The organism is Phenylobacterium sp., from assembly GCF_004299445.1.
Lineage (GTDB): Bacteria > Pseudomonadota > Alphaproteobacteria > Caulobacterales > Caulobacteraceae > Phenylobacterium.
The window spans coordinates 1-55,122 of record NZ_SCTC01000065.1 but is presented as its reverse complement, the minus strand read 5'-3'; the positions used below and the strand labels follow the sequence as shown (position 1 = coordinate 55,122).

The window sequence follows — 55,122 nt, the reverse complement described above, 5'->3', positions numbered from 1 at the left end:
GACGGCCGCCATCGCCAGAGCCGACATCGGCCCCCAGGCGGCGAGGCAGGGCAGGGCGGCGAACACCTTCACCTCGGGCTCGGCCAGGAGACGGCCCCACCAGGCGTTGTCGGGGGTGATGGCGCAGACCGCCACGCCGCCTTGGGTCCGGGCCTGGGCGATGGCGTCCTCGGGCTTGGCGAACTGGCGCAACGGGGGTGCGGCGCCAAAGCGGTGGCGGGCCAGCTCGACCGCGCGGCCCGGGTCCTTGCCGCCCCAGACGCTGATGTGGAACGGACCCTGTCCCGCCAGGCTGTCGCCGATCAGTTCGCGCCAGATGCGCACGATCAGCGAAGGGCTGGCGGCCTTACGCTCGCTCCCGATCAGCCGCCGCAGGATCTGAGCCTCGCGCGCCGGGCGCAGCGCGAACTTGTCGCCGTCGCCGGCGGCTTTCTTGGCCTGGGCCACCACGCGGGCCAGCGACGCGCGCTCGTCGACAAGGCGCAGGAGCTCGGTGTCCAGCGCATCGATGCGCTGGCGCACGGCCTCCAGGGACGGCGTCGGATCCGTCTTCGCCTCGGACATAAATCTCCCCCGAAACAGGAGCCTGCGACCTAGGGGATTGCGGGCAGGGGCGCAATAGGCCCCGACGCCGCAAAAAAGTTGCAGTTGTAACGGGACTTAGGCGGCGGCTGCGGACGAGCCGGGATCCAGCGCCTGCTGCAGCGCCTGAAGCAGGTGCTCGGGCTTCATCGGCTTCTCGACCACGCCGTTCATGCCGGCGGCGAGGTAGCCCTCGGCGTCGTCGGGATCGGCGTTGGCGGTCAGCGCAATGATCGGAACAGCGCCCAGGCGACCGGGCAGGGCGCGGATGGCGCGGGTGGCGGCCACCCCGTCCATCCGCGGCATGCGGATGTCCATGAGGATCAGGTCGAAGCGACCCGTCTGGGCGGCTTCCACAGCCTCCTCGCCGTCCTCGGCCGACTCGCTGGTGCAGTCGAACATCTCGACCAGCGACTGGGCGACCATGCGGTTGGTGGCGTTGTCGTCGACCACGAGGATGTGGGCGGCGCGGCCGGTGTCTTCGGCGGGCGCTGCGGCCTCTTCGACAACCGGCGAGAGATCGATCTCAAAGGAAACAGTCTCGGAAGCGCCGGCGTTGGCTTCCTTGCGCAGCCGGCCATTCATCCCGGACAGGACGTGGCGGGCCAGCATGGCGCCCAGCGCCACCTCCAGGCCCAGGCGCTCGGCGATGTTGCGAATTCGGCTTTCGATGTCCTGGCTGTCCCAGCCTGTGTCGCGCGGGCCGCGCACGCGGCCTTCCAGGCGCACGCCGTCGGGTCCGGTTTCGACCGACAAGCCCACCTCGATCGCGCCGCGGGCCTGGGCGGCCACGGCTTCGCCGATGAAGCCGTCGAAGATCTGCAGGAGACGGTTGCGGTCGGCGATCGCCGAGACGTCAGGCTCGCCGTCGAAGGAGACCAATAGGGTTACGCCGCTGGCGGCGGCGCGCGGCTGCCAGCGCTCCTGAATCTCGTCCATGATCTCGCGCAGGACAACGGGTCCGAGGTCGGGCGTGAGGCCCTGCCTGACCACCGCCTTCAGATCGCGCCCCGCATCGACCATCCGGCTCACGCCCTCGGCCGCAGACCTGACCCCAGCGACGCACGCCTCGCCGTCCGCTGTCAGTCGCTGGCGGGCAAGCTGTTCGGTGAGCGCGAGCACGCCATCCATCTGCTGACGGATTTCGGCTGCAACGCGGTCTGCAAGGAACTCAGGCAGGGACATGACGCCGATACTCAGGAAACCTCAGGTACCCATTCTGTGGGCTAGCACTTGAGCAGAGGTTAAGTCCGGCGAGATTTACGCGGGTGTCAAAAACGCGCGGGCGGATAGAAAGACGGCGGCGGACCTGGGTCCGCCGCCGCAGTGGTGGCTCTTAGGGAGGAAAGCGCCACTAAACAGGACGTTAGAAGCGGTACTGCAGCTCCACGCCGTAGGTGCGGGGCTGGATCAGGCCGCGCGTGATCGCCGTGCGGGTCTGGGTGATGTTCGGCGCCGAGCCCGAGCCGGGGACGTCGAAGATGGCCGTCGGCGTGGTCGAACCGTTCGACGTGAAGCCCTTCTGGTCGAAGGCGTTCTTGACGTAGCCGATGATGGTGAAGCGGTCGTCTGCGTCGTTCCACAGGGCGCGGAAGTCGGTGACGTCATAGCCCTTCACCTTGTTCGCGGCGCTCTTGAACGGCTGGTAGTAGGTCTCGTCCGTCCAGGTGAACGTCGCCGACAGGATCAGCGAGCCGGGGTCGAACTCGAAGGTGTAGTTCGCGTTGCCGGCGAACTTGTGCTTCGGCGACTGGTAGATGCGCGAGCCTTCCAGGGTCTGGAACACGAGACGGGTGCCATTCGAGACGACGAAGCCGCCCGAGGGGGTCACGTTCGGGTCCAGCGCGCCCGGGTCCGCCGGGTCATAGAAGCAGCAGCCCTTGGTGATCTCGGTGTGCAGGTAGCCGTAGCTGGCCGACAGGTCGAGGTTGTCGATCGGCTTCCAGATGGCTTCCAGCTCAAGGCCGTAGGCCTCGGCTTCGACGTTGACGAAGTTGTTCGCCGCCGCCGTGCCGGCCGCGTTCAGCTGCGACAGATTCAGCTGCAGATCGGTGTAGTCATTGTAGAAGGCCGCGGCGTTGATCTGGAAGCGGCGCGCGATGGTCTTCTTCAGGCCCAGCTCGAAAGCGTCGACCTGTTCCTCGTCGGCTTGCGGATCGGGCGCCAGAGTGCCCAGCAGGAAGCCCCCCGACTTGTAGCCGCGGCTGTACTTCGCGTAGGCCAGGGTGTCGGCGTCCGGGGTCCAGTCCAGGTTCAGCACGCCGGTAACGGCGTCCCAGCTGTCCTTCAGCGCGCGGAAGTTCTGCACGCCGGGGGTCGTGGGATCCATGTCGCTGGACACGTCGAAGGCGAAGGCGCCGCCCGCGATGCCCGGCGACTGGATGATCAGCCGCTGGAACTCGGTGCCGCTCTTCTTGTCCTTCGTGTAGCGAAGGCCCGCCGTCAGGGCGAGTTGGTCGTTGAACGCGTAGGTGGCCTGGCCGAACACGGCGTAGGCCTTGGAGTTCAGGGTCGCCTGGTTGTCGACGTAATTGCGCAGGGGGTTCGGCGCGGCCGGCGTGCCGGCGAGCGTCAGCGGGTTGGCCAGGGCGGCCTGGTTCGGGTTCCCCAGCTGGATGCGCTGACGATACTCTTCCTCGTATTGGTAGACGCCGAGGATCCAGCGCAGCGGGCCGTCGCCGTTCGAGGTCAGGTTGATCTCGTTCGAGTAGTAGCGCTTGTGCTCGTTGAAATCCGTCGTCTGGGTCGGGAAGTAGAGCTGGCCGGCCAGGATGCCGGGGATGCCCGCAGTGCGGCTGGTGCCGTCGTTGTCGCCGCCGGTCTGATAATTGTACTGCTGGAACCCGCCGATGTACTTCAGGTCGGCGAAGCCCAGGTCGTAGGTCACCGTCGTGGTCAGCACGTGGTTGCCGCGCAGCTGGCCGTAGCCGTCGGTGTTGGTGTTCTGCACGTACGGGTCGGTGACGCCGGGGTTCGGCGTCGTGTAGCCGAACTGCGGGTTGACCTGCAGCGAGCCGATCAGGCCGAACACGCGGGTAGTGTCGTAGGGCGTGGTCAGGTTGGCGAGGCGGTCGCCGACGCCCAGGGTGTCGTCCCAGCTCGAGCGGTTGTAGCGGACGAAGATGTCCAGCTTCTCGGTCGGCTCGGCCTCGACCTGAAATTCGAAGTAGGTGCGCTTGATCTTGGCGCCTTCGTTCGCGCCGCCGATGTTCTTGATGAAGCCGTCGCGCTGGTGGTCCTGGCTGCCGCCCACCTTGAAGCGGAGGTTGTCGGCGACGGGCAGGGAGACCACGCCCTCGAGCTTGGTGCGGTCGTAGTTGCCGTAGCCGGCGCGGATCTCGCCGCCGAACTCCTTGGAGGGGCGCTTGGACACCTGGTTGATCGCCCCGCCGATGGCGTTGCGGCCGTACAGGGTGCCCTGCGGACCGCGCAGGATCTCGGTGCGTTCGATGAAGAGCGGGGTCTTGAACAGCTCGGACGACGAGGCGGAATAGAAGCCGTCCGAGTATGAGGCCACGCCCGGATCGTTGCCGATATAGAAGGTGTTGCGGCCAGCGCCGCGGAGCGACACGCGGTCGGTGCCCGAGTAGTTCATGCCGGGAGTGAAGTTCACGAAGTCCTGGATGCCGGTGATGCCGGCGATGTCGCGACGTTCCGAGGTGAAGGCCGACACGGCGACTGGGACGTCCTGCAGCGACTGCTCGCGCTTCTCGGCGGTGACCACCAGCTCTTCGATCTCGAAGGTTTCGTCAGCCGCGGCCGTGGCCTGGGCCAAGGCCGGCTGGGCGGCGGCGGTGAGGGCGGCGGCGGAGACGCCGGCGATCAGGAACGCCCGCACGGGCGCGGTTCTGCGAGACATGGAAATCCTCCCGAGCGCGCGTGCGGGATCGCCGCCGGCCTCGTCATTTGCCTAGTTTTCGGAGCGGGCGCGGGGAGGCGCCCGGGGCGCGGACCCTCAAGCTGGGTCGCGGCCGGCGTCAACTCACCAGTGATAAGTTAGAGCCTTTTGTCTTCGCCTTTTTTCAGAGTGTGGCGAAAAGACCGCATTTTCGAAACGTCAGATCAAAACCGAACAACGGTCGCCGATTCCTTGCAGGGCAAGGGATGGCGTAACGGCGAAATCCCACAGTGTTCATACCAAGTCATCAAAGCGCACGATCGTGCGCCAGATTCCCCCTATCTCGGAGGGGTCGGGGCGGCGGCTTTGGCGGCGACGCCCATAGGTTCGTACAGCGCCTGCGCCCGCTTGAGCCGGGCTGTCATTTCCGCCACGACGCCCGGGTTCGCGGAGGCCAGGTTGTAGGCCTCGGACGGGTCGGCCGAGATGTCGAAGAGAAGATCGCCTCGCGAACCCAGCGGCACGTTGAAGCCGCGGTAGTAGGCGCGGGCTACGTATTTCCACCGCTGGGTGCGGATCGCGGCGACCTGCTCGTTGTTGAACAGCACCAGCTCCTCGTGCGGCGAGGGCGCGCGGCGACGAGTAAGCACCTGGGTGAGGTCGCGGCCGTCCAGTTCGACATTCGCAGGGAGAGGCTTTCCCGCGGCGGTGAGCAGGGTGGGCAGAAGGTCGATGTTCATGCCGATGGCGTCGCTCGTCAGGCCCGCGGGGATGACGCCCGGCCAGCGGGCAATCAGTGGCGTCCGATAGCCACCGTCCCACCCTTGGCCGCCCTTGCGGTCGCGCAGGGGGCCTGCCGAGCCCTCGAACCAGGGGCCGTTGTCGGACGTGAAGACCACGAGCGTGTCGCGGTCGAGGCCCAACTTGCGCAGATGGGCGAAGAGCCGTCCGACCCCTGCGTCCACTTCCTCGACCACGTCGCCATAGGCAGCGGCCGGCGACCGGCCCGCATAGTCGGGGTGCGGGTCCAGGGGTATATGGGGCGCCGTCAGCGCGAGCATCAGGAAGAACGGCCTCGCCTTCTGCTCGTCGATGAAGGCCAGGCCTCGGTCGAAGAAGCGCTGGGTCAGCCGCGCCATGTCCACGTCCTCTCGGGTGAGCTCGACGCCGGGCCCTGCGGTGAACAGTCCCAGAGGCTTCATGTCGTGGCTGTAGGGCAGGCCGAAGAACAGATCGAAGCCGTGCCTCGTCGGCGGCCAGTGCGGCTCGACATGTCCCAGGTGCCACTTGCCGACCAGGGCGGTCGCGTAGTCCGGCCGCAACGCCTCGGCGATGGTGACTTCGCCCGCCGGCAGGCCGCGGCTGTCGTTGGGCTGGATCACCTCGTGAGCCAGGCCTGTGCGGATGGGGTAGCGGCCGGTCAGCAGGCCGGCGCGCGAGGGGGTGCAGATGTTGGCGCAGGCGTAGAAGTCTGTGAGCCGCGCGCCCTCCCGCGCCATGCGGTCGAGGTGCGGCGTGCGGATCAGTCGCCCGCCGTACGAGCCCAGGTCGCCATAGCCCAGATCATCGGCCAGCACGACGACGATGTTGGGCGCCCGGTGCGGGGCGGCGAACCCCGCGAGGCCTCCGGCCGCAAGCGACGCGGCGCCCCCCAGCAGCTGGCGGCGATGGGGTTGGGATAGCCCGGACATGATCTTCTCCGCTCGACGACGCGCGCATCGGGATAGGCCGGACGGCCGCCGACCCTCACAGGAATGAACTGAGCCTGGCCTCGGCGTCGAGGGGCCTCGCGCCTCGCGCCACGGGTCATCGCGAATGAAAAAGGGCCGGCGGATTGCTCCGCCGGCCCCAAAGCTTCCCTGGGAAAGGATGCGCTGGTGCTACCAGCGCTTGGTGATCGAGACGCCGTAGGTGCGGGGCTCGGTGTAGAAGACATTCCGGAACAGGCCGGAGCTGTCGTCCGTCAGATAGAAGTCGGTGATCGCCTTTTCGTTGGTGGCGTTCTTCATGAAGCCCGCCACTTCGACGCCCATCTCGTCGTTCACGACCGTGAAGGTCAGATTGACGTTGTCCCAGGCCTTGATGCGGTCCGGCTGGGTGTTCCAGATCCGGGCGTAGGTCTGGGTCTGGTGGTAGTAGTCACCGCGCAGCGTCGCGTCCCAGTCGCCGAACGTCCAGGTGTACTGGGCGCCCAGCGAGATGGTCCAATGCGGCGCGTTCGGCAGTTGCTTGCCGTCCAGGTCGACCGGAACGCCGTCGCTGACCAGACCGCCGAAGGCGTTGGTGCCTGTGGCGATCGCCCCGGTGCCCAGGATGTTGGTCCCGGCGCCGACCTGCTGGCCGGCCGCGTTCGGGACCGTGGTGCAGACCCCAAGCAGCGCGAACGGATTGTTGATGGAGTTGGAGATGGCGAGCGCCGTGGCCGCATGGGCGGTGGACACCACGCAGTTGGACGCCGCGCTGGACTTCACCAGCGTCAGCAGCGGGTTGCTGCCGGTGCGGTTGAAGGTGTCGATCGACACGGCGTCCTGGATCTCGGTGTCGAGATAGCCGATGGCCGCGTTCAGGCGGAGGCCTTCGACCGGCTGCCAGATCGACTCGAATTCGGCGCCCATGACCTTGGCGTCGATGTTCTCGTTGGTCGAAGCCCGGTTCACGATCTTCGAGATCTGGTAGCCCTTGTAGTCGTAGTAGAACCCGGTGAGGTTCAGCTGCATCGTGCCGTTGAGCAGCGTGTTCTTCATCCCGATTTCGTACGAGTTGATGAACTCGGGCTCGAAGGTCGCCGGTCCGCAGATCACGCCCGCCCCGCCGCTGCACGGCGAGTTCAGACCGCCGGCCTTATAGCCGCGCGAGTAGAAGGCGTAGATCAGGCTCTCGTCGGTGAAGCCGAGATCCGGCTTCCAGTCGAAGCCGAAGCGGCCGGTGGGCTCCTTGAACTTGACGTTCAGGATCGCCGGCGTGCCCGGCAGCGGGCCGCTGATGCCCGAACCCGGCGTGCCGAGGTTCACCGCGTGGTTCTCGACATCCTTCTCATCGACCGTGTAGCGCAGGCCCAGGGTCCATTTGAAGTTGTCGGTCATCTGGTAGTAGAATTCGCCGAACGCGGCATAGGACGTCAGGTCATACGGACCGTAGGCGTCATAATAGTTGTGGCCTGAACGGTTCGGATCCTTGTTCGGATCGATCGCCACGCAGTTGGCGCCGGTGGTGCAGTTGGGATTACCAGTGTTGAACAGGTTGTTGAGCTGGTAGAAGCCCGTCCCCGTGTTGAACATCACGTAGTAATCGCCGGTCGCCTGATAGCGCGAGAAGATGGCGCCCACGTTGTAGTTGAACGGTCCATCAAAGTCCGACTGGAACCGGATTTCGTGGCTCCACTGCTCCGTATAGCCAGACGAGATGTCGCTGGTGGTGAAGCGATTGAAGCGGCCATTCTGCGGGTCGTTGATGACGCCACCGGGGAAGAGGCCCGCGTAGATCCCCGCGAAGCCTGGAACGGCGGCGAAAGCGTTGACCGGGTTCGGCGCGGTGTTGAACGGCACGCTGGGGGTGTAGCGGTTGTAGTCCTGGCGCGTCGTCAGCTTGTAGATCGTGTAGGCTGACAGCCAGTTCAGGGTGACGTTCTCGGTCAGGTCGAACTGGGCGTTGAACTCGTAGATGTCGGTTTTGGACTTGTAGATGGGGTCGAAGGTCGACTCGATGTCCCGGATATTCGGCGTCTGCATCTTGCCGGCATAGGCGTCGCCGGTCTGGAAGCCGCCGAGGGCACCGAAGAGGCCGCCGAGGGTTGCCTGCGAGTTCACCGTGCCCAGCACGCCGGGCGTGTAGAGACCGGTCGCCTGGCAGCCCTGGCTGAACAGGCCGCGCTGGACCTGGCCGATCAGGCCGCCGGCCGCGGCCGAGTAGCCGACGCCGCCGACCGAGTTCGGGCCGGTGTCCTTGGTGCAGAACTGCTTGCCGATCCGCGAGCGGTTGTCGTCTTCCTCGAAGTGATCCCACATCACCCAGGCGCGGAACTTGTCGGTGGGCTCGAACTTCAGGGTCGCGCGCGCGCCGTACAGGTCGCGGTCGTCGGCGTCGTTGCCGGTGACCAGGTTTTCACCGAAGCCGTCGCGCTTCAGGTACGAACCCGCCAGACGCAGGGCGAACTGCTCGCCCAGCGGCAGGTTGATCATCCCGCGCGCCTTCATGGTGTTGTAGTTGCCGTACTCGGCGCGGATGTTGCCCTCGAACTGGTCGGTGGGCTTGGCGGTGATGAGGTTGACCACGCCGCCGGTCGCGTTCCGGCCGTAAAGGGTGCCCTGCGGACCGCGCAGAACTTCGACGCGCTCGACGTCGTAGAACTCGGTCTCGAACAGGTTGTTGGCGATCAGTGGGGCGTTGTTCAGGTGGATGCCGGTGCCGGCGTCGCCCGAACCCGCCACCAGCTTGGAGCCGATGCCGCGGATCTGGAAGTTATAGCCGGTGAAGTTCCCCTTGGAGAAGTTCACGTTCGGCACGGCCAGCACCAGGTTGGGGCCGCCGTCGATCTTGGATTTCTCGAGCGCGTTCTGGTCGAACGCCGACACGGCGATCGGCACGTCCTGAAGGGCTTCTTCCTTCTTCTGCGCCGTGACGACCAGTTCTTCGATCACGTTGGCGTTCGCGGTTTGCGCCAGCGCCGGCGCGGCAAACGCGGTTAGGGCCGCGGCGGAAACGCCCACAGCCAACAGGCTCCGAAGAGCTCGGGTCTCTGACATTCAAATCCTCCCAGGGCGTCCGGGCTCTTCTGTGGCCCTTGGTCGCCTATACGCCGCGAAAGCGTTGGCTGGCGAAGAGGCGGCGTGGCCCCTCGTCAGCGTGGCGAAGCTCAACCTCTCCGGGCGACCTGTCAACGCAATCCAAGGCGACGTAAGGGATTGCGGCCTGCACTGTGGCGCCCGCGACAACGAAGTTACCCCAGCGTAGCCCTGCAAACTTCCCTCGCGCGCGCCACTGGCCCATATGGGGCCGATGACCGATCAGGCGCTTGTCCTCTTCTCCGGCGGCCAGGATTCCACCGTGTGCCTTGCCTGGGCGCTCGACCGCTATGAGCACGTGGAGACCGTGGGCTTCGACTACGGGCAGCGCCATGGCGTCGAGCTTCAGGCGCGTCAGGCCGTCCGCGCCCGGATCGCGCGCGAGTATCCCAAGTGGGCCGCGCGGTTGGGTGAGGACCATATGCTGGACATCCGCAGCTTCGGGGCCCTCGGCGAGACCGCGATGACCACCGAGCGTGCGATTGAGTTCACCGAGAAGGGCCTGCCGTCGACGTACGTCCCGGGCCGCAATCTCGTGTTCCTGACCTACGCCGCCGCCTTCGCCGACCGCAGAAGACTGAACGTGCTGGTGGGCGGCATGTGCGAGACCGACTTCTCCGGCTATCCCGATTGCCGCCGCCAGACCCTCGACGCGATGGAGACGGCGCTGAACCTGGGCATGCAGCAGACCTTCCGGATCGAAACGCCGCTGATGTGGCTGACGAAGGCGCAGACCTGGGCCCTGGCCAACGGTCTGGGCGGCGAGTCGCTGGTGGCGATCACGGTCGAGGAGAGCCACACCTGCTATCTCGGCGAGCGGGGGACCCTGCACGCCTGGGGCCATGGCTGCGGAACCTGTCCCGCGTGCGAACTGCGCAAGACCGGCTTCGAGGCGTGGGAGGCGGGCGGTCGTCCCGCTTTGGACTCGTGAGCTACGCGGTCAAGGAGATATTCCTCACGCTGCAGGGCGAAGGCGGTCAGGCCGGGCGCCCGGCGGTGTTCTGCCGTTTCGCCGGATGCAATCTTTGGAGCGGGCTGGAGCGCGATCGCGCCAAGGCGGTCTGCACCTTCTGCGACACCGACTTCGTGGGCATGGATGGGCCCGGCGGCGGCCGATTCCCCGACGCCGACGCCCTGGCCGCCGCGGTCGAGGCGGCGTGGACGGGCGGGGCGAGCGACCGGCTGACCGTTCTGACGGGCGGGGAACCGCTGCTGCAGGTGGACCCGGCCCTGATCGAGGCCCTGCACGCCCGCGGCTTCGCGATTGCGCTCGAGACCAACGGCACCCTGCCGGTCCCGGAGGGCGTCGACTGGATCTGCGTCAGCCCCAAGGCCGACGCCGAGGTGGTGCAGACCCAGGGCCAGGAGCTGAAGCTGGTCTTCCCCCAGACCAAGGCGCCTCCCGAACGCTTCGAGCACCTGGATTTCGAACGGTTCCTGCTGCAGCCGATGGATGGGCCCGACCGCGACGCAAACACGCGCGCGGCCATCGCCTATTGCCTTGAACACCCTCGCTGGCGTTTAAGCGTCCAAACCCACAAGTACCTCGGCATAGCCTGAGGCGTTTTCGCCCCGGCGGCCCAACTCTTTGCGATGACCCAGCCCGTTTTCGAAATCACCAAGGCCGCGACGTTCGATGCGGCCCACTTCTTCGCAGATGGGCCCGATCACAGGCCCTACACGAACCTCCATGGCCATTCGTTCAAAGTGGAGGCCACCGTTCGAGGCCAGACCCAGGAACCCGTCGGTTGGGTCGCAGATCTCGCCGACCTGGAAAGCGCGCTGAAGGGCGTGGCGAGCGAGCTGGACCACGGCCTGCTGAACGAGAAGCCGGGCCTGGAACGCCCCACCCTGGAGCATCTCTGCCTCTATTTCGCAGAACGCCTGCGGGTGAAGTTCCCCGGTCTGTCGCGGATCGTGGTCTCGCGCCCCACCATCAGCGAGAGCTGCGCACTGAGCCTGTAGGGCTCAACGCCCCGGCGTGAACGCCGCCCCACCGGTCTGGGCCCGATGGCGCAGGAAGGCGTCGGCCAGGACGCAGGCGACCATCGCTTCAACCACCGGCACGGCGCGGATGCCCACGCAGGGATCGTGACGGCCCTTGGTGCGCAGTTCAATCTCCTCGCCCGCCTCGTTGATGCTGCGCCGGAGCGACAGGATCGAGGACGTCGGCTTGAACGCCACCCGCGCGGTCACGGCCTGGCCGGTCGAAATGCCGCCCAGCACGCCGCCGGCCTTGTTCGACAGGAACAGGGGCGCACCGTCGTTGCCCATCCGCATCTCGTCGGCGTTCTCCTCGCCTGAAAGCGCGGCCGAGCCGAAGCCGGCGCCGATCTCCACGCCCTTTGCGGCGTTGATCGACATCAGGGCCGCGGCGAGTTCGGCGTCCAGCTTTCCGTAGAGCGGCGCGCCCCAGCCGGCGGGAACGCCGGTGGCCTCGACCGCCACGACGGCGCCGGTGGACGAGCCCGCCTTGCGCACCTTTTCGAGGTGCTCGGTCCAGACCGGGACGATGTCCGGATCCGGGGCCCAGAATTCGTTGTCGCCGGTGACGCCGAAGTCGATGCGCTGGGGGTCGACCGCGTGCGGGCCGATCTGGACCACGGCGCCGCGGATGGTGACGCCCTCGATGATCTTGCGCGCCACACCGCCCGCCGCCACGCGCGCGGCGGTTTCGCGCGCCGACTGCCGGCCGCCGCCGCGATAGTCGCGCACGCCGTACTTGGCGAAGTAGGGGTAGTCGGCGTGCCCCGGCCGGAACGCCTGGGCGATCTCGGAGTAGTCGCGGCTACGCTGGTCGACGTTGTCGATGATCATGGAGATCGGCGTGCCGGTGGTACGCTGGCCATCGGACCGCTCATCCTGGAACACGCCCGAGAGGATTCGGACGGCGTCCGGCTCCTGGCGCTGCGTGACGAACTTGCCCTGGCCCGGACGGCGGCGGTCCAGCCAGGGCTGGATGTCGGCCTCGGTCAGCGCGATGCCGGGCGGACACCCGTCGACCACGCAGCCGAGCGCGGGCCCGTGGCTCTCGCCCCAGGTGGTCACGCGGAAAAGATGGCCAAAGGTGTTGTGCGACATGGCGGAGGCTTACTAGCCGCTTCGGGCGGCTTCACCAAACGGGCCGGTCAGATGCGAACGTCGACCAGATGCGCCATGGGGCGGACATACGCCCGGGCCTGGTTCTGCGCCGCCAGCGAGCGCAACGCCTCTCCGACGATCATCGCGCTCTCGGCCCGGATGCGCTCGAAGGAGCTGGCCCGGAACAGGCTGACCGGATCGGCTTCAGGCTGGGCGGAATTCTCGCTCGCGACCGACGCCGACTTGCCCGACAGCGCCAGCAGCTCGGCCGTGCTGCGCCACGTGCGCGGCGTCACGGCGTCGGGCGCGTAGGCCAGTCCGCGGGCGATTGCGCCAGTATGGGTCAAGCCGGAGTTCATGCGTCCGATCCACGCAACGACGGCGCCAGACGCGAAAACGGCGGCGGGCGAGACGCCCACCGCCGTTGAAATCGCTGTTGAAATACCCGGCTAGGCGGGCTGCTTGGCCTGCTGCTGGTTGTTGCCCGGCAGGGGGCCGCGGTTCAGGTCGAAGAACTTCGGCGCCATCTTCGGCACGGCTTCGTCGAGGATCGACTGCACCGTCCAGCCCTCTTCCTTGGTCACGGTCTCGATGGGCCGCGGCTGCGAGTAGAGGATGATGTTCTCGCCCGACGAGCCGAAGATCTGGCCCGAGACGTGCGCGGCGGCGGGAGTCACCATGGCCACGGAGAAGCGGGCCGGCTGGTCGGCGCGGATCTTCTCCGCCATCACCGCCCGGCGCGCGGCGGCGGCCTCATCCTTGATCGGCACCGACTGGGTCATGCGGGTCCAGGCGACGGGCGCCAGGCAGTTCGAGCGCACGTTGTTGCGGGCGCCTTCCATGGCGATGATCCGCGAGAGGCCGGCGATGCCCATCTTGGCCGCGCCGTAGTTGGCCTGACCGATGTTGCCGAACAGGCCGGACGTCGAGGTGAAGAACATGTAGGCGCCGTCGTTCTGCTCGCGGAACAGCTCGATGGTGGCGCGCGCCACGTTGAACGAGCCGCGCATGTGGACGGCGATGACCGCATCCCATTCGGCCTCGGTCATCTTGTGGAACATCACGTCGCGCAGGATGCCGGCCGGATTGATCACCGCGTGCAGGCCGCCGAATTCCTTCTTGGCGAGCTCGACCATGCCGTAGACGGCGTCGAGGTCGGTCACGCTGTCGGAGTTGGAGACCGCCTGGCCGCCCGCGGCGCGGATCTCGGCGGCGACCGCCTCGGCCGGACCCGCCGAACCCTCGTCGTCGCCCTTCAGGCCGCCGCCCAGGTCGTTGACGACCACCTTGGCGCCTTCCTGCGCCGCGATGAGCGCGCAGTCGCGCCCAATGCCGTTGCCGCCGCCCGTGACGAGGACAACCTTGCCTTCCAATGCGCCCATGACCGAAATCTCCCAAGAGCCTGCCTGGTGGCAGGCTCGCTTCTAATGTTGGAACGTGACGGGCGCCGAAACCGGCTCCCACTTTCGGCTGTCACGTTCCGGATGAATGGGAAGACGCTTATTCGAGGCGGTCGGCCCTTCGCAAGTCGGGAAACAGCTTGGCCCAGAGGGCGGTGACCATGACGGCGCCCACGCCGCCGAACACGGCCGCGCCCACGGGCCCCAGCAGGCGGGCCACGACACCGCTCTCGAACTCGCCCAGCTCGTTCGAGGCGCCGATGAACACCGAGGACACCGAGGCCACCCGGCCTCGCATGTGGTCGGGGGTGACCAGCTGGACCAGGGTCTGGCGGACAAACACCGAGAGCATGTCGGCGCCGCCCAGGACGGCCAGCGCCGCGACCGACAACCAAAGCGACTTCGACAGGCCGAAGACGATGGTCGCCAGGCCGAAGACGGCGACGCCGGCGAACATGTAGAGGCCGGCCTTGCGCCGGATCGGATTGGCCGCGAGCCACAGGGCCACCAGCGTCGCGCCGATCGCCGGTCCGGCGCGCAGGATGCCGAATCCCTCGGGCCCCACGTGCAGCACGTCGCGCGCGAAGACGGGGAGCAGGGCGGTCGCGCCGCCCAGCAGCACGGCGAACAGGTCCAGCGAGATCGCGCCGAACACGATCTTCTGGCGCCAGACGTAGGCCAGGCCTTCCTTCATCAGCTGCCAGCGCGAGCCGGGGTTGGTCTCGGGCTTGGCGTTGGCGCGGATGCCCATCACGAGCATCGCCGACAGGCCATAGAGGGCGAACGTGGTGAAGTAGGCCGTCTCGGCCGAGCGGGCGACCAGCAGGCCGGCTGCGGCAGGTCCGGCGATCGAGGCGGTCTGCCAGGCCAGGGAGTTCCATGCGATGGCGCGCGGCAACAGCTTGCGCGGCACCAGCATGGGCCCCAGCGCGGTGTTGGCGGGCGCGAAGAACGCGCGGCTGGCGCCGAACAGGGCCGCGATCACCAGCAGCAGGGCGGGCGAGGCATAGCCGTTGACGGTGGCGATCGCGAGCGCGAGCACGCTGACGATCTCGCCCGACAGGCACAGCAGCAGCACCTTCTTGCGATCATAGCGGTCCGCGGCCTCGCCGGCCGGCAGGGTGAGCAGGAAGACGGGCACGAACGCCGCCAGCCCGATCATGCCGACCAGGAAGGCGCTCTCCTCGACGGACCGGGTCTGGCGCGCGATGGCGTACATCTGCCAGCCCATGGCGACGCTTTGGATCTGGCTGGCGAAGCTCCCCGTCCAGCGTGTTCCCCAGAACATCAGGTAGTCGCGCTCCTTCAGCAGGGCGCGGGCGGATGGAACGGCGTCGTCGTCGGGGGGCGTATCGGACATGCGAGGGGTGCAACTTGGCCGTCGCCGCGCGTCGGGGCAATGGCCGCGAGCGAGGCCGTGGCAGGCAAGTCGTTTTTCAGTATTACCAGGTCACCACTATCGCGACGCGACAAGGAATGAGACTTATGCGTGTAGTGATGTAACCTCTTCAGATAATCATCTGCGACATGTTGTCCATCTGGCTCGAATCTGGATGGTTAATGCCGAATTCACGACGATCGGTCGTGGGTGGTTAATGCGTACCGATGTTCTTCCCCCGGGCGAAATTCGACACACAACGTCGTCGAAACCCTGGAGAACCCAACGATGAAGTTCGCTTGCCTGGCCGCTGTGGCCTTGACCGCCCTGGCCCTGCCGGCCGCCGCCGCCGACCTGCGCGTGTCGCAGGAGCCCAGCCCGGTCGTCCGCATCAGCCTGATCGGCAAGACCGACGCCCAGGTGGCCGGCGAGATCCAGGCGGCTGCGATCACCGTCTGCAACGCCTCGGCCGGTCCCTGCGTGCAATCGGCCATCCGCAACGCCAACCGTCAGTACGCCGCCATCAAGCGCAGCCGTGACGGCGCCGCCGCCACCAAGGTGGAAGTCATCCGCGACGAACGCGCCAGCGTCCGCGTGAAGGTGGCGGGCCGCTCGTTCGACCAGATCAACGCCGACATCGACGCCGCGGCCAAGTCGGTCTGCAAGGCCGTCGGCGGCCCGAACTTCCGCGGCTGCGTCGACAAGGCCTCGCGCGACGCCAGGACTCAGCTGCGCGACATGCAGGTGGCATCGGCCGGCGAGTTTGCTTCGCGCTGAGTTCGTTCCGCAACGTGTAGAGCGGCCCGCCGGCGACGGCGGGCCGCTTTGCATTGCACGCGTGAGATCGCCGCATGGCCAAACCGAGCGTTGACCCCAGGGGCCGATGGCCCTATCTGCGCGCTTCCCTGTCCACGGCCCGGAGGGCCCGAGAGATGCGACGACGTCCGCTGGCTTAAGCAGCCACCCGAACCCAAGCGGCCTGGGCCAGACGCCCGCCGTAGTCGCCCACTCATCTCTCGAGACCGCTCATGTCCCTGCAACCTTGCCGGCCCCCGCCGGAGCTTGTCCTCGTCAACGAGACCGCCGCCCATGGCCCCGCCATCGAGGCGCTGCTGGACCGCGCCTTCGGGCCCGGCCGTTTCGCCAAGGTGTCCGAGCGCGTCCGCGAGTTTGCTGACTTCGCCCAGGACCTGTCGTTCTGCGCCGTCGAGGGCGACACCGTCGTGGGCGTGGTGCGCATGTGGCGCGTGGCCGCTGGCGACCAGCCGATCGTCTTCCTGGGCCCCCTGGCGGTCGAGGCTTCCGAACGCCGCGCCGGCCTGGGCGCCATGTTGGTGGAGCGCGCGTGCGAGGCCTCGCACGACGCCGGCGAGGCCGCCGTCGTGCTGGTGGGCGACCTGCCGTACTTCCAGCGCGTGGGCTTCGCCGTCGCCCCTGACGTGAAGCTGCCGGGGCCCGTCGACGCGCGCCGCGTCCTGTTCCGCGCGTTCCGGGATGTGACGCTGCAGGGCATGATCCAGCCCCGCTGACGCTGCGTTCGCTTGAGGCGACTCCTCCCACCCCCTACCTTGCCGGGGTGACCACCGTTCAGAAGCCCGGCCTCGACGCCATCGCCCAAGCCGCCCAGTCCCAGCAGAAGGGGCAGGCGCCGGGCCGCGGCCTGCCGCCGGTGCACCTGTGGAACCCCGCGCACTCGGGCGAGATCGACATCGTCATCACGTCGGACGGCCGCTGGCTGCACGAAGGCGCTGTCATCTACCGCGAGGCGCTGGTGCGGCTGTTCTCGACGATCCTGCGCAAGGACCCCGACGGCGTCTACCTCGTGACGCCGGTCGAGAAGCTGAAGATAACTGTCGAGGACGCGCCCTTTCTGGCCGTGCGCGTGGATCGCGAAGGGGGCGACCTGAAGTTCCTCACCAACGTCGGCGACGAGGTCACAGCCGGCCCCGACAACGCCATCCGCGTCGAGGTTGGAGAGGATGGCGAACCCAGACCCTACCTGCACGTCCGTCGCGGCCTCGAGGCGCTGATCTCGCGGCCGGTATTCTACGAGCTGGTCGACCTGGCCGAGCCGCGCGACACCCCGGACGGCGAGACACTGGGGGTCAGCTCGAACGGCGCCTGGTTCGCCGTGGGCCCGCCGGGCGCGCACCTCTCGTGAACGCCATGGCCCCCGCCCACGAGCTGCGCGACTGGATCGCCGACCACCTCGACCCGCTGCACGACCACGCGGTCGAAGGCGGCCCGCGGCGCTCGGATTTCGACCTCTCGCCCGGCGGGTGGGTCGACGCCGCGTCAGATCCGCCGAAGCCTGCTGCGGTGCTGATCGGCCTGGTCGAGCGCGACCACGGCTTGAACGTCCTGCTCACGCGCCGCTCGGACACCATGCGCAGCCACACCGGCCAGGTCGCCCTGCCGGGCGGGCGCCAGGACGAGGGGGAGCGGCCCTGGGAAACCGCGCTGCGCGAGGCGCACGAGGAAGTGGGGCTCGAGCCGCACTTCGTCAGCCTGATCGGCCTGTCGACTCCGTACCACACGGGCAGCGGCTACCTGATCACGCCGGTGGTGGGCTTCGTGCGGCCGGGCTTCTCGCTCCGCCCCAATCCCGACGAGGTGGCCGACATCTTCGAGACGCCGTTCGGCTATCTCATGGACCCCACCAACTACGAGGAGCACGAGCGCACCCTGCCCACCGGCGAGACCCGGCGCTTCTACGCGACCACTCACGAGACGCAGTACATCTGGGGCGCCACGGCGGGCATCCTGCGCGCGCTCCACGAGCGGCTGTACGGCGCGACCCTTGCCTAGCGCGCGCCTTCGGGCCACTTCCGCGCCATGACCGACACCCCCTCCACGAACGAAGGCTTGGGCCAGCGCCACTGGATGACCAACCCCGCGACGGTCGCGGTGCTGGATGCGCTCGAGGCCGAGGGCGGGGCCGACTGCGCGCGGTTCGTGGGCGGCAGCGTCCGCAACGCCATCGTCGGCCGGCCGGTCGACGACATCGACATCGCCACCACCCTGACGCCCGACCGTGTCGCCCAGGCGCTGAAGGCCGCCGGGATCGCCGCCATTCCCACCGGCATCGAGCACGGCACGATCACCGCCGTGTCGAACCACCTGCCGCACGAGATCACCACGCTGCGTCGCGACGTCTCCACCGACGGCCGCCGCGCCACCGTAGCCTTCACGACCGATTGGGCCGAGGACGCCCAGCGCCGCGACTTCACCCTGAACTCGCTCTACGCGCGCCGCGACGGCTCGATCTTCGATCCCACCGGCCATGGCGTGGCCGACGCCAAGGCGGGCCGCATCGTCTTCGTGGGCGAGCCCGAGCAGCGGCTGGTCGAGGACCACCTGCGCAACCTGCGTTTCTTCCGCTTCTACGCCTGGTTCGGTAAGGGCGCGCCCGACGCCGCCGCCGCCGCCGCCTGCGCGCGTCTGAAGGACAGCATCGACGGCCTGGCCGCCGAACGGATCTCCAAGGAACTCCTGAAGCTGCTGGCGGCCGACGATCCGCGCGCCGCCGTTCGGCTGATGGCGGAAACCGGCGTGCTGGAGGTGGTGCTGAAGACGCAGGCCAACCTCGCCCGTTTCGAGGCCCTGGTGGAGATCGACACCGAGCAGTTCCTCGACGGCGATCCGGTCCTGCGCCTGGCCGCCCTGCTGCCAGACGACCAGGTGGCCGCCATGGCCCTGGCGACGCGGCTGCGGCTGTCGAACCCCGATCGCGACCGTATCGTCGCCGCGCTGGCGCCTACGCCCGTGCTGAAGAGCTGGATGAGCCCGCGCGAAATCCGCCGCGAGGTCTATCGCGCCGGCACGGCCACGTTTCGCGACCGCGCCAGGCTGGCCTGGGCCGCCGCGCCGCGCACGGCCGCCACCATGCAGTGGCGCGGCCTGATCGCCCTGGCCGAAGGCTGGACCCGTCCCGAACTGCCGCTCAGCGGCCAGGAGGTCATGAACGCCGGCGTCCCCAAGGGCCCGCTGGTGGGCCAGGTGATGCGCGAGGTCGAGGACTGGTGGATCGACAACGACTTCATCGACGACAAGCTGTCGGTCATCGAGAAGCTGAAGGCCGTGGCCCAGGGCATGGTCTATTGAGAATAGGCGTCCTCAAGACCGGCCGGCCCCCGAACCCGGCGATCCCGACGTTCGGGACCTATCCCGACATGTTCATGGAGCTGCTGGGCCGCGACGCCTACGACTGGCGAACCTATGCGGCCGACGAGGGCGAGTATCCGGCGGCGCCCGAGGACTGCGACGCCTACATCGTCACCGGCTCGGCGGCGGGGGTCTATGACGACGATCCCTGGATCGGCCAGCTGATGGACTTCCTGCGCGCCGCCAAGGGCCGCGCCAAGCTGGTCGGCGTCTGCTTCGGCCACCAGGCCATGGCCCAGGCGTTTGGCGGCCAGGTGATCAAGTCGCCCAAGGGCTGGGGGATCGGCGAACACGCCTACGAAGTCGTCAGCCGCGAGCCCTGGATGGACGCCGCCGATCCCATCAGGCTGCCGGCCTCACACCAGGACCAGGTGGTGAGCCTGCCGCCGGGCGCCGAGCTGATCGCGCGGTCCGAGTTCACGCCCTTCGCCGCCCTGGCCTGGCGCGACCAGCCGGCCATCTCGATGCAGCCGCATCCGGAGTTCCTGCCGGCCTACGCCACAGCCCTCATCGAGGCTCGCCGCGGCAAGGTCTACGCCGACGAGCAGGCCGACCGCGCCATCGCCAGCTTCGGCCGGCCGGACGACCGGGCGCGCGTTGGTGGGTGGATCCGGGCGTTCCTTGCGGGGTAGGGGCGCTGGGCCGGACTCAGCCGATCGCCATCCAGACCACGCTCTTCGGCGGCACGCCCTCCAGCCGGCGAAACCCATAGGCTTCGTAGAACCGCTGTGCGCGCACGTTCGGCGCCTGGCAGCCCAGGTGCGCGCGGCCGCCGACGGTGGCGAGGAAGGCGTCCATGAGCTGCCGTCCCATGCCCTTGCCCTGCAGCCGCGGCAGCAGGTCGATGTGCAGGTGGGCCGGTGCGGCGTCCACCACGGCCTGCGGGTTCGCGGGCGGGTGGTGGATGTGGTGGGCGTCCCACTGTTCGCGGTTGCGCGTCCTCGCGGGCACATCGACGGGGTCCGCATACCGCTCCCGCAGGGCCGGCCACCACGCCTCTTCCAGCCGCGCCTCGAACGCCCGCGTGTCAGGCGCGCCCAGGATGTAGCCCGCGACGCCCTGATCGTCCTCGGCGACGAAGGCGTACTGAGGCAGCAATACCCCGTACGGCGCCGCGAAGATCTCCCCGATGATCCTGTAGTCCTCGTAGAGGTGCGTGCCGTCGGCGCCGTTGTCGCCGGTCTTCAGGCAGATGTCGTAGAGCGCCGGCAGGTCGTCCGGCCGATAGGGGCGGACCCGAACCATCAGACGGCCCGCTGCAGGTCGCGCAGGGCGGCGAAGCTGATCAGCCGCGCGCCCGCCGCGTCGATCAGGGCGCTGAAGCCCGGGCTCAGCATCTCGGCGTAATCGCCAATGCGGATGTCCGTGTGCGTCGGGTCGTAGGCGCGCAGCTCGGGGCCGTCCTCCACCGGATGCAGGAACAGCTCGGTCACGCCGGGGCGCAGGTTCCCCAGCCGCTCGGCCACGGAGCCGCGCGGGCGCCCCCAGACGTCGATCATGTGATCGGGGCAGAGGATGCCCTCGGCGCGCGCCGAGGTGCGGGCGGCGAAACCCAGGCGTTCCTCGGTGCGGGCGCCGAACATGCGGATCGGCAGGCGGTATTCGGCGGCAAGGTCGAGGAAAACCTCGAAATAGCGCCGCTCCAGCTGCATCACCCCCATGTGCGTGTCCAGGTGGGTGACGTCGACGCCCCAGGCGTAGGCCTGCTCGATCTGGGCGCGGCACTCGGCGCGCACGTCTGCGAGGTCGGCGCGGTCCCACACGGCCTCGGCGGTTGTGGGGAGATAACCCTCTGCATCGTGCAGCGAGGACGCGCCCGTGAGGCTGCGCCAGCGGTAGGCGGGGTACTCGGCGGTCAGGGTCAGGTGCACGCCGATGCCGCCGTCCTGCGCGCGCCGAACGCCATCCAGCGCCCAGGGGCACGGAACCATCAGCGTGGAGCTGGAGGCCGCCCCGCGGCGCATCACCTCGCCGATGGCGCGATTGGCTGACGCCGACGAGCCCAGGTCGTCGCAGTTGACGATCAGCAGCTTGGCGTCGGACGAGAAGCCCAGGCGTTCGGCAAGTGTCGGCAAGCTTTATCCTCTTTCCCGCTCGTTAGGGAGGAGAGAACGACAAGCCCGGACCTACGTCCAGGCCACCATCGGTGGCATCGACGACAGGATGGTCTCGATGTTCCCGCCGGCCTTCAGGCCGAACATCGTGCCGCGGTCGTAGAGCAGGTTGAACTCGACGTAGCGGCCGCGGCGGATCAGCTGCTCCTGCCGCTCGGCCTCGCCCCAGGCTTGGCTCATCCGCTTGCGCACGATCTTCGGGTAGACGTCCAGGAACGCCTCGCCGACAGCGCGGGTGAAGGCGAAGTCCTTCTCGAAGTCCCCGCTGTTGTGGCGGTCGTAGAAGATGCCGCCGATGCCGCGCATCTCCTTGCGGTGGGGCAGGTAGAAGTACTCGTCGCACCACGCCTTGTACTTGCCGTACCACTCGGGATCGAAGGGGTCGCAGGCGCCCCGCATCGCGGCGTGGAACAGCTGGGTGTCGTCGGCCTCCTGGGTCCGCTGCACGTCCAGCATCGGCGTCAGGTCGGCGCCGCCGCCGAACCAGCTCTCGGCCGTCGACAGGAAGCGGGTGTTCATGTGCACGGTCGGCACGCACGGGCTGCGCGGGTGCACGATCAGGCTGATGCTGGACGAGACGTAGGTCGGGTCCTTGTCGGCGCCCGGCATCTGGGCCGCCATCTCGGGCGAGAATCGCGCCGTGGCGGCCGACGTGTGCACCGCCGCCTTCTCGAACAGCCGCCCCTTGAAAAAGCCGCCGACGCCGCCGCCGACACCGGTCTCCCGGGTCCAGGGCCGCATGTCGAAGCGACCGGCGGGTTCCGGGAACAGGTCGGCCGGGGCCTCCGCGTCCAGCCGTTCCAGCTCGGCGCAGATTCGCGACTGCAGATCCTCGAACCACGTCTTCGCGCGGTCGCGGCGTTCCAGGATCTCAGGCGGCAGGGTCGTCGTCATGCGGGCGAGTCTGTTCGTTGCAGGCGCGGGAAGGCCTTGATCTGCCGCAAGCCCTCGCCCAACGCCAGTGTCGCCGCGGTCACGACGTTCAGCGATCGCGCCCCCGGAGCCAGAGGAATCACGACGCGCGCGTCTGCGGCATCATGGACGTCGTCGGGGACGCCGGCGCTCTCGCGACCGAACAGCAGGGTGTCCTCCGGACCGAACGCGAAGTCGTGCAGCGGCGTCGCGCCGCGCGTCGTGAACAGCACCAGTCGGCGGGAAGGTGCGGATTTCGCACGAAAATCTCGCCAGCCCGCGTGTCGCGTCACCTGCGCAAGGTCCCCATAGTCCATGGCGGCGCGGCGGATTGCGGCGTCGCTCAAGGGGAATCCACAGGGCTCGATCACGTCCAGCGGAACGCCCAGGCAGGCGGCCAGCCGGATCGCGGCGCCCAGGTTTTGCGGAATGTCCGGTTGAAAAAGGGCCAAACGCATTCTAAGGCCTCTCGCCATCGGGAGTAGCCGGGGGGCAGGGGTACGAATCACGGGTGGGCGGACATGTCGTTCGCATTGTCGCCCGTGTAACGCGCCTGGCCCTCGTCCGCGCCCGGAAACGGTCCTGCGTCAGCGCTGGCGCGGGCCGCAAGCATTTGGGCCTCAAGGGGAAACCCGGACAGGCCCCTTTCGAAGGGTAGCTTCAAGGTGGCCGACACCGTCGCGGGCGCAAATCCCGACACGCATGGCGCGGGGGACGACCCCAGCCGTCGCGACTTCATTCATATCGCCGCTGGCGCGGCCGCGGTTGGCGCCGTGGCCGGCGTCGCATGGCCGTTGATCGATCAGATGAACCCCGCCGGCGATACGCTGGCGCTGTCGTCCATCGAGTTCGATCTGGGCAAGGTGGCTCCGGGCCAGCAGGTCGTCGTGAAATGGCGGGGCAAGCCGCTGTTCGTCCGCAACCGCAGCCCGGAACAGATCGCCGCGGCCGTGAAGGACGACAATGCTGGCGACCTGCGCGATCCGCAGACCGACGAAGAGCGGCACAAGCCCGGCAAGGCCGAGTGGCTGGTGCTGATCGGCACCTGCACGCATCTGGGCTGCGTGCCCACGGTCGGCGGCGGCGACTACGGCGGCTGGTTCTGCCCGTGCCACGGGTCGCACTACGACCTGTCGGGTCGTATCCGGAAGGGCCCCGCGCCCAGGAACCTGCAGGTGCCGGAATACGTCTTCCTCTCTGACACCTCGATCAAGGTGGGCTGAACCCGATGAGCGGACATTCAACCTACGAGCCGAAGACCGGCATCGAGCGCTGGCTCGATACGCGCCTGCCCATCGTGCGGTTCATGAAGGACACGGCGCTCGACTTCCCGACGCCGAAGAACCTGAACTACTGGTACACGTTCGGCGGCATCCTGGCGCTCATGCTGGGCATCCAGCTGGCCACGGGCATCGTGCTGGCCATGCACTACGTGCCGCATGTCGACCACGCCTTCGCCTCGGTCGAGCGCATCATGCGTGACGTCAACTACGGTTGGCTGATCCGCTACATGCACGCCAACGGCGCCTCGATGTTCTTCCTGGCGGTCTACATCCACATGATCCGCAACCTCTACTACGGCTCCTACAAGGCGCCGCGCGAGGTGCTGTGGATCCTGGGCTGCGTGATCTACCTGCTCATGATGGCCACGGCCTTCATCGGCTACGTGCTGCCCTGGGGCCAGATGAGCTTCCACGGCGCCGTCGTGATCACCAACCTGATCGGCGCGCTGCCGATCGTCGGCGAGCCGATCACCACCCTGCTCTGGGGCGGCCCGGCGGTGGACAACCCCACCCTCAACCGCTTCTTCTCGCTGCACTACCTGCTGCCCTTCGTGATCGCAGGCGTCGTGATCCTGCACATCTGGGCGCTGCACGTGCCGGGGAACAACAACCCGACCGGCGTGAACGTGAAGTCGAAGGACGACACCGTTCCGTTCCACCCGTACTACACGGTGAAGGACGGCTTCGCGATCGCGGTCTTCCTGCTGCTGTACGCCAGCTTCGTGTTCTACAACCCGAACGTCCTGGGCCACGCCGACAACTACATCCCGGCCAACCCGCTGGTGACCCCGGCCCACATCGTGCCCGAATGGTACTTCCTGCCGTTCTACGCGATCCTGCGGGCGGTCCCGGACAAGCTGGGCGGCGTGCTGCTCATGTTCGGCGCCATCGGCACCCTGTTCGTGCTGCCCTGGCTCGACACGTCGAAGGTGCGCTCGATGCGCTACCGCCCGACGGCGCGGCTGTACTTCTTCATCTTCGTCTTCATGTCGCTCGTGCTGGGCTACTGCGGCGGCCAGCTGCCGGACAACCCGGTGTTCGGCTCGCCCAGCGGCTTCAAGCTGCTCGACGCCGACATCAACAGCATGGTGTGGCTCAGCCGCGTCGCGACCATCTACTTCTTCGCCTACTTCTGGCTGATCCTGCCCGTCCTCGGCCTGACGGAAACCCCGCTGCCGGTGCCGGAATCGATCTCGGAACCTGTCCTGTCGCATCCCGCCACGACGCCCGCGGGCGCCGCGGCGTCGCCTGAAAAGAGGGGCTAAGCCTAAGATGCTGCGCAAAGGTATCGCGCTCGCGGCGCTGGGCCTCGCCCTCATTGGTGGGCCCGCTCTCGCCGCCGGCGGTCACGCCGAAATCCGTCACGTCGACTGGACGTTCGACGGCCCGTTCGGGAAGTTCAACCCGGCCCAGGTCCAACGCGGCTACAAGGTCTATCGGGAGGTCTGCGCGGCCTGCCACTCGATGAACCTGATGTACTTCCGCAACCTGGGTCAGCCCGGCGGTCCGTTCTACGACCCGGAGTACAAGAACCCGAACGACAACCCGTACGTGAAGGCGTTGGCCAAGGACATCCAGGTCAACGACATCGACTCCGAGACGGGTGACGTGATCCAGCGTCCGGCCATCCCGGCCGACAAGTTCCCGTCGCCGTTCCCGAACGATGCTGCGGCCGCTGCCTCGAACGGGGGCGCGATTCCTCCGGACCTGTCGGTGATCGTGAAGGCTCGCACGGGCGGCGCCGACTACGTCTACTCGCTGCTGACGGGCTACCGGACGCCTCCGGCGGGCCTGAAGGTGGCTCCTGGCCAGAACTACAACGTCGCCTTCCCGGGCGACCTGACGCCTTTCTGGAGCGGCGACCATAAGAAGGTGCCGCCCGGCGGCTTCCTGGCGATGCCGTCGCAGCTGACGCCCGACAAGGTGACGTTCGACGACGGCACCAAGTCGACCGTCGACCAGCAGGCGCAGGACGTCGTGGCCTTCTTGGCCTGGGCCTCCGAGCCCAAGCAGATGGAGCGCAAGTCGTTCGGCCTGGGCGCGATGATCTACCTGCTGATCTTCACGGTCCTGCTGTACTTCAGCTACCGCCGCGTCTGGCGCAACGTCGCCCACTAGGGCGACGACCGGACCAGAGTTCGAGGGGCCCCGGAGACATCCGGGGCCCTTTCGCATTCCGGGGTCCTCTCGGATTCAGGGAACCGGCTGCGCCACCAACTTGCCGGCTGGAAAGTCGAAGCGCAGGCGGAAGTGGGCCAGGACGTCGGCGCCCAGCAGGCCCACGACGTCGCCCTCGGGCTTCATCAGCCCCGCACCCGCGTCCAGCCCCGTGGCGCCCGCGAACGACACCTGCGGCAGCCGCGCGAGCCAGACCCCGTCAGGATAGAGTTCCTGGGGCCGCGGCAGCGTGCCCGGGACCGCCTGGGCCAAGTCGTCGGCCAGGCGCACCGGCGCGTTGGCCCCGCTGGCGATCACGAAGCGGCCGCGGATCGTGCGCAGCTCATCCGAGACCGCGGCCTCGGCGGTGGGACGGCCCAGATCCCATGCCAGGTCCAGGACCTTGCCGTTGAAGCGAGGCGCCTGGCCGGCCGCCCAGAGCCGCACGCGGCAGGGGGCATAGCTCACGTCCACGACGAAACCCTTCAGCACGTCGGCCCCGATCACGCCCGCGGCGGGGGTCGGCAGGTTCCAGGTGCGCACATCCAGGTCGGCGACCGCCAGGGCTGCGCCGCGGACCGCCATGCCCGCCACCCGGACGTCGCCGGTCAGCGCGGTGTCGGCGATCCCCTCGGCCTCGGCCTTGGTGGAATGCAGCGTGGTCCGCGCGGCGCCGGTGTCCAGGATGTAGTCGCCGCCGATGCCGGCGACCACGGCCGGCACGGTGATGGTCCCGGCCTCGTAGCGGCAGGCGACCTCACCGGCGAGCGCCGGGCTCGCGGCGACCAGGGCCAGGACGCCGAAGGGGAGGGGACTCACGCGGATCACGCCCGACCATAGCCCGAGATTCCGCCTTATCGCCGCCCCGCGTTGTCTCCACATTGAGACCATGGCTCACACGCCCGCCTGGAAAAACTTCCGCCGCACCCAGGACCTGACCGTCGTGACGGCCGGGCTCATCTACGCCGGCGCCGTGGTCCACGCCTTCGACCGTCTGGCGGGCGACCCGCTGCTGGTGCAGCGGACCCTGCTGTGGCCGGGCCTCTTCCTGTCGCTTTCGCTGTCGTTTCCCCTGGCCGTGGGCGTGCTGCGACGCGGGCTCGCGAGGTACGTCTGGATGAGCTTCCAGGCAGGGTTTGGCCAGAACGTGCGCTCGATCCTCGGCGGCGTGGCGCTGCTGGGCGGGGCGGCGGGTCTGATCTACTGGCAGATCTCAATCGCCGCGCACGGGGGCCGCTACCCCGCGGGCGTCTTCTCAGGCTACGCCGCCGGCATCGGTATCCTGGCGGCGCAGGCGGCCCTCGTGAGGGTCCTGGAGCGGCATCCCGAAGTGAAGAAACAGATCGAGCTCTAAGGCTCTCCGCCCCGGTTGTTGCCCCCGCCATTCCGGGCGAACAGCTGCAGGGTGCGCAGACGCGAGAGGCGCGCGCTGTCGGCATGGAAGCCGTTGGGCGCCACGAAGGCGTGGCCCGCGTCGTACTCGTGGACCGGCATCTCCGGATAGGCCTCGCGGATCGCCGCCACCGTGGCCGGCGGGATCAGCTCGTCGGTCTTGCCCAGATGCAGCAGCGTCGGGACCTTCGGCGCGTCGTCCAGGTAGTCGATGATCTGGCCGCCATAGTACGAGGCGACGGCCGACAGGCCCGTGCAGCGCGACGCCGCCAGCCAGGCCACCGTCCCGCCGAAGCAGAAGCCCAGCGCGAACACCGGCGGCGCCAGGGCGTCGATGGCCGCCTGGACGCCGTCCAGCACCTCCGCCCCCCACGCCGCACGCTCGGCGTAGCCGTTCTGGCGCGCGTAGAGGGCTGGGTCTGTGTCGCGCTCGGCGAAGCCGCGGGCTCCGTCCAGCTCAAGCTGGCGGTCGAACAGGCTGGGCACGATCGTCTCGTAGCCGTCTTCCGCGAACTGGTCGGCCAGGGCCCGCAGGTGCGGCGTGACACCCCAGATGGCGTGACAGACGACCAGGCCGCCCCGCCGCGCGTCCATGGTCGGCGCGTGGTAGGCGTCGAACTCGAAGCCGTCCCGCGGGCTGGTCAGGCGGATCGGCTCGCCCACGGCCTCAGGCCCCGGGCCTAAGCATTGTCGAACAGCTCGAGCGTCCGGTGCCGGGCGAGATCGGCGGCCTCGGCGTTGTAGCGCTCGGGGCTCTGGTTGTTGAAACCGTGGCCCGCGCCTTCGTAGATGTAGACCGGAACCTTGTCGCCGTGATGCTCGGCGACGGCGGCCGCCACGTCGTCGGCCGGGATGCCGGGGTCAGTGCGGCCCAGATGCACGATCGTTGGGCAGAGCGGCGTCAGGGCGGCGTTCGCCTGCACCATCGAGCCGTAGTAGCTGGACGCTGCCGCGATCCCCTCGACCTTGCAGGCGCTCAGCCAGGTAAGCGAGCCGCCGTAGCAATAGCCCACGACGCAGACCTTGCCGCCGTGCTTCTTGAGGAAGTCGCGGCAGGCGGCGATGTCGCCCAGCGCCTGCTCCAGCGGCGTGGCGCGCGCCTTCTCGATCCCCGCCTTGATGCCGGCGTCGTCGTGCTCGGCATGGAAGTCGCGTTGCAGGCGGTCGAACATCGCCGGGGCAATGGCCTCGTAGCCCATCTTGGCCCAGCGCTCGACGTCGGCCCGGACGTGCCGGTCGATCCCGAAGATCTCCTGGATCACGATCACGCCGCCCTTGTGCGGCGTGAAGGCGGGCTCGTGATAGGCCGTGAACTCGAAGCCGTCCGCGCCCGCCAGGGTGATCGTCTCGCCCATCTCCGCCTCTCTAATGTCGTCGTTAAACGTTGAACCGGAAGTTCATCACGTCTCCGTCCCGGACGACATACTCCTTGCCCTCCTGACGGAATTTCCCGGCCTCGCGCGCGCCGGCTTCGCCCTTGAGGTTCACATAGTCCTCGTAGGCGATGGTCTCGGCGCGGATGAAGCCCTTCTCGAAGTCGGTGTGAATCACGCCGGCGGCCTGCGGGGCGGTGTCGCCCTTGTGGATCGTCCAGGCGCGCGCCTCCTTGGGGCCGACCGTGAAATAGGTCTGCAGGCCCAGCAGGTGATAGGCCTCGCGGATCAGCTTGTTCAGGCCGGGCTCGGTGAGGCCCAGCGTCTCCAGGAACTCGGTGCGCTCCTCGGGGTCGAGCAGGGCGATCTCGCTTTCGATCTGCGCCGAGATGACCACGTGGTCGGCGCCGTCGCGCTTGGCCCGCTCGGCCACGGCGTTGGACAGGTCGTTGCCCGTGGCCGCCGAGGCCTCGTCGACGTTGGAAACATAGAGCGCGGGCTTGGACGTCAGCAGTTGCAGCATCCGCCAGGCCTTCTCGTCCTCGGCCGAGACCTCGACCTTGCGGGCGGGGCGACCGGCGTTCAGTTCGGTGAGCGCGGCCTGCACCAGGCGCAGGGTCTGGGCGCTCTCCTTGTCGCCGGTCTTGGCGCGCTTCTCCAGGTTGACGACCCGCTTCTCCAGGCTCTCGAGGTCGGCCAGCATCAGTTCGGTCTCGATGGTCTCCAGGTCGGCGATCGGGTCCACCCGCCCTTCGACGTGGGTGATGTCGTCGTCGATGAAGCAGCGGGCCACGAAGGCCACGGCGTCGCAGTCGCGGATGTTGGCCAGGAACTGGTTGCCCAGACCCTCGCCCTTGGACGCGCCGCGCACCAGCCCGGCGATGTCGACGAAGTTCATCCGCGCCGGGATGATCTCCTTCGACGGGATGATCGCCGCCAGCTTTTCCAGCCGCGGCTCGGGCACCGCCACATCGCCGGTGTTGGGCTCGATGGTGCAGAACGGATAGTTCGCGGCCTGGGCGGCGGCGGTCTGCGTCAGCGCGTTGAAGAGGGTCGATTTGCCGACGTTGGGCAGGCCGACGATGGCGACTTTCAGGGCCATGGGGAGCAGCAGTTCCTAGGGGACTTGGCGGGGGCGCTGCCTAGCACGCGCGGAGGCGCGCGCGAAGCCGGCGAGGAACGTCCTGCTTAGCGGCTAGTCATGTTGCGCTCGAATTCGCGCCTTCGGAGGCGAATTGGCGCCGCTCGTCGCGCATTCGCTCCCGGCGCCGCGCCGGGCGGCATTAACCCGGACCTGCAAGCGCACTCACTCGGGGGATACATGGAGTCCGGACGTCACGTTCCAACGCGCCGCCAGCTTCTTCACGCCATCGGCCTGATGGGCGGCACGGCCGCCGTCTACCAGATGATGACCGCGTTCGGGCATGCCGCCGAAACCCGCTTCCCCGGTCCGCCCAACCTGTCCGGGGCGCGAAAAGGCGCGTCCGTTATCGTGCTGGGCGCGGGCCTGGCGGGGATGTTGGCGGCCTATGAGCTGGAGAAGGCGGGCTACAAGGTCCGAATTCTCGAGTTCCAGAACCGTCCCGGCGGCCGCAACTGGTCCCTCTATGGCGGCGACACCTACACAGAGATGGGCGGGGCGACCCAGAAGGTGGGCTTCGCCAAGGGCAACTACCTGAACCCCGGCCCCTGGCGCATTCCGCACCATCACCGGACCCTGCTGCACTACTGCAAGAAGTTCGGCGTGGCGCTGGAGCCGTTCATCCAGTTCAACCACAACGCCTATGTCCACAACACCGAGGCCTTCGGCGGCGCGCCCCAGCGGTTCCGCTCGCTGGCCGCCGACTTCGAGGGCGGTATCGCCGAGTTGCTGGGCAAGGCCATCGACCAGAAGGCGCTCGACACCCGGCTGACCGCGGAAGACACCGACCGGCTGAAGGAAGCCCTTCGCTCGTGGGGCATGCTCGACGACGACATGCGCTACACCAAGGGCCTGCGCTCCTCCAGCCATCGGGGCTTCGAGCTGCCGCCGGGCGGTGGCGTCAACGGCGCGCCGAAGCCGTCGGACCTGCTGCCCTTCGACGAGGTGCTCAAGTCTGGCATCGCGGCGAACATGTCGTTCTTCATGAACGACGAGTTCCAGACCACCATGTTCCAGCCCGTGGGCGGCATGGGGAAGATCGGCGAGGGATTCGCCCGCCAGGTCGGCCGACTGATCACCTACAACGCCAAGGTCACCCGGCTCTTCCAGGACAAGAACGGCGTGACGGTGAGCTACACCGACACCGCCAAGGGCACGGCGACGACGGCGCAGGCCGACTACTGCGTCTGCACGATCCCGCTGACGGTGCTCAGCCAGATCGAGTCGAACCTGTCGGAGAAGAAGAAGGCCGCCATCGCGGCGGTGCCGTACTCGAACGGCGTGAAGATCGGCCTCGAGATGCGCCGGCGCTTTTGGGAAGAAGAGGCCGACATCTACGGCGGCCACTCCTTCACCAACCAGGAGATCGGCCTGATTTCCTACCCCAACAACAACTTCTTCCAGGACGGGCCGGCGGTGCTGCTGGGCTCGTTCGCCAATGGAGCCGGGGGCTATCGACTCTCGGGCCTGACGCCCGCCGCGCGGATCGAAGCGGCCCTGGAGCAGGGTTCGGTTTTCCATCCGGGCAGCTATCGCAAGGAGTTCTCCAACGGCGCCTCGGTGGCCTGGAGCCGGGTGCCCTGGGTGATGGGCTGCTGCGCCCGCTGGAACGAGGACACCCGACGAGAACACTACCAGGAGCTGGTCTCCGTCGAAGACCGCGTCGTCCTGGCCGGCGAGCACGCCTCGTATGTGGGCTGCTGGATGGAGGGCTCGCTGCTCTCTGCGCTGGACGCCATCACCCGTCTGCACAAGCGCGCGCTGGAGGCCTGAGATGATCCGACGCCTGCTCACCGGCCTCGCCGTCGCCGCGGCCATGGCCACCCCGTCGCTGGCCGACGAGCCCGGGCCCGGCGGGACCAAGCCGCCCGTCGCCCGCACCGGGCCCGAGGTCTACAAGACCTTCTGCCAGGCCTGCCACATGGCCGACGCCAAGGGGGCCGTCGGCGCGGGCGCATTCCCGTCCCTGGCCAACAATCCGCGCCTGGGGACCACGGCCTACGCGGCCTACATCGTCGCAAACGGCAAGGGCGGCATGCCCTGGTTCCGCGACACGCTCAGCAAGGACCAGGCGCGCGAACTGATCGGCTATCTGCGCACCCACTTCGGCAACGACTTCAAGGAACCGGTCACTGCCGACGACGTCGCGGCCTTCGGTCAGCCAACGTCCCGGCGGTAAGCTTAGCTGTAGAACGACGTTCGCCCGGCAGGCGTCTTCGGTTCCCCGCCTTGATTTTAGTCAAATCCTTTCGGACTCGGAAAGCGGTACTAGCAAAGGTAGGGACGGCCAGGAATGTTCATGGCCCGGGGGGTCCCTCATCGGAGGGTGCCATGCGAATTCGAAACCTTTTTGTCGCTGCGGCGGCGTTGGCCTTGTCGGCCGGAGCCTCGCAGGCGGCGCTGATCACCACGGACGCGGCCTACACGGGCCCTGACCTCGACCTCACCGGTTACGACAACGGCAGCTACAACTTCACCTACGGGCCGGTGGCGGTGGGTGAGTTCACGTTCACCCGCGACAACACCGCGAACAACTCGGGCCAGGGCGCCGTGGTCGGTCAGGGTGGCTATGGTCTCGCCGACAACGGCTCGTTCGGCGGCAACGCCGTCTACATCGGCGTCGATGGCGGAACCGGCTTTGGCTACCTGAAGGGCGCCAAGGCCTACAGCCAGATGGGCTTCTTCTTCAACTACGCCGTCTCGGGCGGCCGCCCGTTCGGCGACTTCCCGATCATCTCGGCGCTCGACCTCAACGGCAACGTTCTTGAGGAGTACAACCTCATGACGGACGCCCCGATCTCGACCCCGGGCGGCTTCAATCAGTTCCAGTTCCGCGGCATCACGCGCGACACGGCCGACATCTACGGGTTCCGCTTCGGCGGGTCGTACATTCTGGCCTCCGGCACGGCGACGGGCGACGTCATCGGCGGCATTCCGGAACCGACGACCTGGGCGCTCATGATCCTGGGCTTCGGTTCGGCGGGCGCCATGCTGCGCCGTCGCCGGACCAGCTACGCGCTCTAGTCACCGCTTCAACGAGGGCAGGGCCCCGGTCGTTGGCCGGGGCCTTTGCTTGCCGGCTCAGGCCTCGGAGAGCGCCTTGGCCGCCAGGTCGCGCCAGCGCTTGCCTTCCTTGCGGAAGTGGCCGGACAGCTTGGTGAGGCGCTTGTCCATGTCGGCGACGGCGGCCCGGGCCTCGTCCTTGCGGCCGTTGCGCGCCATGAAGGCGGCATGCCGCCCAAAGGCTTCGAACCCCGCCACCCGCTGAACCGCCTCGGCGAAGGCCGCGTCGGCCTGCGCTGTGTGGCCCAGGCTCTCATGCGCGCGCGCCAGGGCCAGGACTGCGCCGGGCGCCAGGGGATCGCTCGTCTCGCCGCCGGGAATGAGCTCAATGACATCCAGCGCTTCCTGCGGTCGCCCCAGTTCGAGAAGCGCGTTGGCGCGGCCCAGCAGCAGCGCGGGGTCTTCGGCGTGGATGCCCTGGGCGGCCTGCGCGTAGAGCTGCTCGGCTTCGTCGAACCGGCCGAGCTGGGCGGCGGCTTCGGCCAGTCGTGACTGGTTGCGGACCGTCGGCGTGTCTTCGCAGGCTCGCTTGGCCTCGCGATATTCGCGGGCCGGGTCGAGCGCCGCGCGGGCCGTCTGCTCCAGCTTCCGCGCGCCGGACCCGCGGGTCAGCTCGGGCAGCACAATGGCGATGAAATAGACCAGCCCGCCCAGCGGCTGGAAGATCAGGATGATCCACAGCCAGAACAGCTCTCGCCCTGTGCGCACCACATGGACGGCGAGCGCGATGGAGAAAATCAGCGACAGCCCGATCAGCGGCAGCGAACCGCCCAGCAGACCCAGGGTGCTCATTCGCCGCCGCCTCGGGCCTGCTTGCGCGGGTCGGCTTTCTCGGCGGGCGCGAGGCGCATCACCTCGGCCTGATAGCGCTCGTCCTCGCCCATAGCCATCAGCGGGGCGGCGTCGGCGCACGCCTGAAGCAGCGGCTCGACCCACTTCATGTCGGCCTTGTGGAAGTCGCTGAGCACGTGGCCCTGCACCAGGGACTTGTCGCCTGGATGGCCGGTGCCCAATCGCGCGCGGCGGAAGTGCGGGCCCACCTGCGAGGTGATCGACCGAACCCCGTTGTTGCCCGCCGCGCCGCCGCCCGCCTTCATGCGGAAGCGGCCCGGCGCCAGGTCGATCTCGTCGTAGAACACGACCAGGTCGACCGCCGGATCCAGCTTGAAGAACTTCACCGCCTCGCCCACGGCGCGGCCGCTTTCGTTGTAGTAGCCCTGCGGCTTGAGGATCAGGGCGCGGACCGGGCCCTGCGGCGTCTCGATCTGGCCTTCGGAACACTGGCCCTGGAAACGCGAACGCGCCGCGGAGAAGCCCCAGCGGCGCGCAATCTCGTCAACGGCCATGAAGCCGATGTTGTGACGGTTCTTCGCGTAGGCGGGGCCAGGGTTGCCCAGGCCTGCAATGAGCAGCACGGACGTCCCCGATCCCTATGCGAAGTGCGAGGACTAGGCCTCGCCTTCCGTCGTCTCGGCGGCGTCGGTCACGCCCTTGGACATCGTGATGGAGGCCACGGCCAGGTCGCCGTCGATCGCGGCCGTCACGCCGGCCGGCAGCTTCAGGTCCGAGACGCGGACGGTGTCGCCGATTTCCAGGCCCGTCAGGTCGACCACGATCTCTTCCGGGATCTCGTCGGCGTGGCACGAGACCGACACCGCGTGCAGGGTCACGCCCAGCGTCCCGCCGCGCTTCAGGCCCGGAGAGGCCTCTTCGTTCGCGAAGTGGACGTTGACGTCGATCTTGATCTGCTGGTGCTCGTCGACCCGATACAGGTCGAAGTGCCACGGCTCGTCGGTGACCGGATGCATGTCGATCGCCTTGGCGATGACCGGCTGGGTCTCCTGGCCGTACTTCAGGGTCACCAGGTGGCCCAGCAGCTTGCCCGTGTAGAGCGCCTTGCGGAACTCGTTGGACTTCACGGCGATAGCCACCGGATCCTTGTCGCCGCCGTACAGGACGCCCGGGACCTTGCCGCTGCGGCGGGTGGCGCGCGCGCCGCCGGTGCCGGTCTGTTCGCGCACTTCAACGTTCAAAATGATCTCGGCCATGGCCTTGCCTCAAAACGAAGCCGCCGCGCGACTCGCGCGCGGCGACGAAATATCCGTGACCTGTCGGTCGAAAGGGTGCGCGTAGATACACAAAAGCCCCGCCCTGCGCAACGGGGCGGCTGAGCTCATTTGCGCGGCGTTTTCGTCAGCTCTTCTTCTTGACCGGCTTCCGCTTCGCCGGCGGCTTCTTGGTCTGCATGCCCTTGTTGATCGACTCCTGGCTGGGAATGAACCGCGCCTCGTAGGGCTCGGGCAGCCCCGCCGCGCGGATCATGCAGCGGCCCGTGTCCATCATCCCGTGCTGGCCCAGGCAGAAGACGTCCTCATAGTGCGGTCGCGCCACCGCCAGGCATTGATAGAGGTTCAGCTTCGACATGTTCATGCACATGCCGACGTTTGGCTCGGTCACGAGGCCCAGCACCGTATTGACGTTGGCGTCGCCGGCCTCGCCCAGGGCGGCCAGGGCGGCCACGGCCAGGGCGCGGACCACGGTCTGCGTATAGGGCGGCGCGACCGCGGCGCCCGTCGGGACGCCCAGCACCGCGGCGCCCGACGAAGCCTGCTGCAGGCGGACGGTCTCGTCCACGCTGCCGGTCATCGCGGCGGCCGACAGGCTCTTGGCGTTGGCCAGGCGCACGTCGCGGGCGGGCACGTCGGCCTTGGACCAGGGCTGCTTCTGGATGTCGTAGGCGGCCTGCTTCACCGCCTTGCCGTTGTCGTAAAGCCGCTGGGCGTCGCCCCCCAGCGCCGCGATGATCTGGCCGGCGGCGCTGGCCGAGCCGTTCAGGCCTACCGCGTAGGCCGGGTCCTTCAGGATCTCATAGGCCACCTGACGGCGCTGCGTCGCGTCCTTGGCGTAGATGCGCACGCCCTCGACGAAGGCGCGGTCCTGCAGGGCCACGACGGCCCCGTAGGCGATGGCGCCCTTGGCCAGCTGCTGCGGCTCGTACTGGACGCCGGTGCGCAGCGATGCGGCGATGGCCTCGCCATCTGCGAAGGCCGGCGCGATGGCGGTGGTGTTGTTGACATACAGCCGATAGGCGCTGGCCAGTTCCACCAGCCGGGGCGACAGCTGCACCACGGGCGCGGGCGGCGGGGGCGGCGGCGCGACCACCTTGGGCGACTCGGCGCAGGCGGCGACGAACGCAGCCAACAGGGCCGGAAGGACGAGGCGGGCGGCTCGGGACCGGAAAACGGACGGCATCAGACGGCTTCTCCCACTGTGCAGTGGTGATTTCTAGTGTCCGCCCCCGGGAGGCCTATGGATTAGCCGTGGTTTGCCCTCGTGGGCAAGCGCCGCTTCGGGGGGCTCAGTCGAAGAGCTTGGACACGCTCTCTTCATTGGCGATGCGCCGGATCGCCTCGCCGATCAGGCTGGCGCAGCTGACGTAGCGGATCTTGCTGGACGTGCCGATGCGATCGGGCGCGGCGATGGAGTCGGTGACGACCAACTCCTTCAGGACCGAGCCTTCGACCCGCTCGATCGCTCCGCCCGACAGCACGCCGTGGCTGCAATAGGCCGAAACCTCGGCCGCACCGGCGTCGGCCAGGGCCTGGGCCGCGTTGCAGAGCGTGCCCCCACCGTCGATCATGTCGTCGAACAGGATGCAGCGGCGGCCCTCGACGTCGCCGATGATGTTGGCCACTTCCGACTTCCCGGGACCCGACCGGCGCTTGTCGACGATGGCCAGGTCGGCGTTCAGCCGGCTGGCGACGGCCAGCGCCCGCACCACGCCGCCCACGTCGGGCGAGACGATCAGCAGGTCCTTGGTCTTCTCGTAGTTTTCCTTGATGTCGGCGGCCAGCAGGGGCGCGGACAGAAGGTTGTCGGTGGGGATGTCGAAGAATCCCTGGATCTGGCCCGAGTGCAGATCCATCGTCAGCACCCGGTCGGCGCCGGCGCGGGTGATCAGGTTGGCCACCAGTTTGGCCGAGATGGGGGTGCGGCCGCCGGTCTTTCGGTCCTGGCGGGCATAGCCGAAGTAGGGGGTCACCGCCGTGATCCGCCGGGCCGACGCGCGCTTCAGCGCATCGATGCAGACCAGCAGCTCCATCAGGTGGTCGTTGGCCGGGTAGCTGGTGGATTGCAGGATGAAGACGTCCTCGCCGCGGACGTTCTCGTCGATGGTGACCCAGACCTCGTTGTCGGCGAACCGCTTCACCTGGGCCCGGCAGAGCGGCAGGTCCAGGTGGCTCGCCACCGCCTGCGCCAGGGTGCGATTGGAGTTGCCGGCGAGCAGCTTCATCGGGGCCTCGGGGCGGGAGTCAGGATGTTGCGCGCGCTTGTAGCAGCGGACGGCGCGCGGGCAAGGGCGCAGGCGCCCTCGGTTTCGCTTTGTCGCCGGCCCTCGCTAAGGTGGCGGGATGCAACGCCTCCCACGCCCGCACTGGACCTGGGTCGCGCCGCTTGTCGCATGGGCCGTCCTGGCCGGCGCGGGACTCGGCGGACTTTTCAATCTGATCGTCGCGGCGGTCCTGGTGGGCGCCGTCCTGGCTGCGGTTCATCATGCCGAAGTGGTGGCCCACCGGGTCGGCGAGCCGTTCGGCACGCTTGTGCTGGCCGTCGCCGTAACCGTCATCGAAGTGGCGCTGATCGTCTCGCTGATGGTCGCCGGAGGTCCCGGGGAGCAGGCGCTGGCCCGCGACACGGTCTTCGCGGCGGTGATGATCATCCTGAACGGCATCGTGGGCGTCTGCCTTCTGGTGGGGGCCCTGCGCCACCGCGAACAGACGTTCAGCCAGGCTGGCGTCAGCGCCAGTCTGGCCACCATCGCCGCGCTCGCCGTCCTGGCCCTGGTGCTGCCGAACTACACGGTCAGCACGGCCGGCCCCACCTATTCCGACGGCCAGCTGGCGTTCGTGGGGCTGGTGTCGCTGGTGCTCTACCTGGTGTTCGTGCTGGTCCAGACGGTCCGCCACCGCGACTACTTCCTGCCTGCGACCGCCGCGGTCGACGAAGACGCCCACGCCGAAGTTCCGTCGAACGCGGCCGCGATCGCCAGCCTCCTTCTGCTCGTCGCTTCCCTCGGCGCGGTGGTGCTGCTGGCCAAGGCGCTGGCCCCGGTGATGAAAGCAGCGGTGAAGGGCGCGGGCGCGCCCGAGGCCGTGGTCGGTGTGGCGATCGCGGCGCTCGTGCTGCTGCCCGAGAGCTTGGCGGCGGTCCGGGCCGCGCGGGCCAACCGGCTCCAGACCAGCCTGAACCTGGCGCTGGGCTCGGCGCTGGCGTCGATCGGGCTCACCATCCCGACGGTGGCGGCGGTGTCGCTCTTCATGGGCTGGCCGCTGGCGCTGGGCCTCGACGCCAAGTCGATGGTGCTGCTGGTTCTTACCCTGATCGTGGCCACGCTGTCCCTGGGGGCCGGCCGCACCACGGTGCTGCAGGGCGCCGTCCACCTGGTGATCTTCGCCGTCTACCTCTTCACGACGGTGGCGCCGTAAGCATGATCGCCGACAGCAGGCGGCCGTAGTCGGCCTCGCCGCGGTGGTAGGCCCGGCGGTTGGAGAAGAACAGGTCGGCCTCGGCGCAGGTGTCGCGCCCCACCCACTCGCAGGCGCCGACGCCGGCCCGGGTCAGCCGGTCCAGCACATATCCGGGCAGGTCGAACATCTTGCGGTCGCCGTCGCCGTCCACGAAGAACCGCGCCGCCTGAGCGCTGTCGGCCACGAAGCGGTCGTAGAACTCCGGCCCCACCTCGTACGAGCCCCAGCCGATGCAGGGGCCGACCACGGCGACGATGCGGCCCCGTTGTGCGCCGAACGCTTCCATCCGCTCGATCGCGGCCTCGGCGATACCGGTCAGCGCGCCTTTCCACCCGGCGTGCGCGGCGCCCACCACCCGGGCGACGGGGTCGGCCAGCAGGATCGGGGCGCAGTCGGCCGCCAGGGCGCCACAGACCACGCCGGCGGTGTCGGTCACCACCGCGTCGCCCTCGGGCGGCCCCGACCCCCACGGCCCCTGCACCGCGAAGGCGGTGGCCGAGTGGACCTGGTAGGCCGTCACCAGTTCCCCGCCCATGTGCGCGGCCGCCCGCCGCCGGTTCTCGGCTACGGCGATGGGATCGTCCTTCGATCCGGCGCCGACGTTCAGGCTCTCGTAGATCCCCTCCGAGACGCCGCCCTGCCGGGTGAAGAACGCGTGGCGGATGCCCGGCAGGTCCAGCAGCTTCGAGGTGATCACGGGCAGGTCGGTCATCTCAGTCTTCCTCGAACGCAGGCGGCAGCCAGCCGGGAGAATAGAGGCAACAGGCCTTGAAGAGTTCCCCCATCTGATCGCTGCTGACCAATCGGTTGAGCTGGCGGCCGATCGTGTGGGCCTTGTCGGGCCGCGCGCGCACCAGCGCCTCGGCGCGCTCGCCGATCCCCATGCGGGCCAGGAACGCCGCCTGGGTCTGGACCGCGGCCCGCGCGCCCGCCGCCTCGGCCGCGGCCATCACCGCCGGGAAATCGGCCCATACCGTCAGGTCCGCCTCGCCCGGACAGGCCAGGGGATCCACCTTCCTGTGACGGGACAGCGCCTGCAGAGTGTCGCCGAAGCCCGGCTGGTCGCGGCCATAGTCGATGAGCAGGGCCGCGCCGCCGCTCTCCGCCAGCCGCTGACCCAGGATCGCGCCCAGCGCCTCCTGCGCCGCCGAGATCTCCAGGACGGCGCCGTCGCGCGCGTCGGGCAGGGCCACAGGGGCGGGCACGCGGCCCAGGATCAGGGCGCCTTGACGATCCACGCCCACCACCTGCTCGGTCCAGCCGGTCGCGGTGCGGACGAACTGGCGGGCGGGCAGGCAGTCCAGCAGCTCGTTGGCCACCAGGAGCATCGGCGCGCCGCCCGGAACCTCGTCCAGCGACCGCGCCCAGCTGACCCGATCGCCCAGCCGGGCGGCCTGCCGCGCCGCCAGCGGCTCGGACGTCTCAACCAGCCAGACCTCCGCCGCCTCCAGGAAGCCGGGCAGGGCCCGTCCCGCCCGCAAAAGATCCTCCATCAGCGTGCCGTCACCGGGTCCCATCTCGATGAGAACGAACGGGTCGGGCCCGCCCAACTGCCGCCAGGCGGAGGCCGCCCAGAGGCCGATGAGCTCGCCGAACATCTGGCTGACCAGGGGCGCGGTCAGGAAATCGCCCGCCTCGCCCAGCGCCGGGCGCGTGGCGTAGTAGCCGAACTGCGGGTCGTGCAGGCAGGCAGTCATGTACTGGGCCATCGTCAGCGGCCCGGTCTGCGCGATCTGCGCCGCCAGCTTGTCGGCGAGACTCACGAGGTCTTGGCGGCCGCCGGGCTCGGGGGCGCCGCGATCGCCTCGGGCAGGGGCTCGCGCAGGCCGCGCCAGATCAGGTAGGCGCCGCCCAGCAGCATCGGGATCGACAGGTACATGCCCATGGTCAGGCCCAGCGGCAGGTTCTCGAGGCCGGCGTCGGGCTGGCGAACGGTCTCGATGGCGATCCGGAAGACGCCGTAGAACAGGAGGAAGATGCCGGTGATCACGCCGCGCCGGTTGCCCAGCTTGGCCCGGTGCGTGGCCCACAGCAGGATCAGGAACAGGATCAGGCCCTCGAACAGCGCCTCGTACAGCTGGCTGGGGTGGCGCACGACGTTGCCGGCCGGGCAGAAGCCCAGCTCGTTCTGGATCCGCTGATTGCAGAACACAAAGCCCCAGGGCAGCCCCGGCGCCTCGCGGCCCCACAGCTCGCCGTTGATGAAGTTGGCGCAGCGGCCCAGGAAGTGGCCGATCGGATAGGCGGGGGCCACCACGTCGGCGATCCGCAGCAGGTCCAGCTTGTTGCGCAGGGAGAAGAGGATCATCGCGATCGAGACGCCGATCACGCCGCCGTGGAAGCTCATCCCGCCTTCCCACACCCGGAAGACGCCCAGCGGGTCGGAAGCGATCATGTCGGGCGTATAGAACAGCACGTGGCCCAGCCGGCCGCCGCCGATCACCCCGATGGCAATCCACAGGATCAGGTCGTCCATCTGGTCCGGCGTCATCGGCGCCGGGCGGTGCGTCCAGAGCGCCGTGTTGCGCAGGAGACCCGTGGCATAACGCCACCCCAACAGGATGCCCGCGACATAGGCCAGCGCATACCAGCGGATGGCGAAGGGCCCGAGCTGTACGAGGATCGGGTCGATATCGGGGAATGGCACTGCGGCTCAGGCTCCGGCGTTGTCTTCCAGGGACTTAGACGAGAAGCCCTTCGCTTTCACCCCTCCAGTCGCCATATACCTGTAAGGACGGGCCAACCCGCCGGAAGAAGACCTGGAATGCAGACCCAAAACCCCCTTCTCGATGAGATCGCCAAGCTTTCCACCGCCGCCATGGGCCTGGCTCAGGCCGCCGGCGAAGAAGCCAAGGCCGCCTTCCGCAGCCAGACCGACCGTCTGGTGGCCGAGATGGACCTTGTGCGCCGCGAGGACTTCGACGCCCTGAAAGCCGAAGTCGCCGCGCTGCGCGCCGAAATCGAGGCCTTGAAGACGCCAAAAGCAGCGAAGAAGAACGCGAAGCCGACTTGAACACGTTGCACGTCACGCGAAAGCCATTCGCCCGTAGCAAGAAGTCGCTGACACTCGTTTCCGGAAACGGTTTAGGGTCGGTTGTGCGGACGATTCGGGGGCGGCGTTCCGTCCCCCGTCCGATCATTAAGGGGTCGTGATGGACACCTCTCAGACCGACGACAGCGTCGTCCTGACCAACGACCCGCTCGACGTTGTCGAGCACGTTCTGACAGCCGAGAACCTGCCGTTCGACAGGACGGAGGATGGCGACCTGGCCTTCACTCTGGCCGGCGACTGGAAGGACTACGAGCTGTGGTTCGCCTGGCGTCCCGAGGGCGACACGCTGCAGCTTTGCCTCTCGATGGACTTGGCGGTGCCCAAGGCCCAGCGCCAGACCGCCCAGGAACTGATCGCCACGATCAACCCCCGCGTCTGGCTCGGCCACTTCGAGCTGTGGGATGAAGGCGAGATCATCTTCCGGCACGGCATGGCGCTGATGTCGGGCGAACAGCCCAGCCTGGCTCAGGCCGCGGCGATGATCGACGTGGCGGTGGAATGCGCCGACCGGTTCTTCCCGGCCTACGACTTCCTGCTCCGCGGCGCCAAGACCCCGCAGGAGGCCATCGCCGCCTGCATGTTCGAGACCGTCGGCGAAGCCTGACAAGGTCGCGGATGGTAGGTTGGCGACCAACTGTCGCACCAGCTGTCTTGCCTGCCATAGAGGGCGATCGGTCGATCTAACCGATTGAATCTTATTGCCGAGATGGCGCCGATCTCAGGCGCGCGCCCATAGCGCAGCCAGGAGCGCGGTCTCTTCCGAGCTCCGTTAGGCATATCCTAAGGCGCCGCTCCGCAAGGGTTGGCGCATGACCCGGAAGACCGGCCTCAAGCTCGTCGATGCGGCTGTGCCAGCAGGCCTCGCCCTGGCGTCGGCTGTGGTGCTGCTTGCGACGGGCTCACGCTCGCCCGACGCGCGTGAGGCGGCGGGGGTCTTTCCGCCCTGGTGGAGCCGCTCGCAGGTCATGCAGGCGGCCGCCCGCGCCGGGCAGGTACGCGACCTGGGCGCCGCGCCCTTCATCATCGTCATTCGCGACCCCGACGGGCAGGCGGCTGAAAAGTTGCGCCGCGCGGGCGCGCTCTTTTCCGTCGCGCCTTCCGGCAGCGCGATCTGTGCAAGTTGAGGAACCCGCATGTTTGAGACGGTCGACCAGCAGCGACAGTTCGCCGCCCGCATCGTGATCGCCGGCCTTTGGCTTTTGGTCCCGGTGATCACCGGGGCGGCCTGGGCGGTTGGCAATGCCTGGCCGGGGCTCGGTCTGGCCGCCGCGGCCCTCGCCGGCGTCGTCACAGCACAGTGGCGCGCCGCAGGCGCCGGGCCGGCCACGCGGCTCACCTCGGGGGTCGCGCTGATGGCCGCGGTCTCGCTGCTGGTGGCGGCGCTTGCGGGACACGCCTGGCAGATCGACATGCACATGGCCTACTTCGCCGGGCTGGCCCTGCTGATCGTCTACTGCGACTGGCGGGTCATCGGGGCGGCGACCGCTGTGGTGGCCCTGCACCATCTGCTGCTGTCGCTCGTGTTGCCGGCAGCCGTGTTCCCGGGCGGCGGCGACATCGAGCGCGTGCTGGTCCACGCGGTGATCCTGCTGGTCGAAGCCGCCGGCCTGATCTGGGCCTGTCGCAGCATCACCGCCATGTTCGAACGCTCGGCCCAGACCCTGGCGGCGGCGTCCGACGCGCGCGAGCGCGCCGAGGCGGCGACCAGCGAGGCGCAGTCGGCCCGTCACGGCGAGGCCATCGCCGCGGCCGAGCGCGAACAGGTGCGCCGGGCCTCCGAGGACGAGGCCTCCCTGGTCGTCGACGCCTTGGCCGAGGCTCTGGGCTACCTCGCCCGAGGGGATGTGACCTACCGCATCCGCGCGAGCTTCCCGGCGCAGTATGTCCAGCTGAAGCGCGACTTCGACGCTGCAGCCGAGCAGCTGCAATCCACCCTGCGCGCGGTGGTCGAGTTGAGCGGCCGCCTGCAGACGGGCATCGGCGAGATCTCCCACGCCTCGGACAACCTGTCGCGCCGCACCGAGCATCAGGCGGCGACGCTGGAAGAGACTGCCGCCGCCCTGGACGAGATCACCGCCACGGTGAAGCGCACGGCTGGCGGCGCTGTCCGCGCCCGCGACGCCGTGGGTTCCGCCCGCGACAACGCCGAGCGGTCCGATGAAGTGGTCAAGGCTGCGATCGCCGCGATGACCGAGATCGAGACCTCGTCGCGCCAGATCGGCCAGATTATCGGCGTCATCGATGAGATCGCGTTCCAGACCAACCTGCTGGCGCTGAACGCGGGGGTCGAAGCCGCTCGAGCGGGCGACGCCGGGCGTGGCTTCGCGGTGGTGGCCTCGGAAGTTCGCGCGCTGGCGCAGCGGTCGGCCGGCGCGGCCAAGGAAATCAAGGCGCTGATCTCGGCTTCGGAGTCCCAGGTCGGGCGCGGCGTTGAGCTGGTCGGGCGCACGGGCGAGACGTTGCATCGCATTGCCGCGGAGGTGGTGGACGTCAACGGCGTGATCACCGAGATCGCCCAGTCCGCGGCGGAGGAGGCGACGGGGCTGCAGCAGGTGAACACGGCCGTGAACGCCCTGGATGGCGTCACTCAGCAGAACGCCGCCATGGTCGAGGAAGCCACCGCCGCCGCCCAGACACTGGCCGACGAGGCCAGGAAGCTTACCGCCCTGATGGCGCGCTTCCGGGTTGCGTCAGACGAGACCGTGCGGCGTGTGGCGGCCTGACGGCTCACTCCACGCCCAGCACCTTCTTCAGGAACACCACCTCGGTGGCCCGCACGGCCTCCTGGTTGGCTTTCTTCTGGATGCCGTGGCCCTCGTCCTTGGCCAGGACGTACCAGACCTCTGTGCCCTGGGCGCGGAGCTTGGCGACCATCTGCTCGGACTCCGTGCGCGGCACGCGCGGGTCGTTCGCGCCCTGGAAGACCATCATCGGCTTCTTCATCCGGTCGCTCATCCGGATAGGCGCGATCCTGTCGAACACGGCGCGCATCTTCGGATCCCGCTCGTCTCCGTACTCGGCGCGGCGGTTGTCGCGGCGATAGCCCTCGGTGTTCTGCAGGAACGTGACCCAGTCCGAGATGCCGTACAGGTCGATCGCGCCGGCGATGCGGTCGTTGTAGTGGCCGGCCACGGCCAGCACCATGTAGCCGCCGTAGGACTGGCCCACGACGGCCACGCGGCTGGCGTCCAGGTCGGGCTGCTTGGCCACCCAGTCCAGCAGGGCGCCGATGTCCTTCACGGAGTCCTCGCGCTTCTCGGCGTTGTCGAGGCCCATGTAGGTCTTGCCGTAGCCCGATGAGCCGCGGACGTTCGGGATGATTACCGCCGCCCCCAGTTCGGCCACCCATGACTGGCGGCGCGGGTTGAAGCTGGGCTGCTCCTGCCCCTCGGGCCCGCCGTGGATCTGGATCACCACCGGCAGCTTGCCGCTCTTCGCGGTCTTGGGCTTGTAGATGAACGCCGGGATCTGCCGCCCGTCGAAGCTCGGATAGCGGAACAGCGTGGGCTCGATCAGCCTGGCCGAATCCAGGCCCCCGAGTTCGCTCTCGGTCCAGCGGGTCAGCTGGCCGCTGGCCAGGTCGTAGCTCCACACGTCGCCCGAACTGGTGGACGTCGACAGCGACAGGCCGATCTTCGAGCCATCGGGTGAGAACTTGGCCGCCGTGAGCACGCCCTGTGGCAGCTTCGGGCCGGGCAGCGCCTTGCCGGTCGCCACATCGCGCAGGACCAGGGTGGAATAGCCCTCCTCGTTCACCGCCAACGCGACGACCTTGCCGTCGGGGCTGACGTCCATGTCCTCCGAGCCCCACTTCGCGTCGGGCTCCAGGTCGCGGACCTTGCCGGTCTTCACATCGATGACCACCGGCCGCGTGTGCTCGGCTCCGTCGTCCGACAGGGTCAGAACACCCGCGCCGCCGTCGACGAACGCCGCGCCCTGGTAGCCGATCTTCCGGTTGGGCCCGATGGGCGTGAGCTTGCCGGTGGCCACGTCCAGGGTGAACAGCTCGACCCAGGCCTGGGAATGGAAGCGGCCGGCCAGAACGGTCTTGCCGTCGGGGCTGATGTCGAGCGGTCCGATCGAGCCCGTCCCCTCGTGGATCACCTTGCGACCCGCCGGGTTCGCCGGGTCGGCCAGCACGATGTCGTAGTTGGGATCGCCCGGCGTGACCTGGCTCCACACCACGGTCTTGCCGTCCCTGGTGAAGACGAAGCTCTGGTTGCGGGTATTCGGCGCGGTCAGCTGGGTCTCGGCGCCGGTCAGGGTGCGGATATAGGCCTGGTAGTATTCGGCCCCGCCCACGTCGCGCGGATAGAGGTAGGTCGAGGTTCCCGGCAGGACCCGGGCGTTGTTGATCGGCTCGGGGAAGAAGGTGAGCTGGGTGCGGGCCCCGCCGGGACGGGCCACGCGGTGGACCTGATAGGTGTCGCCGAACCGCGTGGTGATCAGCATCGAGCCGTCGGGCAGCCAGTCCTGGAACGTGGCCGTGCGGGCGTTGTAGTAGGGCGCGATCGCCGCCTGCAGCGCGGCCGGCGTGGCGGGCGCCCCGTCGTAGACGATGTTCCCCACCTCGCGCCTGGGGGGCTGGGCTATGGCCCCCGTGGCCAGGGCGAGGGCAAAAGCGGTTCCGAGCAGCAGCGCGCGCGACATGAATGTTCCCCGAAAGGCAAGGCTGCGAAGCAAGCCCGCCCCAACGACGACGTCAATGAAAGTCGGCGGATCGGTGTTCGCCGCACCTCATAGCGTGTCATCCCGGTTTGGGCGCAGCCCAAGACCGGGACCCAACCGACCGCGGCTCCGACTCGGGTGCGCACCCTCGGCATTCGAGCCATCTGGACGACCTCGGCGCACGGGTGGGTTGGGTCCCGGTCTTCGCCTGTGGCGAAACCGGGATGACACAGGGGGTTTGGTCGCTAGTTTGCGCGCATGATCACGCCGATCCTGATGCTGGGCGCCGGCCGCATGGGCGGGGCCATGATCGAAGGCTGGCTCGCCGCGGGCGCCTTCGCCGGTTCCGACCTGATGATCCGCGACCCGAACCCCGGCCCGTCCGCCCTGGCGGCGGAGCAGGCGGGCGCGATCCTCAACCCGCCCGACGCCGACCTCGCGCGGGCGAAGACGGTCGTGCTGGGCGTCAAGCCGCAGATCTGGCGCGAGGCCGCCGCCGAGACCGCCGCCTGGCTGGGCTCGGGCGCGGTGATCGTATCCATCGCGGCGGGCGTGAAATCGGCTGACATCGCCAAGGCCTTCGGCGGCCGTTGCGTGGCCCGCGTGATGCCGACGACGGCGGCGGCGATCGGACAGGGGACGGCCAGCGTCTACGCCGACGACCCCGCCGCGCTGGCACGCGCACACGCTCTTTTCGAGCCTCTGGGGACGGTGGTGTCGCTGACCGACGAGGCCCTGATGCACGCCGCCACGGCCGTGTCGGGCTCGGCGCCAGCCTACCTCTACGCCTTCATCGAGACCCTCGAGGCCGCCGGGACCGCCGCCGGTCTCTCCGCCAAGGACGCCCAGCGCCTGGCCCGCTCGACCCTCACCGGCGCCGCCGCCCTTCTGGCGCGCAGCGGGGAGGAGCCCGGGGAACTCCGCCGCCAAGTCACCTCGCCCGGCGGCACCACCCAGGCCGCCCTCGACGTCCTGCTGGCGTCCAATGGCCTGCCGGACCTGATGCGCGAAGCTGTGGTTGCGGCCGTGCGGCGCTCGAAGGAGCTGGGGGCCTGACATCCTCTCCCTACCCTCTCCCTCTCTTTGCGCTGCGCGCTCTGGGGAGAGGAGGTCGCTAGCTCGCCCGCTTCCAGGTCTGCGCCTGGCAGATCACCGCGATGCAGCCTTCGACCTTCAGCGTGCCGTTCGGGTTCACGCTGATCTTCGAGTCATAGGTCTTGCCGCTGTTGGGGTCGTAGATCTTGCCGCCGGTCCACTTTCCATGGCCGGAGGACTTGAAGCCCCACAGCATCGGCATGCCCTGGATCGGGCGGGTCTTCAGCTTCGGGTCGGGGTTGTTGCTGTCGAGGGCCTTGTCGTTCGGCGGCCGCAGCCAGCTGATCGCGCCGCACAGCTTGCTCGCCTGGCTTGGGCAGGGGCCGATCCGGATCTTGCCGCTGGCGTTCTGGTTGAACCACTCGCCCTCGGCGGGATCGGCCGCGAAGGCGGGTGCTGCCGTCAGCGTCAGAGCGGCGGCGAGGGCGATAGCGCGCATGAGTGTCTGGATCCCCTGTCTTCCTTGGCGGGCAAGCTTGGCTGTCGCCCGTGAACCCCACATGAACGTTAGCCTGGGAGCCGCACCAACGCACGCAGGCCACCCAGCGGGGAGCGGCCCAGCGTGACGTCGCCGCCGTGGCCGCGAGCCACGTCCCGGGCGATGGCCAGTCCCAGGCCCACGCCCTTGATGTTCTGATTCCGGCTCTCGTCCAGCCGCACGAAGGCCTTGAAGGCCTCTTCGTGCTGTTCGGCCGGGATGCCCGGTCCGTCGTCATCGACGGTGATCTCCAGCCCCTGGGCGCCGCGCCGCGCCGCCACTTCCACGTGCTCGCCGTGGGCCGCGGCGTTCATCACCAGGTTGGCTAATGCCCGCTTCAGCGCATTGGGCCGCGCCGTCGCGATCAGGCCGGGGTCGACGTCGATCTTCACCTGGGCGCCCATCCGTCGCGCGCCCTCGCTCACCGCCTCGATCAACGGGCGCAGAGGGGCGGGCTCGGTGGCCTCGCCGCCCTCGCCGCGGGCGAAGGCCAGGTACTCGTCGACCATGTGCTCCATCTCGGAGAGGTCTCGCTTCATCTCGGCGGTGCGCTTGTTGGGTTCGGCCAGGGCCAGGGCCAGCTTCAGGCGGGTGAGGGGGGTGCGCAGGTCGTGGCTCACCGAGGCCAGCAGGGCGGTGCGCTGCTCGATGTGGCGCTGGATGCGGCTGCGCATGTCCAGGAACGCGGTGGCCGCGGCGCGCACCTCCTTGGCGCCGTGGGGCTTGAACGCCGCCACGTCGGCGCCGCGCCCGAAGGCCTCGGCCGCGCTGGCCAGCCGCTCGATGGCGCGCACCTGGTTGCGGATGAACAGGATGGCGATGGCGGTCAGCAGCACCGTGGCCACCGTCATCCAGAGCACGAAGATGTGGCCCTGGGTCGCGAACGCCCGCTCGCGCGGCGCCAGGATCCGCATCACCCCGCCCTGAACGCCCACGCGGATGTCCACGTAGGCGGGGTAGCGGGTGGTGTCGAACCAGAACGGCGCGTCGATGCGCTCGCTGAGCGCGCGGTCCAGCGACCGGTCGATGGGCGCGAAGAAGGCCTCCAGCAGCACCGGCGGATCGCGCCGCCGCTCGGGCAGCTTGCGCCCGGGCTGCAACGCCACCGACAGGCTCATGGACTCCTCAGCCCGCTGGCTCAGCTTGGCGAAGGCCTCGGGGGTGGGGTCTTCCTTGTAGCTCTCGACCGCCCAGGCGATGTCGCCGGCCAGGCCCTCGGACAGGCGTGCTGTCACGGTCTGCCAGTGGGCGTCGAAGAAGACGTAGGTCACCGCGATCTGCATCAGCGCCACCGGCAGCACGATGATCAGCAGCGACCGCGCGAACAGCGTCGCCGGCAACTGCCGCTTCAGCCACCGCACCAGGACGCGGAAGGAGGAGGGGAGCTTCATCTGCTGAGCGCCTCACCTCCCCCGCGCAGCGGCGGGAGGGGGACCATCGGCCGAAGAGCCGATGGTGGAGGGGGCGGGCCGCCTGCACGGAATGCGAAACAGCCAGGTTGATCCGCCGAGCTGGTGGCTCGCCCCCTCCACCACTCGCTCTTCCCCCGGCACAAGGCCGGGGTCGGCGAGCGGTCCCCCTCCCGCCGCTCCGCGGGGGAGGTAAGGGGTTCGCAGATCCCCATCAGTCCGGCGCCAGGCGGTAGCCGACGCCGCGGACGGTCTGGAGGTAGCGCGGGGCCTTGGGGTCTTCCTCGATCTTGCGGCGCAGGCGGGTGACCTGGACGTCGACGGCGCGCCCCGAGGGGTCGACCGAACCGCGGGCCAGCTCCATGCGGTCGACCGCCTCATGCGGCGTCCGCGCCAGCTGACGCAACAGCGCCACCTCGGCCTCGGTCAGGCGGATGCTCTCGCCGCCGCTGGTCAGCTCGCCACGGTCGGCGTCGAAGGCGCAGCGACCCAGCGACAGCGACCCGCCCACCTGCGGCTTGTCCTGCGCCCGGCGCAGGATCGCCTCGATGCGCAGCAGCAGCTCCTCGGGCTCGAACGGCTTGCCCAGATAGTCGTCGGCGCCCAGCTTCAGGCCCTCGATGCGGTCGCCCGCCTCAGTCTTCGCGGTCAGCATCAGCACCGGGGTCTTGCCCGACGAGCCGCGCTGCTCGCGCAGCCACCTGGTCAGGGAAAACCCGTCCTCGCCCGGCATCATCACGTCGAACACCGCCAGGTCGAAGTCCAGCGTGGCCAGCAGCCGGCGCGCCGGCGCCCCGCCCGCCGCCGCTGTCACCCGGAAGCCGGCGCGGGTCAGGTACTCCTTGAGCAGGTCGCGGATGCGGTCGTCGTCGTCGACGACCAGCAGGTGCCGCGCCCGGGGCGGAGCATCCGAGAAGCTCATCAGCGTCCTCCGGCGGGAGAGGGGCTCTTCGTCCGCCCCCCGGCCATGGCCGATAGTATGGCGCGCGCTCCGGCCACGCCGTCCAGTCCCCCCGTGCGGTAGGCGCGGGCCAGATGGGCGCGCAGCCGCTCGCTGATCGCCGCCTCGAAGGCCAGACCGCGCTCGGTCAGGGCGGCGCTGCGGCGTCGCGCGTCCTCGTCGCCCGCCACCTTCTCAGCCAGGCCCTTGCCGGCCAGATCGGCAAGGATGCGGCTGGCGGCCTGTTTCGAAAGGCTGGTCAGGTGCGCCAGCTCCTGCACCCCGATGCCTGGGCGCCGGCGCAGCAGGAACGCCGCGCGCCAGTGCGAGCGGCCCAGCCCCAGGCCCTCGGCGTCGAGGCCGGCGTCCACCGCCGCCCACAGCGAGGCTTCGGCCAGCAGCATCAGCTCGACGCCGGCGTCCAGCTCGTCCTCGCGCAGGATCAGTCGCGGATCCGGCGGCGCGCTCATCGGGCTTGCTCCGCGTCGCCCGAGGCGAGGCGCAGATCGTCGATCGTCGCCATCAGCGTCATGGAATCTATGGGCGACGGCTGCAGACCGGCGGCCACGTAGAAGGCGTGCGCCTCCGGCGATATCGCGCGCACCATCACGCCTCGAATGCCAATGATGTCCGCGGCCGCCAGGATCCTCTGAAAGGCGTCCCGCAGCAGCAAGCGTCCGAGTCCCTGACCCTGATGGGCCTGCGCCAGAGCCAGCCGGCCCAGCAGCGCCACCGGGATGGGGTCCGGCATGTTGCGCCGTAGGCGGCTGGGCGCCTGGGACAGGGCGACGGCTCCGGAAGCCAGGGCGTAGTAGCCGACCACGGCCTCTCCGTCGCACAACACATAGGTCCGCGAGGCTCCGGCCGCTTGGTTGGGCCTTGCGCGGCGCTTGAGCCAGTCATCCAACGCCGGAACGCCTGAGTCGAATCGCGAGAGATCGTGGTGGTCGGACAGCGCTGTGGGCGGCTTCAAGCCCGCTACTCCCACGGCGCCTTGTTCTGCAGGGTTCGACGAAGTTGCGGGTTCGGACGAGGCGGTTCGTCGAGGCATTTGAGGAACGCGTCGTATGCCTCGGGGCTGACCGTGAACACAGTCTGATCCAGCAATGCGTCCTCGGCCGCCCGCCGCGCCGCCTCCAGCACGAAGTCCGTCCGCGTCTTGCCCGTCAGTTCCGCGGCGCGGTCGATCACGTCGCGGACCTCGGGCCTGATCCGCAGGTTCAGCGTTTCGCGTTTCGGCTGCACAGTCATGTCCGGAAGTTAGCACGGCGTAACGACGCCGTCATTACGCCGGCCAAGCCCCTAGAGCCTGTCCGGTTCAGATGGAAACATCTGAACCGGATGAACAGGCTCGATCTCTTTGATTTAGAGCGCGTTTCGGGGCGAAACCGGCGTCCACTTTCGCCCAACGCGCTCTAGACCAGCAGCGCGTCGGGGCGCGGATAGGCGTCGCCGCGGCTCAGGTGGATCAGGCCCACGATGCAGCGGATGCCGAACCAGACGGCGGCCACGCACCAGACCAGGCCGGCCAGGGCCATGATGGGGAAGCCGATCAGGATCACGGTCAGGATGGCGCCGATGCCCATCAGGATGCCGCCGACCACGCCGCCCACGATGGCGAGCAGCAGGCCCAGCCAGAAGGTGCGGATCAGGAAGGTGTAGTGCGAGCGCATCACCGGGCCGGCCGTGCTGCGCTGCGCGTACGCGATGATCACGCCGATGACCGCCGTGATCCCGGTGGCGAAGGCGAGCAGGTAGAGCGCGTAGCAGATCGCCGGCATCGTCCGATCTTCGGTCGTGCTGTAGCCCACTTGGTCGGTCATCGTCTCTCTTGTTGCTCCAGCCCACTATAGGGCGATGCAAGATAGATGGACCCGCAACGGCGTCACGAAAAGTGGTCACAGCGTTACAAATTGCTCACCCGGCGAACGAGTTATCGCGTGACCACGATCTCCACGCCGGCGCCCACCGCGTGCGGGGCCAGCGCCAGGGGCTTTTCGATCCGCACCCGGGCGCGGGTAACGCGGACGTCCTCAAGGCACTTTTCGGCCAGCCGGTGGGCGAAGGTCTCGACCATGCCGATGTGGCCCTGCCCGGCCAGGTCCTGGGCCGCCTTCAGGATGGTCTCATAGTTCACCGTTTCGGCCAGCCGGTCCGAGGCGTTGGTCGGCACGTCCAGCTCCACGTCGACGATCAGCGGCTGCACGCGGCCGATCTCGTGGCGATAGACGCCGATCTCGGCCTGCACCTGCACGCCGGTCACGAACACCTTGCTGATGGCGAGCGTGCTCACGAGAGATGCTGCCCCGAGTCCACGGCGATCATCTGGCCGGTCACCGCCTCGGCGTCGATCAGGTAGCGCAGCGCCGCGCCCATCTGCTCGGGCGCCGAGGGCCGCTTCAGCAGCGTCGTGGCCACCTCGGCCGCGAAGGCGGCGGGGTCCTGGTGGATCGACTGCAGGGTGGGGCCGGGCCCGATGCCGTTGACACGGACGCGCGGCGCCAGCGCCTGGGCCAGCATCCGCGTGGCGTCCCAAAGGGCCGTCTTCGACAGGGTGTAGGAAAAGAAGTCGGCGCCCGGCCGCAGGACCCGCTGGTCCAGGACGTTGACGATCAGCCCCTCGCGGTCGGCCGGCAGCCGGCGGGCAAACGCCTGGGCCAGCACCAGGGGCGCGCGCAGGTTGGTCTCCATGTGGAGGTCCCAGCTGGCGCGGTTCATGTCGGAGAACTGGTCCTGCTCGAACACCGAGGCGGAATTGACCAGCAGGGTCACGGGCCCGAGCTCGGCCTCGGCCTCGCCCACAAGGGCCACCGAGGCGCTTTCCTTCCGCAGGTCGCAGGTCAGGATCGTGGCCTTGCGGCCGTGCCGGCGCACCTCGCCGGCCGCGGCTTCGGCCTCGTCGTCCATGGCGCGCACGTGGATGGCGACGTCATAGCCGGCCTCTGCGGCCGTCTTCGCCAGCACGCGACCGATCCGCCGCGCGCCGCCCGTCACCAGTGCTGCGCCGCGGTTGGCCATCGTCAGGGGCGCCTCAGTCGAAGCGGCCGAACTCGAAGCGGTTCAGGGCCGCGAAGACCGCGACGAACGCGAGGATCATGTAGATGCCGCTCATGGGGCCTCCGGAGTCAGTTGCGTGGGCTTTAGCGAGGCCCGGCCAAGCGGGCAAGTGCGGGCGGCAAGGCCGCTGCAAATCTGCGGGCCCTTACAGAAGACTTGTCACCGAAGGGCTTCCCACCTGAACGCCGATCACTAAAATGATTGTTTGAAGGGTGGGGCTCGCAAGCCTTATGCCCGCAACGACATAAGGTCTCCAGGAGGACGTCTATGCGCGAGTACCTCAAGTTCTACATCGATGGGGCGTGGGTCGATCCCGCCGAGGGCCTGAAGACGCTCGACGTCGAAAACCCGGCCACCGAGGAAGTCTGCGGCAAGATCGCGATCGGCACGGCCGCCGACGTCGACAAGGCTGTCAAGGCCGCCCGCAAGGCCTTCGCCACCTGGTCGCAGACCACGCGCGAAGAGCGCCTCGAGGTGCTGGGCCGCATCCTGGCCGAGTACCAGAAGCGCTTCGGCGACCTGGCCACGGCCGTCACCGAGGAAATGGGCGCCCCGGCCTCGCTGGCCCAGCGCGCCCAGGCCCCGATCGGCATGGCCCACCTGGCCACCGCCATCGAGGTCCTGAAGACCTTCAAGTTCGAGGAAGACCGCGGCCCGACGATGATCGTCAAGGAGCCGATCGGCGTCTGCGGGTTCATCACCCCCTGGAACTGGCCGCTGAACCAGATCGTCTGCAAGGTGGCCCCGGCCATCGCCACCGGCTGCACCATGGTGCTGAAGCCGTCGGAAGTGGCGCCGTTCTCGGGCCAGATCTTCGCCGAGATCATGCATGCGGCGGGCGTGCCCGCCGGCGTGTTCAACATGATCCAGGGCGACGGCCCCGGCGTGGGCGCGGCGATCTCCAGCCACCCCGACGTCGACATGGTGTCGTTCACCGGCTCCACCCGCGCCGGGATCGAGGTGGCCAAGGCGGCCGCCCCGACCGTCAAGCGCGTGGCCCAGGAGCTGGGCGGCAAGAGCCCGAACATCGTCCTGGACGACGACGCGTTCGCCAAGGGCGTCGGCCGTGGCGTCGCCACCATGATGACCAACTCGGGCCAGTCCTGTAACGCGCCCACCCGGATGCTCGTGCCGAAGACGCGCATGGACGAGGCGATCGCGGTCGCCAAGGCCGCCGCCGAACAGGTCACCGTCGGCGACCCGAACGGCAACGCCCAGCTGGGTCCGGTGGTCAACAAGACCCAGTTCGACAAGATCCAGAAGCTGATCCAGGCCGGCATCGACGAGGGCGCCACCCTGGTCATCGGCGGCACCGGGCGTCCGGAAGGCCTCGACAAGGGCTACTATGTGAAGCCCACGGTGTTCGCGAACGTGAACAACGACATGACCATCGCTAAGGAAGAGATCTTCGGCCCCGTGCTGTCGATCCTCGGCTACGAGACCCTCGACCAGGCCATCGAGATCGGCAACGACACCGAGTACGGCCTGGCCGCCTACGTCCAGTCGGGCGATCTGGAAAAGGCCCGCAAGGTCGCGGCCAAGCTCCGCGCCGGTCAGGTCTCCATCAACGGCGGCGGCGGCGACATGATGGCCCCCTTCGGCGGCTACAAGATGAGCGGCAACGGGCGCGAGTGGGGCGACTTCGCCTTCCACGAGTTCCTCGAAACCAAGGCCATCCTCGGCTACGCGCCGAAGCCCGCCGCGGAATAGACCACCGCCTCAGTGCGACTGCGAAGGGCCGCCCCCCGGGGCGGCCCTTTTGCGTTGGGGCTGTACCTCCCCCGTCGCGGCGGCGGCGGCGGGGGGTGGAGGGGGCGAGCCCCACCCGCTGAGCCTGAGGCCCGCCCTCCCACCCAGGAGCGGCCGGTCTGCGCCATTCAATCCATGGACGGAGTTTGCCTTGGGGTCCGGCGATCTCAAGGACGGCCAGAGGCCGCCGCGGGGCGGCGACGCCCGGCGGGCGTCGTCCTTGACATCGCCGGGCCCCAAGGCTCGCATCAACCATGGATTTCAGGGCGGATTTCATCCCCGTTGGGGATGCCTGCTCCCAGGGGCGGGACCGGTGTCGCTGATGACCGAGATCGGACCTTCGGAGGGTCGGGTGGCTTGCGGACTTTACCTCCCCCGCGAAGCGGCGGGAGGGGGACCGGCCGCCGAAGCCGGCGCCGCCGGCTGAAGAGCGGTTGGTGGAGGGGGCGGGCCCCACCTGCTGAGCCAAACACGGCCAATCGTTCCG

Annotated in this window: 58 protein-coding genes (1 of these 58 only partly in view); 23 read left to right on the top strand and 35 right to left on the bottom strand. The window is 68.8% G+C overall.

Annotation, left to right across the window (positions count from 1 at the left end; translation table 11 throughout):
* The 5 genes from EPN98_RS17860 to EPN98_RS17840 all read right to left on the bottom strand — a co-directional run.
* On the bottom strand, positions 1-564 hold the 5' portion of the coding sequence (locus EPN98_RS17860) for a chorismate mutase (RefSeq protein WP_293364274.1). It extends 240 nt beyond the left edge of the window; only the first 564 of its 804 coding nucleotides appear in the window; it begins with the start codon at positions 562-564; its stop codon lies beyond the left edge, outside the window.
* Between the two features lie 96 nt (positions 565-660).
* The gene (locus EPN98_RS17855; protein ID WP_293364273.1) at positions 661-1,767 is read right to left on the bottom strand and encodes a response regulator; all 1,107 of its coding nucleotides are present in this window, start codon (positions 1,765-1,767) and stop codon (positions 661-663) included.
* Between the two features lie 181 nt (positions 1,768-1,948).
* Positions 1,949-4,441 (bottom strand): TonB-dependent receptor, encoded by a 2,493-nt coding sequence (locus EPN98_RS17850; RefSeq protein WP_293364272.1) that lies wholly within the window; start codon positions 4,439-4,441, stop codon positions 1,949-1,951.
* Between the two features lie 317 nt (positions 4,442-4,758).
* Complete coding sequence (locus EPN98_RS17845; protein WP_293364271.1) at positions 4,759-6,111, bottom strand: sulfatase; 1,353 nt, start codon at positions 6,109-6,111, stop codon at positions 4,759-4,761.
* Between the two features lie 189 nt (positions 6,112-6,300).
* Complete coding sequence (locus EPN98_RS17840) at positions 6,301-9,162, bottom strand: TonB-dependent receptor (RefSeq protein WP_293364270.1); 2,862 nt, start codon at positions 9,160-9,162, stop codon at positions 6,301-6,303.
* A gap of 244 nt (positions 9,163-9,406) precedes the next feature.
* Between EPN98_RS17840 and queC the strand changes: the two genes are divergently transcribed.
* From queC to EPN98_RS17825, 3 genes are read left to right on the top strand one after another with little or no spacing between them, the layout of a single operon-like run.
* Positions 9,407-10,132 carry a 7-cyano-7-deazaguanine synthase QueC gene (gene queC / locus EPN98_RS17835; protein WP_293364269.1) on the top strand — a complete coding sequence of 242 codons (726 nt, stop codon included), beginning with the start codon at positions 9,407-9,409 and terminating at the stop codon, positions 10,130-10,132.
* The gene (gene queE / locus EPN98_RS17830) at positions 10,129-10,761 is read left to right on the top strand and encodes a 7-carboxy-7-deazaguanine synthase (protein WP_293364268.1); all 633 of its coding nucleotides are present in this window, start codon (positions 10,129-10,131) and stop codon (positions 10,759-10,761) included. Before queC ends, queE begins: the two co-directional genes overlap by 4 nt.
* Before the next feature lie 33 nt (positions 10,762-10,794).
* Positions 10,795-11,166, top strand: a complete 372-nt coding sequence (locus EPN98_RS17825) for a 6-carboxytetrahydropterin synthase (RefSeq protein WP_293364267.1) — start codon at positions 10,795-10,797, stop codon at positions 11,164-11,166.
* A 3-nt stretch (positions 11,167-11,169) separates the two neighbouring features.
* Here the strand turns inward: EPN98_RS17825 and aroC are convergent, their stop codons facing one another.
* The 4 genes from aroC to EPN98_RS17805 form a co-directional block, all read right to left on the bottom strand.
* Positions 11,170-12,282 carry a chorismate synthase gene (gene aroC / locus EPN98_RS17820; protein ID WP_293364266.1) on the bottom strand — a complete coding sequence of 371 codons (1,113 nt, stop codon included), beginning with the start codon at positions 12,280-12,282 and terminating at the stop codon, positions 11,170-11,172.
* A 47-nt stretch (positions 12,283-12,329) separates the two neighbouring features.
* The gene (locus tag EPN98_RS17815) at positions 12,330-12,641 is read right to left on the bottom strand and encodes a hypothetical protein (RefSeq protein ID WP_293364265.1); all 312 of its coding nucleotides are present in this window, start codon (positions 12,639-12,641) and stop codon (positions 12,330-12,332) included.
* Positions 12,642-12,731: 90 nt separating this feature from the next.
* Positions 12,732-13,664, bottom strand: coding sequence for an SDR family NAD(P)-dependent oxidoreductase (locus EPN98_RS17810; RefSeq protein ID WP_293364264.1), 933 nt, complete (start codon positions 13,662-13,664; stop codon positions 12,732-12,734).
* 118 nt (positions 13,665-13,782) lie between these two features.
* Entirely contained in the window at positions 13,783-15,042 is a 1,260-nt protein-coding gene (locus tag EPN98_RS17805; protein ID WP_293364263.1) for an MFS transporter, read from the bottom strand.
* A gap of 306 nt (positions 15,043-15,348) precedes the next feature.
* On the opposite strand from EPN98_RS17805, the gene EPN98_RS17800 reads away from it, so the two are divergent.
* From EPN98_RS17800 to EPN98_RS17775, 6 genes are all read left to right on the top strand, one after another.
* Positions 15,349-15,837, top strand: a complete 489-nt coding sequence (locus tag EPN98_RS17800) for a hypothetical protein (protein ID WP_293364262.1) — start codon at positions 15,349-15,351, stop codon at positions 15,835-15,837.
* A gap of 251 nt (positions 15,838-16,088) precedes the next feature.
* On the top strand, positions 16,089-16,589 hold the full coding sequence (locus EPN98_RS17795; protein ID WP_293364261.1) for an N-acetyltransferase: 501 nt from the start codon (positions 16,089-16,091) through the stop codon (positions 16,587-16,589).
* Positions 16,590-16,669: 80 nt separating this feature from the next.
* Positions 16,670-17,221 (top strand): DUF1285 domain-containing protein, encoded by a 552-nt coding sequence (locus EPN98_RS17790; RefSeq protein WP_293364281.1) that lies wholly within the window; start codon positions 16,670-16,672, stop codon positions 17,219-17,221.
* 5 nt (positions 17,222-17,226) lie between these two features.
* The gene (locus EPN98_RS17785) at positions 17,227-17,868 is read left to right on the top strand and encodes a CoA pyrophosphatase (RefSeq protein ID WP_293364260.1); all 642 of its coding nucleotides are present in this window, start codon (positions 17,227-17,229) and stop codon (positions 17,866-17,868) included.
* A gap of 27 nt (positions 17,869-17,895) precedes the next feature.
* Positions 17,896-19,164 carry a CCA tRNA nucleotidyltransferase gene (locus EPN98_RS17780; protein WP_293364259.1) on the top strand — a complete coding sequence of 423 codons (1,269 nt, stop codon included), beginning with the start codon at positions 17,896-17,898 and terminating at the stop codon, positions 19,162-19,164.
* Entirely contained in the window at positions 19,161-19,856 is a 696-nt protein-coding gene (locus tag EPN98_RS17775; protein WP_293364258.1) for a type 1 glutamine amidotransferase, read from the top strand. The genes EPN98_RS17780 and EPN98_RS17775 overlap by 4 nt, the downstream gene beginning before the upstream one ends.
* Before the next feature lie 16 nt (positions 19,857-19,872).
* Here EPN98_RS17775 and EPN98_RS17770 read toward each other — a convergent pair whose 3' ends face one another.
* Genes EPN98_RS17770 through EPN98_RS17755 form a run of 4 tightly spaced genes read right to left on the bottom strand, consistent with a single transcriptional unit; the run spans position 19,873 to position 22,708 of the window.
* Complete coding sequence (locus tag EPN98_RS17770; RefSeq protein WP_293364257.1) at positions 19,873-20,469, bottom strand: GNAT family N-acetyltransferase; 597 nt, start codon at positions 20,467-20,469, stop codon at positions 19,873-19,875.
* The gene (locus tag EPN98_RS17765; RefSeq protein ID WP_293364256.1) at positions 20,469-21,299 is read right to left on the bottom strand and encodes a ChbG/HpnK family deacetylase; all 831 of its coding nucleotides are present in this window, start codon (positions 21,297-21,299) and stop codon (positions 20,469-20,471) included. Before EPN98_RS17765 ends, EPN98_RS17770 begins: the two co-directional genes overlap by 1 nt.
* A gap of 51 nt (positions 21,300-21,350) precedes the next feature.
* On the bottom strand, positions 21,351-22,232 hold the full coding sequence (hemF, locus tag EPN98_RS17760) for an oxygen-dependent coproporphyrinogen oxidase (RefSeq protein ID WP_293364255.1): 882 nt from the start codon (positions 22,230-22,232) through the stop codon (positions 21,351-21,353).
* Positions 22,229-22,708, bottom strand: coding sequence for a tRNA (cytidine(34)-2'-O)-methyltransferase (locus EPN98_RS17755; RefSeq protein ID WP_293364254.1), 480 nt, complete (start codon positions 22,706-22,708; stop codon positions 22,229-22,231). Before EPN98_RS17755 ends, hemF begins: the two co-directional genes overlap by 4 nt.
* 207 nt (positions 22,709-22,915) lie before the next feature.
* Between EPN98_RS17755 and petA the strand changes: the two genes are divergently transcribed.
* The 3 genes from petA to EPN98_RS17740 are packed head-to-tail and all read left to right on the top strand — an operon-like array spanning position 22,916 to position 25,651.
* Complete coding sequence (petA, locus tag EPN98_RS17750; protein WP_293364253.1) at positions 22,916-23,473, top strand: ubiquinol-cytochrome c reductase iron-sulfur subunit; 558 nt, start codon at positions 22,916-22,918, stop codon at positions 23,471-23,473.
* Between the two features lie 5 nt (positions 23,474-23,478).
* A complete protein-coding gene (locus EPN98_RS17745) occupies positions 23,479-24,798 on the top strand; it encodes a cytochrome b N-terminal domain-containing protein (protein WP_293364252.1) in 1,320 nt (439 codons plus the stop codon).
* A 7-nt stretch (positions 24,799-24,805) separates the two neighbouring features.
* Positions 24,806-25,651: a cytochrome c1 gene (locus EPN98_RS17740; RefSeq protein ID WP_293364251.1), complete on the top strand. Its 846-nt coding sequence runs from the start codon at positions 24,806-24,808 to the stop codon at positions 25,649-25,651.
* Between the two features lie 75 nt (positions 25,652-25,726).
* Here the strand turns inward: EPN98_RS17740 and EPN98_RS17735 are convergent, their stop codons facing one another.
* The gene (locus EPN98_RS17735; RefSeq protein WP_293364250.1) at positions 25,727-26,509 is read right to left on the bottom strand and encodes a hypothetical protein; all 783 of its coding nucleotides are present in this window, start codon (positions 26,507-26,509) and stop codon (positions 25,727-25,729) included.
* 70 nt (positions 26,510-26,579) lie between these two features.
* On the opposite strand from EPN98_RS17735, the gene EPN98_RS17730 reads away from it, so the two are divergent.
* Positions 26,580-27,044 carry a hypothetical protein gene (locus EPN98_RS17730; RefSeq protein ID WP_293364249.1) on the top strand — a complete coding sequence of 155 codons (465 nt, stop codon included), beginning with the start codon at positions 26,580-26,582 and terminating at the stop codon, positions 27,042-27,044.
* On the opposite strand, the gene EPN98_RS17725 is transcribed toward EPN98_RS17730, so the two are convergent.
* Genes EPN98_RS17725 through ychF form a run of 3 tightly spaced genes read right to left on the bottom strand, consistent with a single transcriptional unit; the run spans position 27,041 to position 29,557 of the window.
* Positions 27,041-27,745, bottom strand: a complete 705-nt coding sequence (locus tag EPN98_RS17725; RefSeq protein ID WP_293364248.1) for a dienelactone hydrolase family protein — start codon at positions 27,743-27,745, stop codon at positions 27,041-27,043. The genes EPN98_RS17730 and EPN98_RS17725 overlap by 4 nt on opposite strands.
* A 17-nt stretch (positions 27,746-27,762) precedes the next feature.
* The gene (locus EPN98_RS17720) at positions 27,763-28,437 is read right to left on the bottom strand and encodes a dienelactone hydrolase family protein (protein WP_293364247.1); all 675 of its coding nucleotides are present in this window, start codon (positions 28,435-28,437) and stop codon (positions 27,763-27,765) included.
* Between the two features lie 22 nt (positions 28,438-28,459).
* Entirely contained in the window at positions 28,460-29,557 is a 1,098-nt protein-coding gene (gene ychF / locus EPN98_RS17715; protein WP_293364246.1) for a redox-regulated ATPase YchF, read from the bottom strand.
* Positions 29,558-29,776: 219 nt separating this feature from the next.
* Here ychF and EPN98_RS17710 point away from each other — a divergent pair, with 219 nt between their 5' ends.
* The 3 genes from EPN98_RS17710 (at position 29,777) to EPN98_RS17700 (ending at position 32,620) form a co-directional block, all read left to right on the top strand.
* Complete coding sequence (locus EPN98_RS17710) at positions 29,777-31,369, top strand: flavin monoamine oxidase family protein (protein ID WP_293364245.1); 1,593 nt, start codon at positions 29,777-29,779, stop codon at positions 31,367-31,369.
* Between the two features lies 1 nt (position 31,370).
* Complete coding sequence (locus EPN98_RS17705; protein ID WP_293364244.1) at positions 31,371-31,775, top strand: cytochrome c; 405 nt, start codon at positions 31,371-31,373, stop codon at positions 31,773-31,775.
* A gap of 152 nt (positions 31,776-31,927) precedes the next feature.
* The gene (locus tag EPN98_RS17700) at positions 31,928-32,620 is read left to right on the top strand and encodes a PEPxxWA-CTERM sorting domain-containing protein (RefSeq protein WP_293364243.1); all 693 of its coding nucleotides are present in this window, start codon (positions 31,928-31,930) and stop codon (positions 32,618-32,620) included.
* A gap of 57 nt (positions 32,621-32,677) precedes the next feature.
* Here the strand turns inward: EPN98_RS17700 and EPN98_RS17695 are convergent, their stop codons facing one another.
* From EPN98_RS17695 to EPN98_RS17675, 5 genes are all read right to left on the bottom strand, one after another.
* The gene (locus EPN98_RS17695) at positions 32,678-33,451 is read right to left on the bottom strand and encodes a tetratricopeptide repeat protein (RefSeq protein WP_293364242.1); all 774 of its coding nucleotides are present in this window, start codon (positions 33,449-33,451) and stop codon (positions 32,678-32,680) included.
* Positions 33,448-34,074, bottom strand: a complete 627-nt coding sequence (pth, locus tag EPN98_RS17690; protein WP_293364241.1) for an aminoacyl-tRNA hydrolase — start codon at positions 34,072-34,074, stop codon at positions 33,448-33,450. The genes EPN98_RS17695 and pth overlap by 4 nt, the downstream gene beginning before the upstream one ends.
* 33 nt (positions 34,075-34,107) lie before the next feature.
* The gene (locus EPN98_RS17685; protein WP_293364240.1) at positions 34,108-34,707 is read right to left on the bottom strand and encodes a 50S ribosomal protein L25/general stress protein Ctc; all 600 of its coding nucleotides are present in this window, start codon (positions 34,705-34,707) and stop codon (positions 34,108-34,110) included.
* Positions 34,708-34,852: 145 nt separating this feature from the next.
* The gene (locus tag EPN98_RS17680; protein WP_293364239.1) at positions 34,853-35,911 is read right to left on the bottom strand and encodes a hypothetical protein; all 1,059 of its coding nucleotides are present in this window, start codon (positions 35,909-35,911) and stop codon (positions 34,853-34,855) included.
* Between the two features lie 106 nt (positions 35,912-36,017).
* The gene (locus EPN98_RS17675) at positions 36,018-36,953 is read right to left on the bottom strand and encodes a ribose-phosphate pyrophosphokinase (RefSeq protein WP_293364238.1); all 936 of its coding nucleotides are present in this window, start codon (positions 36,951-36,953) and stop codon (positions 36,018-36,020) included.
* A gap of 118 nt (positions 36,954-37,071) precedes the next feature.
* Between EPN98_RS17675 and EPN98_RS17670 the strand changes: the two genes are divergently transcribed.
* Positions 37,072-38,145: an ionic transporter y4hA gene (locus EPN98_RS17670; protein ID WP_293364237.1), complete on the top strand. Its 1,074-nt coding sequence runs from the start codon at positions 37,072-37,074 to the stop codon at positions 38,143-38,145.
* Here the strand turns inward: EPN98_RS17670 and pgeF are convergent.
* From pgeF to lgt, 3 genes are read right to left on the bottom strand one after another with little or no spacing between them, the layout of a single operon-like run.
* Positions 38,126-38,899, bottom strand: coding sequence for a peptidoglycan editing factor PgeF (pgeF, locus tag EPN98_RS17665; protein ID WP_293364236.1), 774 nt, complete (start codon positions 38,897-38,899; stop codon positions 38,126-38,128). The two genes, EPN98_RS17670 and pgeF, sit on opposite strands and share 20 nt — an antisense overlap.
* A gap of 1 nt (position 38,900) precedes the next feature.
* Positions 38,901-39,950, bottom strand: coding sequence for an SAM-dependent methyltransferase (locus EPN98_RS17660; RefSeq protein ID WP_293364235.1), 1,050 nt, complete (start codon positions 39,948-39,950; stop codon positions 38,901-38,903).
* Entirely contained in the window at positions 39,947-40,834 is an 888-nt protein-coding gene (gene lgt / locus EPN98_RS17655) for a prolipoprotein diacylglyceryl transferase (RefSeq protein ID WP_293364234.1), read from the bottom strand. The genes EPN98_RS17660 and lgt overlap by 4 nt, the downstream gene beginning before the upstream one ends.
* 117 nt (positions 40,835-40,951) lie before the next feature.
* Between lgt and EPN98_RS17650 the strand changes: the two genes are divergently transcribed.
* From EPN98_RS17650 to EPN98_RS17635, 4 genes are all read left to right on the top strand, one after another.
* On the top strand, positions 40,952-41,200 hold the full coding sequence (locus tag EPN98_RS17650) for an accessory factor UbiK family protein (RefSeq protein WP_293364233.1): 249 nt from the start codon (positions 40,952-40,954) through the stop codon (positions 41,198-41,200).
* Positions 41,201-41,339: 139 nt separating this feature from the next.
* Positions 41,340-41,843 carry a YbjN domain-containing protein gene (locus EPN98_RS17645; protein ID WP_293364232.1) on the top strand — a complete coding sequence of 168 codons (504 nt, stop codon included), beginning with the start codon at positions 41,340-41,342 and terminating at the stop codon, positions 41,841-41,843.
* A gap of 205 nt (positions 41,844-42,048) precedes the next feature.
* The gene (locus EPN98_RS17640) at positions 42,049-42,363 is read left to right on the top strand and encodes a hypothetical protein (protein ID WP_293364231.1); all 315 of its coding nucleotides are present in this window, start codon (positions 42,049-42,051) and stop codon (positions 42,361-42,363) included.
* Between the two features lie 9 nt (positions 42,364-42,372).
* A complete protein-coding gene (locus tag EPN98_RS17635; RefSeq protein ID WP_293364230.1) occupies positions 42,373-43,962 on the top strand; it encodes a methyl-accepting chemotaxis protein in 1,590 nt (529 codons plus the stop codon).
* A 4-nt stretch (positions 43,963-43,966) separates the two neighbouring features.
* Here EPN98_RS17635 and EPN98_RS17630 read toward each other — a convergent pair whose 3' ends face one another.
* Entirely contained in the window at positions 43,967-45,889 is a 1,923-nt protein-coding gene (locus EPN98_RS17630; RefSeq protein WP_293364229.1) for a S9 family peptidase, read from the bottom strand.
* A gap of 279 nt (positions 45,890-46,168) precedes the next feature.
* Between EPN98_RS17630 and proC the strand changes: the two genes are divergently transcribed.
* Positions 46,169-46,963 carry a pyrroline-5-carboxylate reductase gene (proC, locus tag EPN98_RS17625; protein ID WP_293364280.1) on the top strand — a complete coding sequence of 265 codons (795 nt, stop codon included), beginning with the start codon at positions 46,169-46,171 and terminating at the stop codon, positions 46,961-46,963.
* A 58-nt stretch (positions 46,964-47,021) separates the two neighbouring features.
* Here proC and EPN98_RS17620 read toward each other — a convergent pair whose 3' ends face one another.
* The 9 genes from EPN98_RS17620 to EPN98_RS17580 form a co-directional block, all read right to left on the bottom strand.
* The gene (locus tag EPN98_RS17620; protein ID WP_293364228.1) at positions 47,022-47,441 is read right to left on the bottom strand and encodes a DUF2147 domain-containing protein; all 420 of its coding nucleotides are present in this window, start codon (positions 47,439-47,441) and stop codon (positions 47,022-47,024) included.
* 68 nt (positions 47,442-47,509) lie between these two features.
* Positions 47,510-48,871, bottom strand: a complete 1,362-nt coding sequence (locus EPN98_RS17615) for an ATP-binding protein (protein ID WP_293364227.1) — start codon at positions 48,869-48,871, stop codon at positions 47,510-47,512.
* A gap of 232 nt (positions 48,872-49,103) precedes the next feature.
* Positions 49,104-49,811 (bottom strand): response regulator, encoded by a 708-nt coding sequence (locus EPN98_RS17610; protein WP_293364226.1) that lies wholly within the window; start codon positions 49,809-49,811, stop codon positions 49,104-49,106.
* The gene (locus EPN98_RS17605) at positions 49,811-50,299 is read right to left on the bottom strand and encodes a MarR family transcriptional regulator (protein ID WP_293364225.1); all 489 of its coding nucleotides are present in this window, start codon (positions 50,297-50,299) and stop codon (positions 49,811-49,813) included. Before EPN98_RS17605 ends, EPN98_RS17610 begins: the two co-directional genes overlap by 1 nt.
* A complete protein-coding gene (locus tag EPN98_RS17600) occupies positions 50,296-50,802 on the bottom strand; it encodes a GNAT family N-acetyltransferase (RefSeq protein ID WP_293364224.1) in 507 nt (168 codons plus the stop codon). Before EPN98_RS17600 ends, EPN98_RS17605 begins: the two co-directional genes overlap by 4 nt.
* 5 nt (positions 50,803-50,807) lie before the next feature.
* The gene (locus tag EPN98_RS17595; RefSeq protein ID WP_293364223.1) at positions 50,808-51,074 is read right to left on the bottom strand and encodes a DUF1778 domain-containing protein; all 267 of its coding nucleotides are present in this window, start codon (positions 51,072-51,074) and stop codon (positions 50,808-50,810) included.
* A 170-nt stretch (positions 51,075-51,244) separates the two neighbouring features.
* Positions 51,245-51,652: a hypothetical protein gene (locus EPN98_RS17590; protein WP_293364222.1), complete on the bottom strand. Its 408-nt coding sequence runs from the start codon at positions 51,650-51,652 to the stop codon at positions 51,245-51,247.
* 110 nt (positions 51,653-51,762) lie between these two features.
* A complete protein-coding gene (folB, locus tag EPN98_RS17585) occupies positions 51,763-52,122 on the bottom strand; it encodes a dihydroneopterin aldolase (protein ID WP_293364221.1) in 360 nt (119 codons plus the stop codon).
* A complete protein-coding gene (locus EPN98_RS17580) occupies positions 52,119-52,847 on the bottom strand; it encodes an SDR family oxidoreductase (RefSeq protein ID WP_293364220.1) in 729 nt (242 codons plus the stop codon). Before EPN98_RS17580 ends, folB begins: the two co-directional genes overlap by 4 nt.
* Before the next feature lie 306 nt (positions 52,848-53,153).
* Between EPN98_RS17580 and EPN98_RS17575 the strand changes: the two genes are divergently transcribed.
* A complete protein-coding gene (locus EPN98_RS17575; RefSeq protein ID WP_293364219.1) occupies positions 53,154-54,596 on the top strand; it encodes an aldehyde dehydrogenase family protein in 1,443 nt (480 codons plus the stop codon).
* The last annotated feature ends 526 nt before the right edge of the window (positions 54,597-55,122 follow it).

Coding starts and splice junctions, on each gene's coding strand:
- EPN98_RS17855 (WP_293364273.1), bottom strand. CDS start 1,767: ATGTCCCTGCCTGAGTTCCTTGCAGACCGCGTTGCAGCCGAAATCCGT.
- EPN98_RS17850 (WP_293364272.1), bottom strand. CDS start 4,441: ATGTCTCGCAGAACCGCGCCCGTGCGGGCGTTCCTGATCGCCGGCGTC.
- EPN98_RS17845 (WP_293364271.1), bottom strand. CDS start 6,111: ATGTCCGGGCTATCCCAACCCCATCGCCGCCAGCTGCTGGGGGGCGCC.
- EPN98_RS17840 (WP_293364270.1), bottom strand. CDS start 9,162: ATGTCAGAGACCCGAGCTCTTCGGAGCCTGTTGGCTGTGGGCGTTTCC.
- queC (WP_293364269.1), top strand. CDS start 9,407: ATGGGGCCGATGACCGATCAGGCGCTTGTCCTCTTCTCCGGCGGCCAG.
- EPN98_RS17825 (WP_293364267.1), top strand. CDS start 10,795: ATGACCCAGCCCGTTTTCGAAATCACCAAGGCCGCGACGTTCGATGCG.
- aroC (WP_293364266.1), bottom strand. CDS start 12,282: ATGTCGCACAACACCTTTGGCCATCTTTTCCGCGTGACCACCTGGGGC.
- EPN98_RS17815 (WP_293364265.1), bottom strand. CDS start 12,641: ATGAACTCCGGCTTGACCCATACTGGCGCAATCGCCCGCGGACTGGCC.
- EPN98_RS17810 (WP_293364264.1), bottom strand. CDS start 13,664: ATGGGCGCATTGGAAGGCAAGGTTGTCCTCGTCACGGGCGGCGGCAAC.
- EPN98_RS17805 (WP_293364263.1), bottom strand. CDS start 15,042: ATGTCCGATACGCCCCCCGACGACGACGCCGTTCCATCCGCCCGCGCC.
- EPN98_RS17800 (WP_293364262.1), top strand. CDS start 15,349: ATGAAGTTCGCTTGCCTGGCCGCTGTGGCCTTGACCGCCCTGGCCCTG.
- EPN98_RS17795 (WP_293364261.1), top strand. CDS start 16,089: ATGTCCCTGCAACCTTGCCGGCCCCCGCCGGAGCTTGTCCTCGTCAAC.
- EPN98_RS17785 (WP_293364260.1), top strand. CDS start 17,227: ATGGCCCCCGCCCACGAGCTGCGCGACTGGATCGCCGACCACCTCGAC.
- EPN98_RS17780 (WP_293364259.1), top strand. CDS start 17,896: ATGACCGACACCCCCTCCACGAACGAAGGCTTGGGCCAGCGCCACTGG.
- EPN98_RS17770 (WP_293364257.1), bottom strand. CDS start 20,469: ATGGTTCGGGTCCGCCCCTATCGGCCGGACGACCTGCCGGCGCTCTAC.
- hemF (WP_293364255.1), bottom strand. CDS start 22,232: ATGACGACGACCCTGCCGCCTGAGATCCTGGAACGCCGCGACCGCGCG.
- EPN98_RS17755 (WP_293364254.1), bottom strand. CDS start 22,708: ATGCGTTTGGCCCTTTTTCAACCGGACATTCCGCAAAACCTGGGCGCC.
- EPN98_RS17745 (WP_293364252.1), top strand. CDS start 23,479: ATGAGCGGACATTCAACCTACGAGCCGAAGACCGGCATCGAGCGCTGG.
- EPN98_RS17740 (WP_293364251.1), top strand. CDS start 24,806: ATGCTGCGCAAAGGTATCGCGCTCGCGGCGCTGGGCCTCGCCCTCATT.
- EPN98_RS17730 (WP_293364249.1), top strand. CDS start 26,580: ATGGCTCACACGCCCGCCTGGAAAAACTTCCGCCGCACCCAGGACCTG.
- EPN98_RS17720 (WP_293364247.1), bottom strand. CDS start 28,437: ATGGGCGAGACGATCACCCTGGCGGGCGCGGACGGCTTCGAGTTCACG.
- ychF (WP_293364246.1), bottom strand. CDS start 29,557: ATGGCCCTGAAAGTCGCCATCGTCGGCCTGCCCAACGTCGGCAAATCG.
- EPN98_RS17710 (WP_293364245.1), top strand. CDS start 29,777: ATGGAGTCCGGACGTCACGTTCCAACGCGCCGCCAGCTTCTTCACGCC.
- EPN98_RS17705 (WP_293364244.1), top strand. CDS start 31,371: ATGATCCGACGCCTGCTCACCGGCCTCGCCGTCGCCGCGGCCATGGCC.
- EPN98_RS17700 (WP_293364243.1), top strand. CDS start 31,928: ATGCGAATTCGAAACCTTTTTGTCGCTGCGGCGGCGTTGGCCTTGTCG.
- EPN98_RS17695 (WP_293364242.1), bottom strand. CDS start 33,451: ATGAGCACCCTGGGTCTGCTGGGCGGTTCGCTGCCGCTGATCGGGCTG.
- EPN98_RS17685 (WP_293364240.1), bottom strand. CDS start 34,707: ATGGCCGAGATCATTTTGAACGTTGAAGTGCGCGAACAGACCGGCACC.
- EPN98_RS17680 (WP_293364239.1), bottom strand. CDS start 35,911: ATGCCGTCCGTTTTCCGGTCCCGAGCCGCCCGCCTCGTCCTTCCGGCC.
- EPN98_RS17675 (WP_293364238.1), bottom strand. CDS start 36,953: ATGAAGCTGCTCGCCGGCAACTCCAATCGCACCCTGGCGCAGGCGGTG.
- EPN98_RS17670 (WP_293364237.1), top strand. CDS start 37,072: ATGCAACGCCTCCCACGCCCGCACTGGACCTGGGTCGCGCCGCTTGTC.
- pgeF (WP_293364236.1), bottom strand. CDS start 38,899: ATGACCGACCTGCCCGTGATCACCTCGAAGCTGCTGGACCTGCCGGGC.
- EPN98_RS17650 (WP_293364233.1), top strand. CDS start 40,952: ATGCAGACCCAAAACCCCCTTCTCGATGAGATCGCCAAGCTTTCCACC.
- EPN98_RS17645 (WP_293364232.1), top strand. CDS start 41,340: ATGGACACCTCTCAGACCGACGACAGCGTCGTCCTGACCAACGACCCG.
- EPN98_RS17640 (WP_293364231.1), top strand. CDS start 42,049: ATGACCCGGAAGACCGGCCTCAAGCTCGTCGATGCGGCTGTGCCAGCA.
- EPN98_RS17635 (WP_293364230.1), top strand. CDS start 42,373: ATGTTTGAGACGGTCGACCAGCAGCGACAGTTCGCCGCCCGCATCGTG.
- EPN98_RS17630 (WP_293364229.1), bottom strand. CDS start 45,889: ATGTCGCGCGCGCTGCTGCTCGGAACCGCTTTTGCCCTCGCCCTGGCC.
- EPN98_RS17620 (WP_293364228.1), bottom strand. CDS start 47,441: ATGCGCGCTATCGCCCTCGCCGCCGCTCTGACGCTGACGGCAGCACCC.
- EPN98_RS17615 (WP_293364227.1), bottom strand. CDS start 48,871: ATGAAGCTCCCCTCCTCCTTCCGCGTCCTGGTGCGGTGGCTGAAGCGG.
- EPN98_RS17610 (WP_293364226.1), bottom strand. CDS start 49,811: ATGAGCTTCTCGGATGCTCCGCCCCGGGCGCGGCACCTGCTGGTCGTC.
- EPN98_RS17605 (WP_293364225.1), bottom strand. CDS start 50,299: ATGAGCGCGCCGCCGGATCCGCGACTGATCCTGCGCGAGGACGAGCTG.
- EPN98_RS17590 (WP_293364222.1), bottom strand. CDS start 51,652: ATGACCGACCAAGTGGGCTACAGCACGACCGAAGATCGGACGATGCCG.
- EPN98_RS17580 (WP_293364220.1), bottom strand. CDS start 52,847: ATGGCCAACCGCGGCGCAGCACTGGTGACGGGCGGCGCGCGGCGGATC.
- EPN98_RS17575 (WP_293364219.1), top strand. CDS start 53,154: ATGCGCGAGTACCTCAAGTTCTACATCGATGGGGCGTGGGTCGATCCC.